At 69.2% G+C, this 55742-nt stretch carries 51 protein-coding genes and 1 pseudogene (1 of these 52 running past the window's edge); 29 read left to right on the top strand and 23 right to left on the bottom strand.

From position 1 onward, the window contains the following. Positions 1-317, bottom strand: partial view of an amidohydrolase family protein gene (locus DDE10_RS00255; protein WP_114950734.1) — the beginning only. 1174 nt of this gene lie to the left of the window's left edge; the window shows 317 of its 1491 coding nt (coding positions 1-317); it begins with the start codon at positions 315-317; the stop codon falls past the left edge of the window. Positions 318-471: 154 nt separating this feature from the next. Here DDE10_RS00255 and DDE10_RS00250 point away from each other — a divergent pair, with 154 nt between their 5' ends. Next, entirely contained in the window at positions 472-1485 is a 1014-nt protein-coding gene (locus tag DDE10_RS00250; RefSeq protein ID WP_114950733.1) for an alpha/beta hydrolase, read from the top strand. On the opposite strand, the gene DDE10_RS00245 is transcribed toward DDE10_RS00250, so the two are convergent. From DDE10_RS00245 to DDE10_RS00220, 6 genes are all read right to left on the bottom strand, one after another. Further along, complete coding sequence (locus tag DDE10_RS00245) at positions 1479-3296, bottom strand: gamma-glutamyltransferase family protein (RefSeq protein WP_114950732.1); 1818 nt, start codon at positions 3294-3296, stop codon at positions 1479-1481. The two genes, DDE10_RS00250 and DDE10_RS00245, sit on opposite strands and share 7 nt — an antisense overlap. 211 nt (positions 3297-3507) lie before the next feature. Further along, the gene (locus tag DDE10_RS00240) at positions 3508-4809 is read right to left on the bottom strand and encodes a PepSY-associated TM helix domain-containing protein (protein WP_114950731.1); all 1302 of its coding nucleotides are present in this window, start codon (positions 4807-4809) and stop codon (positions 3508-3510) included. After that, positions 4806-5369 carry a hypothetical protein gene (locus tag DDE10_RS00235; RefSeq protein ID WP_162806164.1) on the bottom strand — a complete coding sequence of 188 codons (564 nt, stop codon included), beginning with the start codon at positions 5367-5369 and terminating at the stop codon, positions 4806-4808. The genes DDE10_RS00240 and DDE10_RS00235 overlap by 4 nt, the downstream gene beginning before the upstream one ends. A 17-nt stretch (positions 5370-5386) precedes the next feature. Then, on the bottom strand, positions 5387-7546 hold the full coding sequence (locus DDE10_RS00230; protein WP_114951647.1) for a TonB-dependent siderophore receptor: 2160 nt from the start codon (positions 7544-7546) through the stop codon (positions 5387-5389). A gap of 103 nt (positions 7547-7649) precedes the next feature. After that, positions 7650-8876, bottom strand: coding sequence for a sensor histidine kinase (locus DDE10_RS00225; protein WP_114950729.1), 1227 nt, complete (start codon positions 8874-8876; stop codon positions 7650-7652). Next, entirely contained in the window at positions 8866-9405 is a 540-nt protein-coding gene (locus DDE10_RS00220; RefSeq protein WP_114950728.1) for a response regulator, read from the bottom strand. Before DDE10_RS00220 ends, DDE10_RS00225 begins: the two co-directional genes overlap by 11 nt. A 284-nt stretch (positions 9406-9689) precedes the next feature. Between DDE10_RS00220 and DDE10_RS00215 the strand changes: the two genes are divergently transcribed. Together DDE10_RS00215 and DDE10_RS00210 are read left to right on the top strand one after the other, a co-directional pair. Next, the gene (locus DDE10_RS00215) at positions 9690-12095 is read left to right on the top strand and encodes an ABC transporter permease (protein ID WP_162806162.1); all 2406 of its coding nucleotides are present in this window, start codon (positions 9690-9692) and stop codon (positions 12093-12095) included. A gap of 54 nt (positions 12096-12149) precedes the next feature. After that, entirely contained in the window at positions 12150-12614 is a 465-nt protein-coding gene (locus tag DDE10_RS00210) for an iron-sulfur cluster assembly scaffold protein (RefSeq protein WP_114950726.1), read from the top strand. Here the strand turns inward: DDE10_RS00210 and DDE10_RS00205 are convergent, their stop codons facing one another. Beyond that, positions 12615-14444, bottom strand: coding sequence for a monovalent cation:proton antiporter-2 (CPA2) family protein (locus DDE10_RS00205; protein WP_114950725.1), 1830 nt, complete (start codon positions 14442-14444; stop codon positions 12615-12617). It abuts the gene before it with no gap. Positions 14445-14946: 502 nt separating this feature from the next. Between DDE10_RS00205 and DDE10_RS00200 the strand changes: the two genes are divergently transcribed. The 8 genes from DDE10_RS00200 to DDE10_RS00170 all read left to right on the top strand — a co-directional run bounded on the left by DDE10_RS00200 (position 14947) and on the right by DDE10_RS00170 (position 21932). Next, the gene (locus DDE10_RS00200; protein ID WP_114950724.1) at positions 14947-15387 is read left to right on the top strand and encodes an anthrone oxygenase family protein; all 441 of its coding nucleotides are present in this window, start codon (positions 14947-14949) and stop codon (positions 15385-15387) included. Between the two features lie 390 nt (positions 15388-15777). Continuing rightward, positions 15778-16362 carry a pyridoxamine 5'-phosphate oxidase family protein gene (locus tag DDE10_RS00195; protein WP_162806160.1) on the top strand — a complete coding sequence of 195 codons (585 nt, stop codon included), beginning with the start codon at positions 15778-15780 and terminating at the stop codon, positions 16360-16362. A 210-nt stretch (positions 16363-16572) separates the two neighbouring features. After that, a complete protein-coding gene (locus tag DDE10_RS23670) occupies positions 16573-16743 on the top strand; it encodes a hypothetical protein (RefSeq protein WP_284734340.1) in 171 nt (56 codons plus the stop codon). Further along, positions 16727-18535, top strand: a complete 1809-nt coding sequence (locus DDE10_RS00190) for a hypothetical protein (protein WP_114950722.1) — start codon at positions 16727-16729, stop codon at positions 18533-18535. Before DDE10_RS23670 ends, DDE10_RS00190 begins: the two co-directional genes overlap by 17 nt. Positions 18536-18576: 41 nt before the next feature. Beyond that, entirely contained in the window at positions 18577-19482 is a 906-nt protein-coding gene (locus DDE10_RS00185) for a tyrosine-type recombinase/integrase (protein ID WP_114951646.1), read from the top strand. Positions 19483-19493: 11 nt separating this feature from the next. Further along, positions 19494-20435, top strand: coding sequence for an acetyl-CoA carboxylase carboxyltransferase subunit alpha (locus tag DDE10_RS00180; RefSeq protein WP_114950721.1), 942 nt, complete (start codon positions 19494-19496; stop codon positions 20433-20435). Between the two features lie 144 nt (positions 20436-20579). Continuing rightward, on the top strand, positions 20580-21692 hold the full coding sequence (locus tag DDE10_RS00175; protein ID WP_114950720.1) for a 5-methyltetrahydropteroyltriglutamate--homocysteine S-methyltransferase: 1113 nt from the start codon (positions 20580-20582) through the stop codon (positions 21690-21692). A 42-nt stretch (positions 21693-21734) separates the two neighbouring features. After that, on the top strand, positions 21735-21932 hold the full coding sequence (locus DDE10_RS00170) for a DUF1289 domain-containing protein (RefSeq protein WP_114951645.1): 198 nt from the start codon (positions 21735-21737) through the stop codon (positions 21930-21932). An 18-nt stretch (positions 21933-21950) separates the two neighbouring features. Here the strand turns inward: DDE10_RS00170 and radA are convergent, their stop codons facing one another. Both radA and DDE10_RS00160 read right to left on the bottom strand, forming a co-directional pair. After that, positions 21951-23324, bottom strand: coding sequence for a DNA repair protein RadA (gene radA, locus DDE10_RS00165; protein WP_114950719.1), 1374 nt, complete (start codon positions 23322-23324; stop codon positions 21951-21953). A 1-nt stretch (position 23325) separates the two neighbouring features. Further along, a complete protein-coding gene (locus tag DDE10_RS00160; protein WP_114951644.1) occupies positions 23326-23805 on the bottom strand; it encodes a DUF1493 family protein in 480 nt (159 codons plus the stop codon). An 84-nt stretch (positions 23806-23889) separates the two neighbouring features. On the opposite strand from DDE10_RS00160, the gene DDE10_RS23260 reads away from it, so the two are divergent. Both DDE10_RS23260 and DDE10_RS00150 read left to right on the top strand, forming a co-directional pair. Further along, positions 23890-24234, top strand: coding sequence for an HPF/RaiA family ribosome-associated protein (locus DDE10_RS23260; RefSeq protein ID WP_162806158.1), 345 nt, complete (start codon positions 23890-23892; stop codon positions 24232-24234). A gap of 67 nt (positions 24235-24301) precedes the next feature. Continuing rightward, on the top strand, positions 24302-25105 hold the full coding sequence (locus DDE10_RS00150; protein WP_114950717.1) for an endonuclease/exonuclease/phosphatase family protein: 804 nt from the start codon (positions 24302-24304) through the stop codon (positions 25103-25105). On the opposite strand, the gene DDE10_RS00145 is transcribed toward DDE10_RS00150, so the two are convergent. Beyond that, positions 25003-26310, bottom strand: coding sequence for a serine hydrolase domain-containing protein (locus tag DDE10_RS00145; RefSeq protein WP_162806156.1), 1308 nt, complete (start codon positions 26308-26310; stop codon positions 25003-25005). The genes DDE10_RS00150 and DDE10_RS00145 overlap by 103 nt on opposite strands. 241 nt (positions 26311-26551) lie before the next feature. Here DDE10_RS00145 and DDE10_RS00140 point away from each other — a divergent pair, with 241 nt between their 5' ends. The 5 genes from DDE10_RS00140 (at position 26552) to DDE10_RS00120 (ending at position 32313) form a co-directional block, all read left to right on the top strand. Further along, entirely contained in the window at positions 26552-28840 is a 2289-nt protein-coding gene (locus tag DDE10_RS00140; protein WP_114950715.1) for a patatin-like protein, read from the top strand. Positions 28841-28933: 93 nt separating this feature from the next. Beyond that, positions 28934-29236, top strand: a complete 303-nt coding sequence (locus DDE10_RS00135) for a LapA family protein (protein WP_114950714.1) — start codon at positions 28934-28936, stop codon at positions 29234-29236. Further along, positions 29233-29913 (top strand): orotidine-5'-phosphate decarboxylase, encoded by a 681-nt coding sequence (gene pyrF / locus DDE10_RS00130; protein WP_114950713.1) that lies wholly within the window; start codon positions 29233-29235, stop codon positions 29911-29913. Before DDE10_RS00135 ends, pyrF begins: the two co-directional genes overlap by 4 nt. Before the next feature lie 95 nt (positions 29914-30008). Next, entirely contained in the window at positions 30009-30860 is an 852-nt protein-coding gene (accD, locus tag DDE10_RS00125; protein ID WP_114950712.1) for an acetyl-CoA carboxylase, carboxyltransferase subunit beta, read from the top strand. 130 nt (positions 30861-30990) lie between these two features. Continuing rightward, on the top strand, positions 30991-32313 hold the full coding sequence (locus tag DDE10_RS00120) for a bifunctional folylpolyglutamate synthase/dihydrofolate synthase (RefSeq protein ID WP_114950711.1): 1323 nt from the start codon (positions 30991-30993) through the stop codon (positions 32311-32313). A 2-nt stretch (positions 32314-32315) separates the two neighbouring features. Here the strand turns inward: DDE10_RS00120 and DDE10_RS00115 are convergent, their stop codons facing one another. Continuing rightward, positions 32316-34037, bottom strand: a complete 1722-nt coding sequence (locus DDE10_RS00115) for an AmpG family muropeptide MFS transporter (RefSeq protein ID WP_114950710.1) — start codon at positions 34035-34037, stop codon at positions 32316-32318. Positions 34038-34327: 290 nt separating this feature from the next. Here DDE10_RS00115 and DDE10_RS00110 point away from each other — a divergent pair, with 290 nt between their 5' ends. Then, a complete protein-coding gene (locus DDE10_RS00110; RefSeq protein WP_114950709.1) occupies positions 34328-34762 on the top strand; it encodes a CHRD domain-containing protein in 435 nt (144 codons plus the stop codon). Between the two features lie 62 nt (positions 34763-34824). On the opposite strand, the gene vapC is transcribed toward DDE10_RS00110, so the two are convergent. The 3 genes from vapC to DDE10_RS00095 are packed head-to-tail and all read right to left on the bottom strand — an operon-like array spanning position 34825 to position 35933. Then, positions 34825-35229, bottom strand: a complete 405-nt coding sequence (gene vapC / locus DDE10_RS00105; protein WP_114950708.1) for a type II toxin-antitoxin system tRNA(fMet)-specific endonuclease VapC — start codon at positions 35227-35229, stop codon at positions 34825-34827. Next, on the bottom strand, positions 35230-35451 hold the full coding sequence (gene vapB, locus DDE10_RS00100; protein WP_114950707.1) for a type II toxin-antitoxin system VapB family antitoxin: 222 nt from the start codon (positions 35449-35451) through the stop codon (positions 35230-35232). 53 nt (positions 35452-35504) lie between these two features. Beyond that, on the bottom strand, positions 35505-35933 hold the full coding sequence (locus DDE10_RS00095) for a response regulator (protein ID WP_114950706.1): 429 nt from the start codon (positions 35931-35933) through the stop codon (positions 35505-35507). Positions 35934-36053: 120 nt separating this feature from the next. On the opposite strand from DDE10_RS00095, the pseudogene DDE10_RS23975 reads away from it, so the two are divergent. Together DDE10_RS23975 and rsmD are read left to right on the top strand one after the other, a co-directional pair. Then, positions 36054-36764, top strand: a pseudogene (locus DDE10_RS23975) (pseudouridine synthase); the annotation flags it as partial. 788 nt (positions 36765-37552) lie between these two features. Continuing rightward, complete coding sequence (gene rsmD / locus DDE10_RS00085; RefSeq protein WP_114950705.1) at positions 37553-38095, top strand: 16S rRNA (guanine(966)-N(2))-methyltransferase RsmD; 543 nt, start codon at positions 37553-37555, stop codon at positions 38093-38095. Here rsmD and DDE10_RS00080 read toward each other — a convergent pair. Then, entirely contained in the window at positions 38092-39390 is a 1299-nt protein-coding gene (locus tag DDE10_RS00080) for an MFS transporter (RefSeq protein WP_114950704.1), read from the bottom strand. The genes rsmD and DDE10_RS00080 overlap by 4 nt on opposite strands. 248 nt (positions 39391-39638) lie before the next feature. Here DDE10_RS00080 and DDE10_RS00075 point away from each other — a divergent pair, with 248 nt between their 5' ends. Then, a complete protein-coding gene (locus DDE10_RS00075) occupies positions 39639-41918 on the top strand; it encodes an ATP-dependent helicase (RefSeq protein ID WP_114950703.1) in 2280 nt (759 codons plus the stop codon). Positions 41919-42033: 115 nt separating this feature from the next. Then, positions 42034-42432, top strand: a complete 399-nt coding sequence (locus DDE10_RS00070; protein ID WP_114950702.1) for an endonuclease domain-containing protein — start codon at positions 42034-42036, stop codon at positions 42430-42432. A 14-nt stretch (positions 42433-42446) separates the two neighbouring features. Here the strand turns inward: DDE10_RS00070 and DDE10_RS00065 are convergent, their stop codons facing one another. Beyond that, positions 42447-44174: a DUF885 domain-containing protein gene (locus DDE10_RS00065; RefSeq protein WP_114950701.1), complete on the bottom strand. Its 1728-nt coding sequence runs from the start codon at positions 44172-44174 to the stop codon at positions 42447-42449. Between the two features lie 444 nt (positions 44175-44618). On the opposite strand from DDE10_RS00065, the gene DDE10_RS00060 reads away from it, so the two are divergent. After that, positions 44619-45878 (top strand): MFS transporter, encoded by a 1260-nt coding sequence (locus DDE10_RS00060; RefSeq protein WP_114950700.1) that lies wholly within the window; start codon positions 44619-44621, stop codon positions 45876-45878. A 14-nt stretch (positions 45879-45892) separates the two neighbouring features. Here the strand turns inward: DDE10_RS00060 and DDE10_RS00055 are convergent, their stop codons facing one another. Then, complete coding sequence (locus tag DDE10_RS00055) at positions 45893-46450, bottom strand: 2OG-Fe(II) oxygenase (protein ID WP_114950699.1); 558 nt, start codon at positions 46448-46450, stop codon at positions 45893-45895. Between the two features lie 83 nt (positions 46451-46533). Between DDE10_RS00055 and cysK the strand changes: the two genes are divergently transcribed. Together cysK and DDE10_RS00045 are read left to right on the top strand one after the other, a co-directional pair. Next, on the top strand, positions 46534-47454 hold the full coding sequence (gene cysK, locus DDE10_RS00050; RefSeq protein WP_114950698.1) for a cysteine synthase A: 921 nt from the start codon (positions 46534-46536) through the stop codon (positions 47452-47454). Positions 47455-47512: 58 nt separating this feature from the next. Continuing rightward, positions 47513-48181 (top strand): hypothetical protein, encoded by a 669-nt coding sequence (locus DDE10_RS00045; RefSeq protein WP_114950697.1) that lies wholly within the window; start codon positions 47513-47515, stop codon positions 48179-48181. Between the two features lie 191 nt (positions 48182-48372). Here DDE10_RS00045 and DDE10_RS00040 read toward each other — a convergent pair whose 3' ends face one another. Beyond that, complete coding sequence (locus DDE10_RS00040; protein WP_114950696.1) at positions 48373-49896, bottom strand: M20/M25/M40 family metallo-hydrolase; 1524 nt, start codon at positions 49894-49896, stop codon at positions 48373-48375. 123 nt (positions 49897-50019) lie between these two features. On the opposite strand from DDE10_RS00040, the gene DDE10_RS00035 reads away from it, so the two are divergent. Beyond that, positions 50020-50313: a hypothetical protein gene (locus DDE10_RS00035; RefSeq protein ID WP_114950695.1), complete on the top strand. Its 294-nt coding sequence runs from the start codon at positions 50020-50022 to the stop codon at positions 50311-50313. A gap of 16 nt (positions 50314-50329) precedes the next feature. Here DDE10_RS00035 and DDE10_RS00030 read toward each other — a convergent pair whose 3' ends face one another. From DDE10_RS00030 to DDE10_RS00015, 4 genes are all read right to left on the bottom strand, one after another. After that, positions 50330-51553: an alpha/beta hydrolase gene (locus DDE10_RS00030; RefSeq protein ID WP_114950694.1), complete on the bottom strand. Its 1224-nt coding sequence runs from the start codon at positions 51551-51553 to the stop codon at positions 50330-50332. A gap of 141 nt (positions 51554-51694) precedes the next feature. Then, complete coding sequence (locus tag DDE10_RS00025) at positions 51695-52498, bottom strand: hypothetical protein (protein ID WP_114950693.1); 804 nt, start codon at positions 52496-52498, stop codon at positions 51695-51697. Then, entirely contained in the window at positions 52479-52718 is a 240-nt protein-coding gene (locus DDE10_RS00020; RefSeq protein ID WP_114950692.1) for a helix-turn-helix domain-containing protein, read from the bottom strand. The genes DDE10_RS00025 and DDE10_RS00020 overlap by 20 nt, the downstream gene beginning before the upstream one ends. 1 nt (position 52719) lies before the next feature. Then, positions 52720-53238, bottom strand: coding sequence for a DUF2975 domain-containing protein (locus DDE10_RS00015; RefSeq protein ID WP_114950691.1), 519 nt, complete (start codon positions 53236-53238; stop codon positions 52720-52722). Between the two features lie 131 nt (positions 53239-53369). Here DDE10_RS00015 and DDE10_RS00010 point away from each other — a divergent pair, with 131 nt between their 5' ends. Next, positions 53370-54575, top strand: coding sequence for a winged helix-turn-helix domain-containing protein (locus DDE10_RS00010; protein WP_114950690.1), 1206 nt, complete (start codon positions 53370-53372; stop codon positions 54573-54575). A 436-nt stretch (positions 54576-55011) separates the two neighbouring features. Further along, positions 55012-55632 (top strand): tetratricopeptide repeat protein, encoded by a 621-nt coding sequence (locus DDE10_RS00005; RefSeq protein WP_114950689.1) that lies wholly within the window; start codon positions 55012-55014, stop codon positions 55630-55632. The last annotated feature ends 110 nt before the right edge of the window (positions 55633-55742 follow it).

Here is a 55742-nt window from a genome sequence, read left to right as displayed (position 1 = left end):
CGCGCCTCCGCCATTTCCGGAGTCGCCGCCTCGGCCGCGCCGACGTCGAACAGCCGCCCGAACGCGCCGTTCAGCGCGAGGAACCCGGCCGCCATGCCGGCCGAGGTCTGGAAGAACCGGCGCCTGGAGAGGCCCAGCTTCGGCGCCACCTCGTCGGCGATGGCGTAAAGCCGCCTCTCGGTCTCGCGCTGCTTCGCCGTCTGCGGCAGCGGCGCATATTCCTCGCTCGCCACCATCCGCACCGGCAGCGGCGTGCGCGGCTCGCATCGTTCGGCAGGGGTGAGGTTCGAGCGATCCTCGTCGGTCAGCCAGCGCATCCTCTCACATCTCCTCCATTCGGCCGCCCGCTCGCCCCTCAGGATGCCATGCGGGAAGCAGAAGACAAGGCGCGACGGATCGGCCTGGCGCCAGGCCGCTGGCGCGGCGACGCCGATTACGGCATGATGCGCCCGGACGTGCAGGAGGCCCGAAATGGCGCGTCAAGTCCGCAACGTCCTCGCGTGGATCGCCCTCCTTCTGGGCCTGCTCGCGCTGGCATCGCACTATCTGACGCCCTGGCCCGGCGTACTCCTGGTCCGCGCCGCTTTCGCCCGGGGTGCGGCGCAGCTTTCGGCCGGCCTCGAAAAGCACGTCCCCGCCGGCGTCCGCTCCCGGCTCGGCATCGTCTACGATCCCGCCGATCCCGACGCTCGACTCGACATCTTCACCCCCGGCGTCGGCACGCGTCAGGGGCCGACGATCGTCTGGGTCCATGGCGGCGGCTATGTCGCCGGCGACCGAAGCGAGATCGCCAATTATCTGAAGGTCCTGGCCGGCCAGGGCTTCGGCGTCGTGGCTGTCGGCTATTCGATCGCGCCCGAGCGGACCTATCCGACGCCGGTCCGGCAGGTGAACGCCGCCTTGGGATTTCTCGGCCGGGAGGGCCGGCGGCTCGGCGTGGATCCGGACCGCATCATTGTCGCCGGCGATTCGGCCGGCGCCCAGATCGCGGCTCAGGTCGCCAATCTCGTCACCGCCCCCGCTTATGCGCGGGCGATGGGCATCGCGCCCGCCATCGGGCCGGACCGGCTGCGCGGCGCGATCCTGTTCTGCGGGCCCTATGACGGCGAGCTGCTCGGCGGTCCGGCCGAGATGAGCTGGTTCATGCGCACCACCAGCTGGGCCTATAGCGGCCGGCGCGACCATCGCGACAATCCGCAGTTTCGGCTGATGTCGATCACCACTTTCGCCACGCCGGCTTTTCCGCCGGCCTTCGTCTCGGCCGGCAATGGCGACCCGCTGCTGCCCCATTCGCTGTCGCTGGCGCGGGCGCTGCGCGGGCGAGGCGTCCCGGTCGACTCGCTCTTCTTCCCGGGCCACGAGCCGCCCCTGCCGCACCTATACCAGTTCGATCTCGACGTGCCGGCCGGGCGCGAGGCGCTGCGCCGCGCCCTCGCCTTCGCCCGCCGGGTCGGCGGCGAGCCCGCCGCCGTGCCGGCTCAGTAAGCCAGGCCGATGCCGTCCGCCCGCACGTCCGACGCCGCGGCATAGACCAGCTCGCCGCCGCTCTCGCGCCGTTCGACCGAGGAATAGCGGCCGAAGCCGCCGTCGGAGGGTCCGATCCGCCAGCCCATTTCGGCAAGCGCCTGCGCGGTCCGCTCGGGGACGCCGGTCTCGAGCCGGAGCAGCCCGGTGCCGCCGATGCTCTTGTCGTCCTCCCCCATCTGCTCCGACGAGCCCTCATGGTGCCAGCGCGGCGCATCGCCCGCTTCCTGGCCGTCAAAGCCATGGTCGACGCGGTTGACGATGATCTGGGCCTGGCCCTGCGGCTGCATGTCGCCGCCCATCACGCCGAAGGACAGCCAGGGCCGCCCGCCCCGCGTGGCGAAGCCGGGGATGATCGTCTGGAACGGCCTTTTGCCCGGCGCGTAGACGTTCGGATGCTCCTCCTGCAGCGTGAACAGCTGGCCGCGGTCGTGCAACATGAAGCCGAGTCCGTCCGGGACGAGCCCCGATCCCATGCCGCGGAAGTTCGACTGGATCAGCGACACCATCATCCCGTCGCGATCGGCGACGCTGAAATAGGTGGTGTCGCCGCGGCTTGGCGCCTGGCCCGGCGCGACGTTCGGATTGATCCGGTCCGGCCGGATCAGCCGCGCCCGTTCGGCGGCATAGGCCTTCGATACCAGCCACTCGGCCGGCACGCGCGAGAAATCCGGATCGGCATAATATCGGGCTCGGTCCTCGTAGGCGAGGCGCTTGGCCTCGGCCTGGAGATGAATCGACAATGGCGTCTGGAATCCCGCCTCGCGCATGTCGAACGTCTCGATCATGTTGAGCATCTGCAGCGTGGCGATGCCCTGGGTGTTGGCGCCGATCGCGTGGACGGTGACGCCGCGATAGTCGGTCGCGAGCGGCTCGGTCCATTCGCTCTCGTGGGCGGCGAGGTCGGCGCGGGTCATCCAGCCGCCGATGCGGCGGAAATAGGCCTCGATCGTGCGGGCGATCTCGCCTTCGTAGAAGGCGTCGCGGCCGCCTTCGGCGATCGCCCGGTAGGTGCGGGCGAGGTCGGGATTGCTGAAGATCTCGCCGGCGCGGGCGCGCTCGCCCGCGGCATAGGTGGCCTGGGCGTTGGCGATCTCCTCGATGCCGATGCCGGGCCGCGCGTAATTCGCCATCGCTCGGTTCATGTAGTGCGCGACCACGGGCGAGAGCGGCACGCCGCCCTCGGCATAAGCGATGGCGGGCTCGAACAGTTCGGCCCAGCGCAGCCGGCCGTAACGCTGGTGGAGCCGCCACCAGGCATCGACCGTGCCCGGCACCGTCACCGTCACCGCGCCATAAGGCGGCAGCACGCCGTTTCGGGCGCGCGAGCGTACCGTCTCCAGGCTGAGCCCGCGCGGGCTGCGGCCGGAGCCGGCAATGCCCACGACCCGCGACTGCCGCGGATCCCACAGCATCGCGTAGAGATCGCCGCCGATGCCGTTGGCGGTCGGCTCGAGGAAGCCGTGCGCGGCATTGATCGCGATCGCCGCGTCGACCGCCGATCCGCCCTTCTTGAGGATCTCGATGCCCGCGAGCGTGCCGAGCGGGTGCGACGAGGCCGCGGCGCCGTGGCGGCCGAACGCCTCGGAGCGGGTCGCGAAGCTGGCGCCGACCGGCCGGTCGCCCGCCTCGACGTCGGGATAGAAGCGGGTGCCGGGCAAGGACGGACTCAGCGGCGCCGCGTGGCCGGGCGCCTGGGCCGCGGCGCTCCGCGCCGAAGCGAGTCCGAACGCAGCCAGCGGCGCGGCAGCAAGGAAAGTACGTCTTTTCACGAGGCGATTACTCCGGGGCTGGATGGAGCATTGCTAGCAGGCCCTCCCCCGCTGGCCAATCCGGCCATAATTCGGGGACGCAATACTATTTGGCAAATCAGTATTGCGTCCCCGAATTAAGATTCCGCCGCCGGGGGTAATTCGGGGACGCAATACTATTTAGCGAATAAGTATTGGTCCCCGAATTAAGACCGCCGCAGGCGCGCGCCCATCACGCCATCGCCGGCACGCCTTCCTTCTCAGCCTTGCGCGCCCGGAGCACCCAGCCGATCACCGCCGCCGCAAGCCCGATCCAGAAGATCGCCGCGAATGGTGCCCCGTCCCCGATGACGAACCGCGCCGCCAGCGTCACCGCCAGCGCCGCCGGCGCGCCCCAGACGATCCCTTCCCAGGCCGCCTTGAGCCGAGGCTCGTGCAGGCCCCGCCGTCGCCTCTTGCCGAGCCAGATATGGACGCCGGTCGCGCTCACCACGGTGACGGCGAGGCCCAGCAGGAAATAGGCGATCTTCACCGGCAGCCCGCCATAATTGCCGAAATGGAGATTGTAGTTGGACGCGGCGGCCTGCTGGCCGAGCGTGCCGTCGGCGATTCCCGCCGTGCCGCGAAAGCCGCCTTCGCGGTCGAAGGCATAATATTCGCCGAAGATCAGCCGCCGTGGGTGGCCGCCGACGAGCTGGACGTGCTGGCCGGCGGTGCCTGGATCGTGCAGCACGACATAGGTGACGTCGACCCCGGGAAGGCGCGCATCCATGAAGCGCAGCGCCGCCGCGACGTCCGGGATCGGCGCGCGCGCGGCATCGTGCTCGGGCTCATCGCCGAACACGGTGGCGTAGAGCACCTCGATGTCACCGCCATAATAGCGCGCGGCGACCGCATAGCCGCCGACGGTGGCGAGGCCGATCACCGCGCCGGTGAGCGCGATCGCCAGCGAGAAGGGCAAGGTCCAGACGCTCAGCCGGTTGTGCCAGTCGGCCAAAGCGATGCCCTCGCTGTGGCGCGTGCGCAGCTTGAAGGCGTCGCGGAAGATCCGCGGATGCGCGATCAGGCCGGTCACCGCCAGGGCGATCATCAGCATGCCGAGCGCGCCGACGATGGTGATGCCGACCAGCGCCGGCAGGTTCAGCGTGTAGTGCAGCGCGTAGAGGAATTCGGACCAATGGTTCTGCTCGGGGACGATCATGCGTCCCGCGGCGTCGAGATGCACCGCCTGCGTGTCGGTGGTGATCGTCGTTCGCGGCAGCTCGGGCACCGGCAGATGGACGTAGAGATGGGTCGTCGGCGGCTTGCCGCGCTCGCTGGCGAGCACCGCCTCGACGCCGCGCTGGACCGCGTCCGGATCGATGCTGGTCATCTCCGGCGCATCGATCTGCTCGAAACGCTGCCACTCCTCGTAGAAGACGAGGATCGTGCCGCTGAGGCAGACGAGGTAGAGCAGGGCTCCCGCCAGCAGGCCCATCGCCGCATGGGCGGAGAGACCGCGCTTCACCGTGTCGCTGCTCGGGACAAGCTTCATGTTCCCACTCCGGTCAGGAGGAAGAGAAAAGCCGGCGCAGAGCAGACCGCCAGGGTGACGATCTGGCTGCGCCGGCGCGCCTGCATCAGCAGGACCGAGGCCAGCACGGCCCAGGCGAGCGGCACCGTGAAGAAGGCGAGCGCGTTGCCATCGGCCTCCTGCCAGCCGAGCAGCCCGCCGACCCCGCGAACCGCTATTGCAAGTCCGATCGACACGACGAGCCCGCCGAGCACGACGACGAGGAAAGTGAGGACACGCCCGCCGATCCGCTTCGGCTCCCCCGCCTCGGGCAGCATCCCGGTCTTGCGGTCGGACGGCTTGGCCCGTCCCGCCGGCGATTTCGCGCCCGCGACCGCGAGCAGGACCAGCGCCGCGGCCATCGCGAACAAGGAGGCCAAGGCGACGCCCCAGGCGCCGTCGCCCTGCCAGGCGAGGATCGTCGCCGTCGCCAGCGCGCTCCAGCCCAGGCCGTTGAGCGCCCGCGACCGTCGCGGCCGCGCCCAGGCCAAGCGCAGCAGGGCCACGCCGGCGACCGCCAGGACGGCGCCGATCCATGTCATCGCCGCCGCGCCGCCCATCAGAAGCGGTAGCTCAACGTGCCGAAGACGTTGCGCTCGGCGCCGAGAAAGCAGTCTCCGCGGGCGAGGCAGGCGGAGAAATAGTCCTCCCCGAGCAGGTTGGTCGCGTTGAGCGCGAAGCTCCACTGCCGCCACGTGACCTCGGCAAAGGCGTCAACGAGCGTGTAGGAAGGCGTGACGATCCCGTCCGGGAAGGCCGGGCCGTAGGAGCGGCTGCTGCCCGAATGGCGGACGCCGCCGGCCAGCGTCAACGTCGCGTCGTTGCCCAGGTCGAAGGGCCGCGACAGCCAGAGCGAGGCATTGTGCTTGGGCACGTTCTCCAGTTGCCGGTCGGTGCCGCTCTCCTCGGCGTCGACATAGGAATAGTTGGCGATCAGCTGGAGGTCGCCCGCAAGGACGGTCCGCGCCTCGAACTCGAAGCCCTGCGACGTCAGCGACCCGATCTGCCGCTGGTCGAACGGATCCGGCGTGGTCGGATCGTCGACGGGCCGGTTGCTCTCGCGGATATGGTAGCCGGTCAGCGTCACCATGCTGGCATCGTTCGGCTGCAGCTTGAGCCCGAGCTCATATTGCCGGCCGGCCTTGGGCACGAACGGATTGCCGTCGCTGGCGGTCCCCGAGATCGGCTCGAAGCTCTCGGTGTAGCTGAAGAAGGGGAGCACGCCCGCCACCAGCTCGCCGATGATGCCGGCCCGGAAGGTGGTGGCGTTCCACGATTGCCCGGGGCCGCCGAAGGAGCGCGCGCTGACATGGTCGCGGCGCGCGCCGAGCACCACCGAGACCCGGTCCCACAGCCTGATCTGGTCCTGGACGTAGATGCCGATCTGGTCCTGCTCGACATCCTCGGAGGGCGCCGAAGGCTGGGGCAGGCCGCCGCCATAATCGGAAAGCGAACCATAATCCGGTGCGTAGATATCGAAATATTCGAAGGAGAAGCCGCCGACTTTTCGCACGCGGTTCCAGCTATAGTCGATTCCCGCCAGCAGGAGATGCTCGACAGCGGCGCCGGTGTCGAAGCTCAGCTGGACATTGTTGTCGGTCGAGAAGATCTCCATCCGCGCGACGCTGCCGTCCGAATAGAGGCCGATCGTCCTCTGCTCGGGATCGCGGAGCGGCACGCCCGTGACCGGGTCGAGCACCGGAAGACCGGTGACGGGATCGAGCAGGACATAAGGGTTGGCCGGATTCGAATAGCTGTCGGCATAGTGGGTGAAGTAGGTGAGGTCGCTGTCGATGTAGCGGGCCCGCAGGTTGATCCGGGCAAGGTCGCTGAAGCGATGCTCGAACAAGGCGGTGCCCTGCAGCAGCCTTCCGTCATAGCGATCCCATCCCGGCTTGCCGACGAACCGGTCGCTCGGCAGCCGCCCGTTGCGGTTGGGCAGGATGGTGCCGACCAGGGGCAGGAATTGCGACGTCGAGCCGCCGTCATCCTCCTGGTAGAGGCCGAGCAAGGTGAGCCGCGTTTCGGTGCCGGGCGCCCAGGTCAGCGACGGCGACAGCAGGATGCGGTCGTCCGGCACATAGTCGGTCTGGGTGCCGGAATCGCGCACCCGGGCAACGACGCGCCCGGCAAGGTCGCCGCCGATCGGGCCGGTGACGTCGGCGAGGGCCTCGAGCCGATCGAACGAGCCGTAGCGCAAGGCCACCTCGCCGCCCGCGGTGAATTCCGGCAGCTTCGAATTGAGATTGACGATGCCGCCGAGCGAGCCGGCGCCGAACAGCACGGATGACGGTCCGCGCAGCACCTGAACGCTGTTGAAATTGTAGGGGTCGGCGCGGATGCTCGCATAGTAGCTGAAGATGTCGCGCATGCCGTCGCGGAACTGCAGTGCGTTGATGCCGCGGATGAAGGCACCGTCGACGCGGCTGTCGGGGCCGTAGGGGTTGGACTGCACGCCCGATACATAGTTGAGGGTGTCGCCGATCGAGACTGCGCCCTGCGCCTCGAACAACGTGTCGGGAATGATCGTGACCGGCTGCGGCACTTCCGTCGCCGGCGTGTCGGTCTTGGTAGCGGCGCCGCTGGTGCGCATCTGCCCCGTGACGAGGATACGCTCGACATCGTCGGCCGCATGAACTTCGCCAGCGACATCCTCGGCGAAAGCCGGCGCGCAGGCCAGCGCAGCACCGGCGAGCAGCAAGAGTCTCACACGCTTCATCATTCCCCCTAAAGCGGCCCATCCGCTCTTCAACGGGGCTGTCACTAATGCGAAGCACTCGCATTAGCAATAGAGTCGCGCAGTAACTCTCACCGATATGGGCTCATCCTCGGATTGGGAGGATCATCCTGAGGACGGCGCCGCCCTCTGTCTCGTTCGCCGCTTCGAGGCGGCCGCCATGGGCGAGCGCGATCTGCCGGGCCAAGGTGAGGCCGATGCCCGACCCGCCCGCTTTGGTGGTGAAAAAGGGGACGAACGATTCCTCGAGGCGGTCCGGATCGAAGCCGGGGCCAGAGTCCCTTACCTGGAGGATCAGCTCCGAGCCGATCCGCCGGCAGGAAAGGGAGACCAGGGGCGCCGCCGCCGGGGCTGCCGCCTCGGCCCCGTTTCGCACGAGATTGAGGATCGCCTGGGACAGGAGTTCCGGGTCGCCCTGGAACGTGACGTCCGGCGGCTCGACGTCGCTTCGCAGGGAGACCCCCGCCCCGGCGAGATCTGCCTCCATCAGCGCCGTGATGTCGGCGACCAGCGCCGCCGCCCGGATCGGCCGGAGGCTCGGCTCCGGCAATTCCGCCACCTGCCGGTAGCGCTCGACGAAGTCGATCAGATGGCGGCTGCGGCGAGCGACCGATTCGACGGCGCGCACGACACGCGCCTCCGCCGTCTCCTGCCCGCGCATCAGGCTCGCGGCACTCTCCGATAGCGAGGCGATCGGAGTCAGCGAATTCATGATCTCGTGAGAGAGCACGCGGCTCATATCCTGCCAGGCGCGCAGCTGGACCGCGTCCAGCTCGCCGGCCACGGCCTGCAGGGAGACCAGCTTCTGCGCCGGCTCACCGGGGATGACGAGCTCGACGACCCAGACCAGCATCAGCCGGCCGTCGGCGAGCGTGAGGATTCGCCGGGCGCCGGCCGGCAAGGCGAGGATCTGGACCGCGAGGTCCGGACCGAGGGCCGCCATGTCGGTGAGCCTGCGCACCGGTTCTCCCGCGAGCCGACGGGCGGCCCGATTGGCGAAGGCGATCCGTCCATCCGGCGCCAGCGCGATCAGGGCGACGCTCACGGCATCGAGCAAGGCGGAGTCCCGATCGAGCTGCTGCAGCCGCTCCCGATGACGCGCGTCGGCGCCACCGCTCGAGGGCGGAGATCCCGACTGCAAGCGCGCGGTGTCCCACACCGTCAGCGCGAGGAGGCCGCCCAGCACCGCCGCCGTCGCATAATATTCGGTGCCCGCCAGCACCTCGACGATGAGAAAGGCAAGGCCGCCGGCAAGGAGGGTCCGCAGGCCGAACGATCGGGCGACGGTGCGCCTTCGGTCCCTAGAGGCCATGCCGGGCCATGCGCCGGTAGAGGGCAGGCCTGCTGAGACCCAGGCCGGCGGCGGCCCGGGCGATGTTCCCGCCGCTGCGGGCGAGCGCTCCTTCGATCGCGTCCCGCTCGACCTCGTCCAGCTTCCTGCTCTGCCGGGCAGCCAACGTCGCCTCGCTCGCCGACCGGACCGCGGCCACCAGGTCGCCATTGCGCCACGGCTTGAGCATGAAATCGTGCGCGCCCCGCTTCAGCGCCGCCACCGCCAGCGACACCCCGCCGAAGGCCGTCATCAGGACGACGGCCAGGCAAGGGTCCTGCGCCTTCAGGCGGGAGAGCGCGTCGATGCCCTCCTGGCCGGATCGCGCGCCGGCGACGAAGTTCATGTCCAGCAGGACGCATCCGAAGCGGCCGGGCACCAGCAGCGCCTCCGCCTCCTCTGGACAGGCGACGGCCTCGGCCCGCTCGACATAGGGTTCGAGCGCGAGCTGGGCCGCCTGGCGCACGTCGTCATCGTCTTCGACGATCAGGAGGGGCGGAAGCATGTTCATCGGCCGAGCTTAATCCGATCGCGCCGACGCTCGCAATCCGTCCGGATCCGGACACAAGGGAAGCCCGGACGCCGCACCCATCACCCTAACCTACGAGGATAACGCATTTTTTCGTTGGCGATAACTGCGCTAACATGGCCCACACGCCAACGCCGCCGCGCCGGCTCGTCGGCGGCGACGAGCGGGCCGCGCGAAGGGAAAGGGGCCGTCACCGTGCGAGCTCTTGTCAGTCCGGCCGACGCATCCGCATGCCGGAAGATGCAAGCTGCCTGGGGGAAGAACCGATGCTCCGCAATCTGTGGGTGACCGCCTTCCGGTCGCTGACGGGCAGCCCCTTCCACAGCGCGCTCAACATCCTCGGCCTCGCCCTCGGCTTCGCCGCCGCCGTCCTGCTGTCGCTCTACGTTCACGACGAGCTGACATGGGACCATGTCTTCCCTGCCGACGTCTACCGCATCTCCTCCTCGATCACGATGCCCGGCGGCGTCGCCGTCCGGTTCGACGGGACCGACTATGTGATGGCGGAGGGTCTGAAGCGGGAACTGCCCCAGATCGAGACCGTCGCGCGGATGATGCCGCAGGACTGGACGCTCGATCATCGACAGGTCGAAGCCAACGAGACGATCTACTGGGCGGACCCGACCCTGTTCACCGTCCTGCCCGTGACCGCCGTCGCCGGAGATCCGACCACGGCCCTCGATGCGCCCGATTCGCTCGTGCTCACCCGCAGCATGGCGCGCCGCTTCTTCGGCAGCGATGCCCCGCTGGGGCAGACGCTCCGGCTCAACCGGCGGCACCTGATGCGGGTGACGGCGGTCATCGAGGACCTGCCCGGCCAAACCCATCTTGCCGGCCGCCTCTTCGGCTCCGGCAGGACCCCCTTCTCCAACCTCGCGGAGATGGATGCGCGCCCGCCCGGCTTTCACTTCGACGGCACGACCTACACCTATTTCCGGCTGAAGCCTGGGGCTTCGATCGAGGCCGTAAGAGCCGCCTTGCCCGACCTGGTGGTCCGGCACCTCCTTATCCCTCCGGACAATCCGTTCGGCGTCGCGGCGACGCTCACCGTCCTGCCCATCCGCGACATCCATTTCGCGCCGGCGGGGGTCAATGCGATGAAGGCGCCGGGGGACCGGGCCACGGTCTGGGCCGCGGCGATCGTCGCGCTCCTGATCCTCGTCGGCGCCTGCGTCAATTTCGTCAACCTGACCACCGCCCGCGTGTCGCGCCGCGCCAAGGAAGTCGGGGTGCGCAAGGCGGTCGGCGCGAGCCGCTCGCTGCTGGTCGCGCAGTTCCTCGCCGAGTCGCTGCTCCAGGTTGCGGCGGCGATGGGGCTGGCGCTTTCCGCCGTCGAGCTGCTGCTGCCCGTTTTCAACGGCTTCCTCGAGCGGGAGATGCGCTTCGAATATTGGCGGCCGGAATCGGCTGGCGCCGTGCTGCTCGCCACGGTCGCGGTGACCCTGCTCGCCGGCGCGTACCCGGCCCTTTTGCTCTCGGGGCTGCGCCCCGCCACAGCGCTTCGCGGCGGCCCGGCACATCTCGACCGGGGCCGCCTGCGCCGGGCACTGGTTCTGGTCCAGTTCGCGATCCTCACCGGCCTGGTGATCTCGACGGTGGTGATCTGGCGCCAGACGAAGTTCGCGGCCGACGCCGCCTCCCGTCTCGCCGGCCAGAACATGCTGCTCGTCTCAGCACCCTGCACGGACGCGATCCGGAACGGCCTTGCCCGCCTGCCCGGAGTCGGCACCCTGGTCTGCTCGCAGCCGACGATGATCGGCGCGGAACGGGTCGTGGAGATGATGGAAATTTCGCCGGCCGAGATCCACTCGTTCGAGACGCTCTCGGTCGATTTCGGATTCCTCCAGGCTTATGGGCTCGATCCCCTCGCCGGTCGCCTGTTCGATCGCAGCCAGGGCGGCGACATCGTCCATCCGCCTGTCGGGGCTCCGCAGGAGATACGCATCGTCGTCAACCGAACAGCGGTTCGCGAGCTCGGCCTTGCCGATGCCCGGGACGCGATCGGCGTCCGCCTCCAATCCTCCTTCTTCCGCGGGCAGCGCGCCTTCACAATCATCGGGGTCGTGCCGGATTTTCCGACCGGGTCGGTACGCGTACCTGTCGCCGCGACCGTCTATTTCGTCGATCCGTCCCGCTTCGCCATGATCAGCGCCCGCGTCGCACCCGGCCAGCTGGCAAGCGCGTCAGCCGGCTTGCGCGACCTTTGGATCGCCACGCAGCAGCCGGGACTTCCCGACATCCTCCCGCTCCAGGTCTATGCCGAGGGCCTGTATCGCGACATTCGGCGCGAAGGCATCCTCTTCGCCAGTGCCGCCGGCATCGCCTTGGCCATTGCCTGCCTCGGGCTGTTCGGCATGGCCGCCTTCATCGCCGAGCAGCGAACCAAGGAGATCGGCATCCGCAAGGCGCTCGGCGCGACCACCCGCCAGGTGACGCTCCTGCTGCTCTGGCAATTTTCGCGGCCGGTGCTCTGGGCCAATTTCATCGCCTGGCCGATCGTCTGGTGGCTGATGCGCCGCTGGCTCGACGGATTTGCCGCCCATGCGCCGCTGCATCCCGCGCTGTTCCTCGCCGGCGGCGCCTTCACGCTGGCGGTCACCCTCCTCACCGTCGCCGGGCACGCGATCCTGGTCGCGCGCAAGCCCCCGGTCGCGGCGCTCCGCCACGAATGACCGTGTCGCGGAGCGCGACTGGCGCCCCCCTGCCCCGCCTCCTATATCGCGAGCGTGACCAGCAGCCTCTACAATCGCGACATTCTCCGGCTTGCCGCGACGATTCCCCATCTCGCGCGGCTGGAGGCGCCGCAGGCGAGCGCGACGCGCCGCTCGCCGGTCTGCGGCAGTACGGTCACCATCGATGTCATGCTCGGCCCGGATGGCCGCGTCGCGGCGCTCGGGCAGGAGGTGAAGGCCTGCGCCCTCGGCCAGGCTTCGGCTTCGCTGATGGGTGCGCAGGCGGTCGGCCGCACGCCGGAGGAGCTGGCGCGGGCGCGCGACGCCCTCGCCGATTTCCTGGCCGGGCGCCGGGACGATCCGGGAAGCTGGCCAGGCCTCATTGTCTTCAGGGAGGCGCGACGGGTCACCGCTCGCCACAAGTCGATCCTGCTCGCCTTCGAAGCGGTCGCCGAGGCGGCCCAGGCGGCGGCCACGCCGTCGCCAGCCGCCGCAAGCGCAAACGGCACGGCGCGCTGATCACTCCTGCGCGGAGGCCTCCGGCACCGCGTCGACATTGACCACGGCGCCGCTGCGCGGCGGCCGGACGAAGGGCTCGGGCTGCGGCGTCGGGATATTTCCGCGGAGCAGCCAGCGGCCGGCACGCAGGCCGCCGGCGAGTTCGAGCTCGAACCTCTCCTCGTCGCGCCGCCGGGTGTCCTCGACGGCGTCGTCCGCCTGCTCCGGATCGAAGCCGAGGCCGAGCAGCACCTCGCGGCTGAACGCCAGCGCCGATTCGAACGTCTCGCGAATCTGGAAATCGACTCCGGCCTGGACCAGCCGGAGCGAATGGCCGCGATCGAAGGCGCGGACATAGAGCTTGGCCTGCGGGAATTCCGACCGGCACAGCTCGACGATGCGGTCCGCCGATTCCGGCTTGTCGACGCAGACCAGGATCGCCTCGGCCTTGCCGGCGCCGGAGGCGCGCAGCACGTCGAGCCGGGTGCCGTCGCCGTAATAGACCTTGAAGCCGAAATCCGCCGCCGCCTCGATCATCTCGACGTCGGTCTCGATCAGCGACAGCTCGACGCAGCGGGCGAGCAGCGACTGGCTCGCCACCTGGGCGAAGCGGCCGAAGCCGACGAACAGCACCTGGCCGCGAAGGCCGTCGGCAGCATCGACGCGGCCCGGGTCCGGCCCCTCCTCGCGGATCAGCCGTTCGGCAAGGGGGAGCAGCAGCGGCGTCACCGCCATCGACAGGATGACGATCGCCGTCAGCAGCGCCGACGTTTCCGGCGTGAGCAGGCCGCCCGCCAGCGCCGCCGCGTAGAGGACGAAAGCGAACTCTCCGCCCTGGGCGAACAGGGCGGAACGACGGATCGTCTCCTGGCGGCCGGTGCCGGCGAGCCGTGCGACGATGAAGATTCCGGCCGACTTGATCGCCATCGCGACGACGACGCCGGCCACCACCGCCGGCCACTGGCGGACGACGAGCGAGAGGTCGAGCGACATGCCGACGCTCATGAAGAACAGGCCGAGCAGGATTCCGCGAAAGGGCTCGATGTCGGCCTCGAGCTGGTGGCGGAAGACGGATTCGGAGAGCAGGACGCCGGCCAGGAAGGCGCCCATCGCCATCGACAGCCCGCCCCATTGCATGAACCAGGCGGTGCCGAGCACGACGAGCAGGGCGGCGGCGGTCATCGCCTCGCGCGTTCCCGTCCGCGCCAGCAGGCCGAAGATCGGGTTGAGCAGCCAGCGGCCGGCAGCGACGACGAGGAAGATCGAGCCAAGGGCGATCGTCACCGCGAGCCAGACCGGCCGAGCGCCCTCCTCGACGGGGCCGTAATGGGAGCCGAGCAGCGCCACCAGAGCGAGCAGCGGCACGATCGATAGGTCCTCGAACAGCAGGATCGCGACCGCCCGCTGCCCCTCCTCGGTCGCCGCGAGCCCCCGCTCCTCGATCATCCGCATGATCACCGCGGTCGAGGACAGGACGAATCCCATCGCGCCGATGAAGGCGATGATCGGCGCGTAGCCGGCGGCGATCCCGGCCAGGGTCAGCAGCAGGCCGCACGTCGCGACCTGCGCCGTCCCCAGCCCGAAGATCTCGCGCTTCATCGACAGCAGCCGGCGCGGCCGCATCTCGAGTCCGATCAGGAACAGGAACATGACGACGCCGAGTTCCGCGACGTGGAGCAGGACCTGCGGATCGTCGACGACGCGCAGGACCGAGGGCCCGATCACCAGGCCGGCGGCAAGGTAGCCGAGCACCGACCCGAGCCGGAACCGCGCGAACAGCGGCAGCGCCACCACCCCTGCCCCAAGCAGGATCACCGGCAGCCCGAGGTCCAGCCCATGAACTTCCGCCATTTGACCCTCCGCCCGCAATACCCGCGCCCTTCGTGGATAAAGCGGATTTTCGCAAGCGAAGGGAGGTGGGAGCCGGGCTCGCGGGCATCGTTCGCGTCGCGAGCCCTCCGGCAGGAAGGGTTGAGTCCGCGGACTTGCCACCGTCTCTCGACCCATTTCGGCGGAGCGAGCACCAGGCCTTGCCTCGGCTGCCGTAGGTGGCCGGCAGACGATCGACCCACTTGAGGCGAACTGAGCCTGCGCCCTTGCGGCTCGGTTACCGAGACCGACGGAAAGCGGACGCTGCGGTCGATGCCCGTCAGCCGACGATCCATTGCGGAAATCGAAGATTGTGTTCCCCGGCTTCAGCTGCCAATCTCATATTGCCGGAAATAGAGCAGCAGGTCGGTAGCTCCTGCACCCGCAAAGCGGGTTCTTCCCAGCCTCGGCGTCGAACCGAAAAACTTCGGGGAGGCGCATGGGCTTGGCTTCCGCGCCTCCTCGTCAACAACGAGGACGATCGATGATCGGATTACAATTGGCGGCCCTCATCGCCGCTACCCTTTTCGCGGGAGCGGCCACTTACATCAGCATCGTCGAGCATCCCGCCCGGCTCGGGCTCGGCGACGGGCCGCTTCTGGCGCAGTGGCAACCCAGCTATAAACGGGCGCTCCCGATCCAGTCCGGCTTGGCCGTCCTTGGTGGAGCGTCGGGTCTCCTTGCTTGGTATTTCTCACCCGATTGGAAGTGGCTCGCGGGCAGCGTGTCGCTCCTTGCGAATTGGCCGTTCACGCTGATCGTCATCATGCCTGTGAACAAACGACTGATGGCAATGCAGCAAGGCGACGCGGGTCCCGAAAGCCGCGAGATTCTGATTCGGTGGGGCAAGCTCCACAATGTCCGGAGCGGCCTCGGTTTGCTGGCGATGCTTTTCTTCGCATGGGCGGTAGCAACGGGCACCTGATGCCCTCATTCCAGCCATCGCGTACGAAGACCCTGTCGGGCGGGAACACGCCTGAGGGTCGTATGCGGACAGGCTACTTACGACCGATTGTGTTGAAAAAGTCCCGAGGCCGGTCGGCCGCCGGGACCGTCTTCAAATTCGTAGCAGTTCCTTCTCCAGTTCACGTGCTACCCCGCGCAAACGCAGCCACTAGGGCCTTTTGTGGAGGATTCTTGCGCCGCCGCAGCCGCAAAATCGGCACGGAGCCGCCACCGGACATTTCAACAGAATCGACCCAAAGCGGACATTAGCCGCCGGGCCGACGGCGGTGCTCTCGTAGAGCGGTGATTGCTCTTGTGCTCGAACGGTTCAGCGATCAGCATGCGCCGTGTCGAGAATGAGGAGCACGCGATGGAGCTCGGTCGGCGCAAGCTAATCCTCGGTGCATCAGCTGCCGGTCTTGCAACCGTGCTTGCGGGCGGTGCTGCGAAGGGGCTGGTTACTCGAGAAGCGTCAGACGATCTTTATCGGGTCGACGATTCCGCCACGATAATGGCCGCCGCGCGGGAGATCATCCGAGAGGATTATATCGGCGTCCTGGTCACTGTAGACGAGCATGGCATGCCACGGGCGCGTCCGGTGGGAGTTGCTGCCCCGCTCGAAGATTGGAGCCTCTGGATTTCCACTCGCCGTGGGAGCCGCAAGACCCGGCAGATCGCCGCTAATCCCAAGGCGACGTTACACTTCGGCTCTGATGACACACCCAACAATCACGAGAATGCTTATTACGCCAGCTTCATGGGCTTAGCGTCGGTTCACACCGACGCAGAGAGCATCGCTGCCCGCGGGCCGAGTGAGAGGTATCGGGCGTTATGGCCAGATTACCCCCACGATCTTGCGCTGATCCGCCTAAAGCCGCAGCGGTTGGAAGTCATGGGCAAGGGGATCTTGCCCACCGAGGACATCTGGCAGCCGCAAGGCGTCATTATCCCCTGAGCGGAGAGCATTGCGGCGGGAGTGTCCGTTTTTCCATCCTTAACTGCCGTCGTCGCGATCATGCATCGGCTCGATGCCGCCGGAAACGGCTGCCTCACCACGGGAATCTCCTTCTGAGGTCGAAGGCAAGCTCGAGGCGCGCCCGCACATTCCAACACCCCTTTCACAAGGACTATACTTTTCGCGTCCGGCTGGGGCAAAAGGCGCGCCATGCCAAGGTACGATTTCGCCCCGACGCGCCGACGGCGCTCGCCGCTGCCCATCCTTCTGGCCGTCCTTCTCGTCCTGCTGGTCGGCTTCATCATCTATCTGTCGACCGTCGACACGGAGGTTCCGACGGAGCGGATCGAGCAGGATGTCACGAATGAAGTCCTGGCCTAAAAGGGCCCTCCTCCTGGTCTGCGCGGCCTCGGCGGCGCTCGCGATCCCGGCCTTGAGCCAGGAGAGCGAGGCGCCCGAATCGCTGCTGCCGCCAGGCTTCGGCGATCCCGAGGACCTGCCGCCGCCGGTCGAGAATCAGGGCTCGGTCCCGTCGCCTTCGCCGAGCCGCCCCACCGGGCAGGTTGTGCCGTCGCCGGCGCAGCAGATCGCCGAGAGCGAGGCGGATGAGGAAGATCTCGAGAACCTCGATCCGCTCTCCCGGCCGCGGCCGACCAACTTCTTCTCGGTGCCGGAAGGGGAGGCTCGCCCGGTCGACCGAGTCGGCTTACTCGGACCCGAGAGCCGCGGCGTCGCCGCCGACGCCTTCGGCCGCTCGAACGGGCCGTTCCTCGCCACCCTGATGGGCCGGCTCGACGCGCCGTTGCCGTCGCGATGGACATCGATCCTGCTGCGCCGCGCCTTGATGTCGCGGCTCGACTCGCCGTCGGCGATGCAGCCGGTCGACTGGGTCGCCGCCCGCGCCGACCTGCTGCTGCGCATGGGAGAGGCCGACGCGGCGCGCATGCTGGTCCAGGCCGTCGACCAGGAGAATTACACGCCGCGGATGATCGAGGCCGCCGCGCGCGCCGCGCTGGCCACGGCCGATCCGGCCGGCCTGTGCCCGCTGATCGGTCCCGCCGGCTCGTCGGAGACGGTATGGAAGCTGGCCGACGCCATGTGCGCGGCGCTGGAGGGCGAGCCCACCCGCGCCTCCGCGCTGATGGACGAAGCGCGCCGCCGCGGAAATGTGAGCGGCATCGACTATCAGCTTGCCGAGAAGGTGATCGGTGCCGGCGCCGAGGCGCGCCGCGCCGCTTCGCTCGAATGGGAGCCGGTCGGCGGCCTGACGCCGTGGCGGATCGGGCTGGCGAGCGCCACCGGCACGGCCATCCCCGACCGCCTGATCGCCGGCGCCTCGCCCGCGATGCAGGCCTGGTTCGCCCGCGCGCCGATGGTCCCGGTCGAGCAGCGCCTCGCCGCCGCCTCGACCGCGGCCGCGCTCGGCGTCTTCTCCACCGCCTCGCTGGTCGAGGCCCACAGCCTCATCCTCGATCAGACCGATCCGGCCGAAGCCGGCGGCACGATCGGCGCCCGGCTGCGAACGGCCTGGACCCATGGCGATCCGGGCGAGCGGCTCGAGGCGATGCGCAGCCTGTGGCGGGAAGCGGAGGCGCCGCGCGATCGTTACGCCCGGCTGATCCTGACCGCCGGCGCCGCCACCCGAATCCCGGCCTCCGCCGATCATGCCGGCGATGCCGCCGATCTGATCGCGTCGATGCTGGCGGCGGGCCATGATCGCGCCGCCGCCCGCTGGAGCGGCGTGGTACAGGAATCGGGCGACCTCCGCGCCTGGGCGCTGCTCGCTTTGGGAGCCCCGGGCGTGGCCGATCTCTCGGCGGCGCAGGTCGAAGCCTATGTTGAGGCCGACGACAGCCCGGGGCGCCAGCGCTCGCAGCTGCTGATCGCCGGCCTGGCCGGGCTGGGGCGGCTCGATGCGGGGGACGCCGCGAGGCTCGCCGCCGGGGCCGGCTTCAGGCTCGACGCCGGCGGCACCTGGAGCGGCGCGATCGACGAGGCGGCCGCCGCGCGCGCGCCGGCGACGGTGGCGCTGCTCGCCGCGGTCGGCATGCAGACCGCCGAATGGCGCGGCGTGCCCGCGGCCAACCTGTTCCGGATCGTCCGGGCGCTCGGCGCCGTCGGGCTCGACTATGAAGCGCGGATGATCGCGGCCGAGGCGGTCGCACGTCTGTGACCGCGGCCGGGGACCGCCGGCTGATCGCCGCTTTCCTCGAGATGATGGCCGCGGAAGCCGGCGCGGCGCGCAACACCCTGCTCGCCTATGAACGCGATCTCGATGGCGCCTCCATGCTGCTCGAGGGCCGGCTCGGCGAGGCTTCGCCCGAGGATCTCCACAGGCTCGCCGAGGCCTGGCTGCCGCTGAAGCGCGCGACCGTCGCCCGCAAGGCGGCGGCGCTCAGGCGCTTCTTCGGCTTCCTCCAGGACGAGGGTCTTCGCGGCGATGATCCGTCGGCGGCGCTTCCCCGGCCCGGCAGCGACCGGCCGCTGCCGAAAATCCTCGATCATGCGGCCGTGGACGCGCTGTTCCGCGAGATCGAGCGCCGCAAGGCCGAGGGCGGGACGGCGGCGCTTCGGCTGTCGGCACTGGTCGAACTCCTTTATGGGTCCGGGCTTCGAGCGACGGAACTGTGCTCGCTCCCGCGCAACGCGGTCTCGCCGGACCGGCCGTTCCTGATCCTTCGCGGCAAGGGCGGCCGCGAGCGACTGGTGCCGATCTCCGACCGGGCGCGCGCGGCCGTGGCCGAATGGGCGGCGCACGTCCCGCGGGACTCGCCCCATCTCTTTCCGTCGGGCAAGAAGCATCTCAGCCGCGTCCGCCTCTACCAGCTTATCAAGGCTCTGGCCGCCGATGCCGGCATCCCGCCGGAGCGGATCAGCCCGCATGTGCTGCGACACGCTTTCGCCACGCACCTGCTCGAAGGCGGCGCCGATCTGCGCGCGGTCCAGCTGCTGCTCGGCCATGCCGACATCGCGACGACGCAGATCTACACCCATGTCGATTCCCGCCGGCTGATCGAGCTGGTGAACAGTCGCCATCCCCTTGCCGACGCCGGACCGACGGGCGCTCGCCGCGCGGGCCGGGCGGCTGGGCGCGTTGACGCGCGGCGGAACCCGGCCTAACCGCCGCGCCCATGCCCACCTTTCTCGATTTCGAAAAGCCGATCGCCGAACTCGAGGCGAAGGTCGCCGAGCTGCGCGAGACCGCGTCGGCCGGCGAGATCAACATCGAGGCCGAGATCGAGCGGCTCGAGGAACGGGCGCAGCGGATGCTGCGCGACACCTATGCCAAGCTGACCCCGTGGCAGAAGACCCAGGTCGCGCGCCATCCCGAGCGCCCCCATTTCAAGGATTATCTCGCCGCTCTGGTGACCGATTTCGTGCCGCTGGCGGGAGACCGCAAATTCGGCGAGGACCAGGCGATCGTCGGCGGCCTCGGCCGCCTCGCCGGCCGCAAGGTCGTGCTGATCGGCCATGAGAAAGGCGACGACACCACCAGCCGCCTCAAGCACAATTTCGGCATGGCCCGTCCCGAAGGCTATCGCAAGGCGATCCGGCTGATGGCGCTGGCCGATCGCTTCGGCCTGCCGGTGGTCACCCTGGTCGACACGCCCGGCGCCTTTCCGGGCGTCCAGGCCGAGGAGCGCGGGCAGGCCGAGGCGATCGCCCGCGCCACCGAGCAATGCCTCGCCCTCGGCGTGCCGCTGGTGGCCGCGATCGTCGGCGAGGGCGGGTCCGGCGGCGCCATCGCGATCGCCGCCGCCAATCGCGTGCTGATGCTCGAGCACAGCGTCTATTCCGTCATCTCGCCCGAAGGCTGCGCCTCGATCCTGTGGCGCACCGCCGAGAAGGCCGCCGACGCGGCCGAGGCGATGAAGATCACCGCCACCGACCTCGAGCAGCTCGGCCTGGTCGAGCGCGTCGTTCCCGAGCCGGTCGGCGGCGCCCACCGCGACCCGCAAGCCGCGATCGCCAATCTCGGCGCCGCGATCGGCGAGGCTCTGGACGCGCTCGAGCCGCTGTCGCGCGAAGAGGTCCGGGCGAAGCGCCGCGAGAAGTTCCTGGCCGTCGGCTGAGCCTTATCGACAACCAGCGTCGGAGCCCGGCAGCCGGAGGCGAAGCTCGCCCGCATGGATCCGTCGCCAGCCGGACCCGTCACAGGGGCCGCCCGCCCACCGCCGAGACATTGATCGTCACACTGCATCGAAGAGGAAAATCGAATGTCCAGTCCGCTTCCCTCCCGCGCCGACCATGTCGGCAGCTTCCTGCGCCCCAAGGCGCTGCTGGAAGCGCGTGACCAATATCGCGCCGGGAAGATCGATGCGCCGGCGTTGCGCGCCGCCGAGGATCAGGCGATCCGCGAGGTCGTCGCGATGCAGGAATGGCTGGGCCTCAAGGCGATCACCGACGGCGAGTTCCGGCGGACCTTCTTCCACACCGATTTTCTCCTCCAGCTCGACGGCATCGAGGAGCAGGGCGGGATGCAGGTCTCGTTCCGCCAGCATGGCGGCCAGAGCCTCGATTACGCGCCGCCGCGCATGGTGGTCACGGGCAAGGTGCGGCATTCCAAGCCGATCCAGCGCGCCGATTTCGCCTACCTGGCGAGCGTGACGTCGGAGACGCCGAAGGTCACGATCCCGTCGCCGACCATGCTGCATTTCCGCGCCGGTCGAGAGGGGATCAGCGAAACCGTCTATCCGGACATGGCGGAGTTCTTCGCCGACGTCGCCGCCGCCTACCGGGCCGAGGTCAACGACCTCGCCGACGCCGGCTGTCGCTACCTCCAGCTCGACGACACCAACCTCGCTTACCTCTGCGACGACCAGCAGCGCGAGAATGCCCGCAAGCGCGGTCTCGATCCGGACGAGCTTCCCCGTCATTATGCCGGGATGATCAACGCCGCGCTCGCCGGCGCGCCGGACGACATGGTCAAGGCCGTCCACCTCTGCCGCGGCAATTTCCGGTCGAGCTGGGCCGCCGAGGGCGGCTACGAGCCGGTCGCGGAGGTCATGTTCAACGAATTGAACGTCGACGCCTTCTTCCTCGAATATGACGATGCGCGCTCGGGCGACTTCGCGCCGCTGCGCTTCCTTCCCAAGGGCAAATTGGTGGTGCTCGGGCTCGTCACCACCAAGCTCGGCGATCTGGAGACGAAGGACGAGATCAGGCGGCGCATCGAGGCGGCTGCCGAATATGCGCCGCTCGACCAGCTCGCCTTGTCGCCGCAATGCGGCTTCTCCTCGACGGTCCACGGCAACGACATCGAAGTCGCGCAGCAGGCGGACAAGATGCGGCTCGTCATCGAGGTGGCCGAGGAGGTCTGGGGAGGCTAGCGGCGCCGAATGGGCCCGGCCTCTCCCGAAACGGATGCGCTCATGCCGGTCGAGCCGCCAAGCCCCTGCACCGGAATATGCCGGATCGACTCCGGCACCGGCTGGTGCCGGGGATGCGGACGGACGATCGAGGAGATCGGGCGCTGGCCGGCGGCGACCTCGCTCGAGAAGGCGTCCCTGCTGGAGGTGCTGCCGGACCGGATGGCGAGGATGAGGCCCGGCCGGTCCGCGGAGGACTGATTCCCGTCGGGGACGGGATCAGCCTCGCCCCAGCAAGTGATCGACCAGCTGCGCCAGGGTACGGAAGCCGGCCAGCGTCATCGGCCCCTTCTCCGCCGCCACCGCGCTCGGCACCAGCGCCCGGGCGAAGCCGAGCTTGGCGGATTCCTTGAGCCGCAGCGGCCCGTGCGCGACCGGCCGCAGCTCGCCGGACAACGCGACCTCGCCGAAGGCGACGGTCTCGGCCGGGACCGGCCGCTCCGCCATCGCCGAGACCAGAGCGGCCGCGACGGCGAGGTCGGCGGCGGGATCGGTGATGCGATAGCCGCCGGCGACGTTGAGATAGACTTCGGCGGTCGAGAAGCTGAGCCCGCAGCGCGCCTCGAGTACGGCGAGGATCATCGCCAGCCGGCCGCTGTCCCAGCCGACCACCGCCCGCCTGGGCGTCGCGCCGCTCGCCAGCCGCACGGTCAGCGCCTGGATCTCGACCAGCACCGGCCGCGTCCCCTCCAGCGCCGGGAAGACGACCGCGCCCGGCACCGCCTCGCCGCGATGGGTGAGGAAGAGGGCGGAAGGATTGCCGACCTCGGACAGGCCGTCATCGGCCATGGCGAAGACGCCGATCTCGTCGGTGCCGCCGAAGCGGTTCTTGATCGCGCGCAGGATGCGATATTGGTGGCTGCGCTCGCCCTCGAAGCTGAGCACGGTGTCGACCATATGCTCGAGCACCCGCGGCCCGGCGATCGCGCCGTCCTTGGTGACGTGGCCGACCAGCACCAGGGCGGCGCCGCTCTCCTTGGCGAAGCGGATCAGCTCGTGCGCCGAGGCGCGGACCTGGCTCACCGTGCCCGGCGCCCCCTCGATCAGGTCCGAATACATGGTCTGGATCGAATCGATCACGACCAGCGCCGGCGGTGCCGATTCGGCCAAGGTGGTGAGGATGTCGCGCACCGACGTCGCCGCCGCCAGCCGGAGCGGCGCCGCCTCGATGCCGAGGCGGCGCGCGCGCAGGCGGACCTGATCGGCCGCCTCCTCGCCCGAAATGTAGGCGACCGCGCGGCCCTGCCCGGCGATCCGCGCCGCCGCCTGGAGCAGCAGGGTTGACTTGCCGATGCCGGGATCGCCGCCGATCAGGGTCGCCGACCCGGCGACGAGACCGCCGCCGAGCGCGCGGTCGAGCTCGGCGATGCCGGTGCCGATCCGAGCCGGCAGCGCCGTCTCGGCATCGAGGCCGACCAGTTCGATCCGGCGGCCGCCGCCGCGCAGATCGTGCTTGGCCGAGAAAGGCGTGACCACGCCAGCCTCGTCCTCGACCAGGCTGTTCCACTCGCCGCAATCGGCGCACTGGCCGGTCCAGCGGCCGCTCACCGATCCGCACAGCTGGCAGACATAGCGTTTCTTCGGCTTGGCCATTCTATCCCTTCGCAAGCAACCCGTTGATCATCGCGCCGAAGGTGACGAGCACGCCAGCGGCGAGAAAGACGAACAAGATCCAGCTCGCCAACAGGACATTTCCTCGTCGCCAGAGCGATGCCGTCTCATGCCGGCTCCCGGGCCAGCGGCCGGCGCGCAGGGCCTGAGCGAGCTCGGCTACCCGGAGCGGATGCGGTTCGAACCAGACCGGACTTCGCTTCACGTGCCACGGCGGTAGCGGCGGCCCGATGGCTTCCATCCCGAAATGCACGCCCGCATCGAGCCCCTCCCAGTCCATGACGAATTGAGAGTCCAGCTGCTCCAAGAGGTCAATTCCGTCATCTCCATAGATGCCGAGATCCTCCCACAGGCGCGCTTCGGGCGTGATCTGCTCCGGCGGGCACCCGGAAATCTCTCGGACGGCCTGCTTGACCCGTTCGAGCACTTCCATCTCGTCGAGATCGCAGGCCGACACCTTCATGACCGCACGCTACCGGAACCAAGCGGGAACATCCAGCGGGATTCTCCCCATGGAACGCCCGGCACCCGCGCCGCATTATGCCTGGTGAACAACAGCGAGGAGGCCGATTTGTACGTCCAGGTCAACACCGACAACCAGATCGTCAGCGATGCCGACGCCAATGAGCGCCTGGAGCAGCGGATCCGCCAGAAGCTGCGCCGCTTCGAGAAGCGGCTGACCCATGTCGAGCTCCATGTCTCGGACGTCAACGGCAGCAAGGGCGGCACGGACAAGAGGGTGAGCCTGGAAGTGCGGCCGACTGGCCACGAGCCGATCGCGGTCCATGCCGATGCCCAGCGGATCGAGGATGCGGTGACGGTCGCGGCCGACAAGGCGCTGCGGGCGCTCGAGCATTCGGTGGGGCGCCTCGACGACGCCAAGCGGCACTGAGGGCAAGAGGCGCCCGCGGCGTCCCGAGCTTGCGCCGCCGCGCCCGCCGTTCCACATCGCCGGCACCATGATCCGCGTTGCCAGCTACAATATGCGCAAGGCGATCGGCACCGACAGGCGCCGTCGCCCGGAGCGGACGATCGACGTCCTCAACGAACTCCGGGCGGACGTCATCGCCCTCCAGGAAGCGGATCGCCGGTTCGGCGCCCGCGCCAGCGCTCTGCCCTTCCACCTGCTCGAGGAGCATAGCGACTATGTGCCGGTGCCGTTCGAGGCGCGGGCCGGCAGCATCGGCTGGCACGGCAATGCCCTGCTCGTACGTAAGGGGGTCGAGGTGCTCGAGCGACACCTCTTCCATCTCCCGTCGCTGGAGCCGCGCGGCGCCGTGCTCGCCGACATCCGCGTCGGCGACGAGTCGCTGAGGGTCGTCGGCATGCATCTCGACCTGTCGGGACTATGGCGGCGGCGCCAGGCGCATGCGATCCTGGCGCATCTCGCCGAGCGCCAGGGCGACCCGCCGAGCGTGCTGATGGGCGACCTCAACGAATGGAGCAGCCGCGGCGGCTGCCTTCGCGATTTCGGCGCGCATCACCTGTTCGCACCGTGCGGCCGCAGTTTCCATGCGCGGCGGCCGATCGCCCAGCTCGACCGCATCATGGTCACCCCCGATCTCGAGATACTGGACAGCGGCGCCCATGACAGCGCGACGGCGCGGCGCGCCTCCGATCATCTGCCGGTCTGGGCCGAATTGCGCCGGACCGACGAGGTTCAGCCGCTGCCGCCCTCATTGTCCTCGCGCGCGGCGGGCTCGGGCTGGGCGGCGAGGCTGCGATCGTCGATATCGAGCCAGTCGCGGAAGGGAAGGCGATAGACCATGTCCATCACCTCATATTCGATGCCGTTGGGCCGCGAGGCCGAGCTGTTCCACAGCGCCACGACGCCGGCCCTGCGGACGGGATCGAACATCACCAGCGACCGGTAGCCGCGCACCCCGCCATGATGGCCGACCACCCGGTGGCCGGCATAGTCGAACATCCGCCAGCCGAGCCCGTAGGCCGCGGCCGTCGTGCGCTCCCGATACTTGCGCCGGCGGGCATTCTCGCCGGGCGTATTGGCGCGCGGATTCTGGACCGCCCGCAGCACCGGTACCGGCAGCACGTCGGTGGCGCCGCCCATCTGCGCCAGCATCCATATGGCAAGGTCGCCGATCGATCCGTTGACCCCGCCGGCGGCCGGAACGCGATAATAGGAATCGGTGACCTCGACCGGCTGGGAATTCCTGCCGCCGGGATGCGGCCGCGCCCAGCTGCGCGCGCCCATCAGCCCCTCGCGGGTGGCGCTGGCCGTGTACATGCCGAGCGGCGCGAACAGCCGTTCGCGCACCGCCTCGGGATAGGTCTTGCCGGACACCTGCTCGACGATCTCGGAGGCGGCGTCATAGGCGACATTCTGATAGGCGTGGCAGCTGCCCGGCGGGCAGATCGGCTGCAATGTCGCCATCGAGGCGCGCAGCATCCGGGCGTCCTCGCCCTCCTCCAGCTTGGGATCGTGGGCATGGGCGAACAGGCCGAGCCGGTGCGAAAGCAGGTCGGACACGGTCGCGCGCTGCTCGTTGCCGGCAGGCAGGCGCAGGGACGGGGCGTGGCGGGCCACCGGCTCGAACAGCGACAGCTTGTTCTCATGGGCGAGCAAGGCGACCATGTCGGCGGCGACGCCCTTGGACAGGGAAGCCCAGCGGAAGACGGTCTCGGTGGTCACCGCCTCGCCGCTGCCGGCGACGGTCTCGCCATAGCCGCGGGCGAAGCGGATCTCGCCATTCTCGACGACGGCGACGGCGAGCCCCACCATCGCCGGATCCTCCATCAGCGCCTGGAGACGGGCGTCGAGCCGATCGTAATCCACCGATGAGGGGCTGCTCGCACGGGCCTGGCCGACGACGAGGCTGAGGCCGCGGGGCCCGGGGCCGGCCGCGGCGGCGCCGGACGGCTCCGCCGGCCGCGTGAGCAGGACGGCGCCGGCCCAGAGCAAGCCGACCAGGCTCGCCGCGATCAGCAGTCCGACGAGAAAGCGCTTCATATACACTGGCTTGGCCATTCAGGCGTCAGACCCATACTCGCACCGGCCGGCGATTCCGGCTGAGAGCGGCCTTATCGCGGGCGGCGGGCGAATGGTAGCGTTCGCGCGCGCTCGCTGATCGCCAAGTAGATCCCGCCCGCGAGGGAGGGATTGCGAAGATGGGCGGCGGCCGCCCCCTCCTCCGAAGTGATCGCCCACCCCCGGCTCGACACCCGGCCCGCTTCCTGCCACCGTCGCGCCGATGGGGGAGAAGGAGCTCCGGATCGCGCTGGTCTGCTATGGCGGGATCAGCCTCGCCGTCTACATGCACGGCGTCACCAAGGAGATCTGGCGGCTGGCCAAGGCGAGCCGCGCCTTCATCGGCGGCGAGGCGCGCGCCGGCGGCAGCGAGGGCGTCTATCACGACCTGCTCGCGCGCATCGCCGAGGAGAAGGGGACCGAACTGCGCGTCCTCGTCGACATCCTCGCCGGCGCCAGCGCGGGTGGGATCAACGCCGTCTTCCTCGCCCACGCCATCGCCAGCGGCCATTCGCTCGATCCGCTCACCGATCTCTGGCTCGATTCGGCGGACGTCGACCGGCTGGTCGATCCGTCGGTCCACCCGGTCTCGCGGATCGCCAAGTCGATCGCCATCCCGTTCGCCTGGGCGCTGTCCAACCGCTCGGAGACCGTGAGCGAGACGGTCGAGGCCGAGCACCGCGCCGAGGTCCGTGCCAAGCTCGCCAGCTTTGTCCGCGCGCGATGGTTCGCGCCGCCCTTCGGCGGCGCCGGCTTCACCCGGCTGCTGCTCGACGCCTTCGACGCGATGGAACGCGAGCCGAATGGCGGGCCGCTCCTCCCCGCCTACCAGCAGCTCGACCTGTTCGTCACCGTCACCGATTTCCGAGGCTATCCGCAGGAGCTGCGCCTGAACTCTCCGCCCGAGGTGGTCGAGCGCGAGCATCGCATCACCCTCTCCTTCAACGGTCCGGCCGGGGCCGTGCGCGACCTCGCCGATCCCTATGCCCTCACTTACGCCGCCCGGGCGACCGCGAGCTTTCCCGGCGCCTTCCCGCCCTTCACCGTCCACGAGCTCGACGCCGTGCTGAAGGAGCAGGATCGCCGCTGGCCCCGGCGCGACGCCTTCCTCGCCCGCGTGCTGCCCCGCCATGCCGAGCTCGGCGAGGCCGAGGACGCCGTGCTGATCGACGGCTCGGTGCTCGCCAACGCCCCCTTCGGACCCGCCATCCAGGCGCTCGACAAGAGGCCGGCGCGGCGCGACGTCGACCGCCGCTTCGTCTATGTCGATCCCAAGCCGGGGATGAAGAGCGTTCGCCTGACCGGCAGCGCCGACGAACCGCCCGGCTTCTTCGCCACCATCTTCGGCGCGATCTCGGACATTCCGCGCGAGCAGCCGATCCGCGACAATCTCGAGGCGATCGAGCAACTGTCGTCGCGCATCCGCCGGCTTCGGCGGATCGTCGATGCGATGCAGCCCGAAGTGGAAGCGGCGATCGAGAATGCGGTCGGCTCGACCTTCTTCCTGGTCCGGCCCAACCCGAAGCGCCTCGCCGCCTGGCGAGCCCGCGCCAACGAGCTGGCCGCCCAAAGCGCCGGCTATGCCTTTGCCGCCTACGCCCATCTCAAGATCGCCACCGTCGTCGAGGATGCGGTGGAGGCGGTGTTCCGCTGCGGCGGCGGCGGTGGACGCGGCCGTCGGGAGGGGCTGCGGCAGGCGCTGTGGGCCCATGTGCGCGCCCGCGGCCTGGTCGATCCGGACGCGCTCACCGCCCGCGGCTCGAGCCCCGACGCCATCCTCTTCCTGCGCGACTTCGACATCGGCTTCCGCACCCGCCGGCTCCGCTTCGTCGCGCGCCGGGTGTCGCGCCTCGTCGAGGATCGCGACCTGGCCGAGCGGCTGCGGACGCTGCTCAACGACCTGCTCGAGCGCTATCGCCGGCGCGAGCCGGGCGAGCTCACCACCGCCGACCGCCGCGCCTTCGCCGCGGCCGAGACCGAGCCCGCCGCGGCGATGGAGGCGCTGGCCCGGATCTGGGACCTGCGCCCGCTCGACGAAACCACCGACGCCGCGCTGACCGAGGCGCTGGCGGAGCTGCCCAAGCCCGACCGGCGCAAGGTCATCCTCGCCTATCTGGGCTATCCCTTCTACGACGTCGCCACTCTGCCCCTCCTCCAAGGGCAGGGACTCGACGAGTTCGACCCGATCAAGGTGGACCGCATCTCGCCCGACGACGCCGTGGCGATCCGGGCCGGCGGCACCGCGGCGACCTTGAAGGGGATCCAGCTCAACAGCTTCGGCGCCTTCTTCAGCCGCGCCTATCGCGAGAACGACTATCTGTGGGGCCGGCTGCACGGGGCCGACCGGCTGGTCGACATCATCCTGTCGACCCTCCCCGAGGCGGATCGGTTCGGCGAGGCGGAGGTCGCCGCGATGAAGCGGGACGCCTTCCGCGCCATCCTCGCCGAGGAGAAGGACCGGCTGACGTCGGTCCCGGCCCTGTTCGAGGAGCTGGAGCGCGAGATCGGATGACGGGCCGCTCCACCCGTGGGCGGGCACAGAATTGATTATTTTATTCCGTCGCGGAATTTGCGAGCAGGGGACGGACATGCGAAAGGGGCCGGCATGCAGTTTCTGAAGACCCTGTTCTGGGTGGTCGTCGCCGTCGCCCTGGTGCTGTTCGCGCACAGCAACTGGAACATGGTGACGATCCGGCTGTGGGGCGGCCTCGAGGCCGACGTGAAGCTTCCCGTGCTGGTGATCGGCGCCTTCCTGATCGGATTCCTTCCCACCTTCATCCTCTACCGCGCGCGATTGTGGTCGCTGCGGCGCCGGCTCGACAATTCCGGCCCGGCCCATGTCGCCAATGCTCCGGGCATGCCGGTCCGCAACGCGCCGCCCGTCGCCGACGCGCCGCCCCTGCCGTGACCAGCCCCGTCTTCGTCGCGCTCGACACCACCGACGTCGAGCGCGCCCGATCGATCGCCGAGCGCGTCCGCCACCATGTCGGCGGCATCAAGCTGGGCCTCGAATATTTCTGCGCCAACGGCCCCGACGGCGTGCGCGCCTTCGCCGAACTCGGCCTGCCGGTCTTCCTGGACCTCAAGCTGCACGACATCCCCAATACCGTCGCCAAGGCGGTGCAGGCGCTGCGCCTGCTCGAGCCGGCCGTGCTCACCGTCCATGCCGCGGGCGGCCGCGCGATGATGGAAGATGCCAAGGCGGCGGCCCCGGCCGGGGCCCGGGTGGTCGCCGTCACCGTCCTCACCAGCCTGGACGAGAGCGATCTTGCCGCGATCGGCATCGACAGGAGCCCGGCCGCCCAGGTCGAGCGGCTGACCGCGCTCGCCCGCGAGGCGGGCCTCGACGGCGTCGTCTGCTCCGGCCACGAGGTCGCGGCAGCGAAGAAGCTGTGGCCCGAGGGCTATTTCGTCGTTCCCGGCGTCCGCCTCGACACCGGTCCGCACGTCCTCGGCGATCAGAAGAGGGTGATGACTCCCCGCCGCGCCCTCGACAACGGCGCCTCCATGCTCGTCGTCGGCCGTCCGATCACCCAGGCCGGAGACCCGGCGCAGGTCGTCCGCGAGATCGAAGCGACGCTCTAGCCTTCGTTCCGCCGGACGAACGACGGAACGATGTCGCCCGCGATGGACTTCTCCCCCTCCCCGTCTTATCCGCCCGGCCGAGGAGTCGTACGAAGATGAGCTGGCTGAACCGGGTCCGCAACAAGATCCCCTTCCTGCCGAAGCGGGAGACGCCGGAGACGCTCTGGCACAAATGTCCCGAATGCGACGCCATGGTCTTCCTCAAGGAATATGAGGAGAATCTGTTCGTCTGCCCGCGCTGCGAGCATCACGGCCGGATCGGTCCGGCACGGCGCTTCGACATGCTGCTGGACCCGGGCTACACCTTGCTGCCCGCGCCGCAGGTGCGCGAGGACCCGCTCAAGTTCCGCGATTCCAAGCGCTATACCGACCGCCTCAAGACGGCGCGGCAGCAGACCGGCGAGAGCGACGCGCTGATCAATGCGAGCGGCGCGATCGAGGGCCGCCCGCTCGTCCTCGGGGTTCAGGACTTCGCCTTCATGGGCGGATCGATGGGCATGGCGGTCGGCGCCGCCTTCGTCGCCGGCGCCCGCGCCGCGATCGAACGCCGAAGCCCCTATGCGATCGTCACCGCCGCCGGCGGCGCCCGCATGCAGGAGGGCATCCTCTCGCTCATGCAGATGCCCAAGACGACCGTCGCCATCGCCGAGCTCAAGGAAGCGGGCCTTCCCTATATCGTCATACTCGCCGATCCGACCACCGGCGGGGTCACCGCCTCCTACGCGATGCTCGGCGACGTCCACATCGCCGAGCCGGGCGCGCTGATCGGCTTCGCCGGCCAGCGCGTGATCGAATCGACCATCCGCGAGAAGCTGCCCGAGGGCTTCCAGCGCGCCGAATATCTGCGCGACCACGGCATGGTCGACATGGTCGTCCACCGCCGGGACCTGCGCCCCCGCCTGGCCTTGCTGCTCGACTATCTGACGCCGCACCGGGAAGCGGCGTGAGCAGAGCCCTCTCCCCTTCAGGGGAGAGGGTCGGGAGAGGGGGAATCGGGAACAGCTCGCAGGCGCCCGTAAATCGCTTCCCCACCTGCCCCTCTCTTCACCTCTTCCCTGATGGGGAGAGGGACTGAAGATGGATTTCGCCGTTTCCGCCGACCCCGACGTCCAGCGCCAGCTCGACCGCCTCGCCCGGCTCGAACCGGCCGGCGCCGTGCTCGGGCTCGACCGGATCCGCGCCCTGCTCGAGCGCCTCGGCAATCCGCAACTGCAGCTACCGCCGGTCCTTCACGTCGCCGGCACCAACGGCAAGGGCTCGACCTGCGCCTTCCTGCGCGCGGCGACCGAGGCGGCGGGGCTGACCGCCCATGTCTATACCAGCCCCCATCTCGTCCGCTTCAACGAGCGCATCCGCCTGGCCGGCCGGCTGATCGACGATGCCCTGCTCGCCGCCCTGCTCGCCGAGACGCTCGATTGCGCCGAGGGGATGGAGATCAGCTTCTTCGAGGCGACCACCGCCGCCGCCTTTCTCGCCTTTTCCCGGACGCCCGCCGACGCCTGCATCGTCGAGGTCGGACTCGGCGGCCGGCTCGATGCCACCAACCTCGTCGCGCCGGCGATCTGCGGGATCGCCCAGCTCGGGCTCGACCACGCTGCTTTCCTCGGCTCGCGGCTCGAGCAGATCGCTGCCGAGAAGGCGGGAATCGCGAAGAAGGGGGTGCCTCTCGTCACCCAGCTCTATCCGGAGCGGGTCGCGGAGCCGATCGCGCGCTCGGCCTCGGAGGCGGGTGCGCTCTGGCTTCCCCGCGGCGGCGTCTGGGACGCGCAGGTCCGCGCCGGCCGTATCCATTATCGCGATGGACGGGGAAGCCTCGCCTTGCCGCTGCCGAGGCTGGCGGGCGCCCACCAGGCGGCCAATGCCGCGCTCGCGGTCGCGATGCTCCGTCACCAGGACGCGCTGGCCGTCCCGGAATCCGCGCTGAGGGCGGCGATGGGATGGGCGGAGTGGCCGGCCCGGCTGCAGCGCCTGGCGCCGGGCCCGATCCACGACCGCCTGCCCGCGGGCAGCGAGCTCTGGCTCGATGGCGCCCACAACGGAGCGGCGGCCCGCGCCGTCGCCGACTTCTTCCGGCTGCGTCCGTCGCCTGGACGCCCCTTCCACATCGTCCTCGGCCTGCTCGCCAATCGCGACCCCGCCGCCTTGCTGCGCCCGTTCCGCGGCCGGTCGATCCTGTTCCACCCGATCCCGGTCCCGGGACACGACCACAATCCGCCCGAGGCGATCGCCGCTGCGGCGCGGGACATGGGGTTCGGCGCCGTGCCCGCGCAGAGCGTCGAGGCGGCACTGGACTGGATCGCCCGTCAGTCCGACCCGGCGCATCCGCCGGTCGTGCTGGTGATGGGCTCGCTCTATCTTGCCGGCGACGTGCTCCAGGCGAACGATCAGCCGCCCAATTGATCCTATTCCGCCGGCGCCGCCTCGGCGAGCTCCGGCGCCACGACGCCCGATGCCCGGCCTGCGCGGGCCTCGCGGATCCATTCGAGCACGCACAGCACGACCGCGATCACGCCGATCAAGGCGGTGAAGACGAACACGAAATAATATCCGCGCTCCTCGATCATCTGGCCGAGCGCGCCGCGCCCGAGCGTTCCCACCAGCAGGGTCAGCGAGGCGAGCAGCGCATATTGCACGGCGCTGTACCCCTTGGCGACGATCGAGGAGAGCCACGCGATATAGGCCGCGCCCGCAATGCCGATGGCGAGGTTCTCGCCGCCGATCGTGATCATCAGCCGGGCCAATCGCTCGGTGCCGCCGAACTGCTCGACCGCCCAGGTGAAGCCGATCGCATGGCTGACCGCCGACATGGTCGCACCACCCACGGCCATATCGGCGTAGAGCAGGTTGGTCGCGGCCGAGAGCGCTGCGCCCAGCGTCAGGGTCAGCATGCGACCGAACACGACGATCAGCCAGCCGCCCACCGCCAACCCGAGGATGATCGCGCCGATGCCGAAGAACTTGGAGGCGAACGCGACCTCGTCGTTGGTGTAGCCGAGCTCACCGAGGTAGAACGGATAGGCGAAGGTGCCCCAGATCGAATCGCAGATGCGATAGGTCAGCACCAGAGCGAGGATCAGCACCAACGACCAGCCCATCCGGCCGACGAACTCGACCAGCGGCAGCACCAGAGCGCGGTAGAAGTGATCGGTCACCTGACCGGCGCGCGATTCCGCCCCGCCCTCCACCGGGATCACGTGGCGCCCTTCGCGACGAAGCTTCACCAGCCAGGCGGCAACGAAGGCAGGCAGGACGATCGTGGCGATGACGATCAACGGTCCATAGGTGGCGGTGAACTCGGTCGGGTTGGGACGGTCCTCGGGCAGCGCGGTCATCGAGCGCACCATGAACACGAGAACGGTGCCGATCGCCCAGGCCCACAGCAGGCCGACGGCCAGCAGGCCCCATTTGCGGATGTTCGGCAGCAATTCGCCGGGCTGGTAAAGCTCGTCGATCTCGTCGCCCGCGGCGATGATCGTCCGAAACTTCCCGGCATCGGGCGCAAACAGCCCGACGATTCCGATCGCCAGCAGGATCATTCCCAGCATGACGTAGGTCTGCGGCCAGCCGATCCGTGCGGCGATGATCAGGCCGAGCGCCCCTCCGACCAGGGACGAGAGGCGGAAGCCCATCTGATAGACCGTCGAGAGAATGTCGATCGTCGCCTCTTCGTCGGCGATGTCGATGCGCCAGGCGTTGATGGCGATGTCCTGGGTGGCGCTGGCGAAGGCGCCGATGCCGGCGAGCAGGCTGAACAGGCCGATCGAGCTCCTCGGGTCGAGCAGGCTCATCGTCACCAGGATGATCCCGAGCAGGAGCTGCGCGGGCGCTATCCACTGCTTGCGCTTCCCGAGCCGGCGCAGGACCGGAATGTCGATCTTGTCGACCAGCGGCGACCACAGGAACTGGAACGAATAAGCGAGCCCGATGAGCGAGAAGACGCCCATCGTCTCGAGATCGACCTCGGCCTCGGTGAACCAGGCGTAGAGCGTGCCGAGAAACAGCGCGAACGGCAGCCCCGAAGCGAATCCGAACAGCGCCATGAAGCCCGACTTCGGATTGCGCAGCGAGCGCGCCAGGGTGCGCCAACCCGGCTTCTTCGCTGCGGTCGTGCTGATGTCGCTCATGAGGCCCTTGTAACGACGGATTCCGGACCCGAAAGCCCGTTTGCGCGTCGCCGGGAGCCCGGGACGCGCACTCGTCGGATCGCGCGCGCCGCGACGGCGCGGCGCCTGTGTCCCACAAACGCCATGATGCTTTCGCTCCGGTGAACAGCAGCCGCCGGTCCCGCCGCTCGTCCACGCCAGGCATCCGCTGGCCGCGTTTTCCGGAACATGCCGCCTCCCCCCGCATCCTGCTCCCGACCGCCGCCGCGCACGAACGCCGCGGCGATCTTCCGACAGGAAAGGAGAGTCACATGTTCGATATCCGCAAGAGCCGAATGCTGGCCGCGATGGCCGCGACGGCTTTGGTCGCCACGCCGGCCATGGCCGCCGAGTTCCGCGCGGTGCTCACCGATCACAACCTGACCGGAGTCGGCGATCCCGACGGCTGGGGACGCGCCCGCGTCCGCATCGACGACAGCTTCAACATCTTGTGCACCGATCTCGAGGTGCGCAGCATCGACGAGGTGCTCTCGGCCCAGATCCATCGCGGCACGGAAGGCACCGAAGGCCCACCCGTGGTCAATCTCGACGCGCCGGACGACGAGGACAGCGACGACTGCGACAATGTCGGCGACACGCTCGCCGACGAGATCCAGGCCAATCCGGCCGGCTTCTACGTGCTGGTCAAGACCCGCGAGCATCCCGAAGGGGCCATACGCGGCCAGCTCGGCCCCAGCTCCGGCTGAACCGAGGTCAGTCCTATCATAGCCAGGAACGGGAGCCGCCAAGCTGGTGGCTCCCTAGACCGCTAATCAACAGTCCAATCTTCGCAGCGAAGACCTTCCACTCGGGAAAACTCGCCGAGATTGCCGGTGACGAGCGTCAGTCCGCGGCTTCTCGCATGTCCGGCGATCAAAAGGTCGTAGGCACCGATCATCGTGCCCCGGCGCTGGAGGATTCCGCGAATCTCGCCGGCATGCGCGGCTGCCGAAACATCGAAGTCGAGTACGACCAACCGCTCCAGAAAATTCTCCACCTGCCGCCGGTGGTGCTCAGGCCGATCCGACTTCTCGGCTCCGAAAAGCAACTCGTAGGCAACGATGCTGGACGTGCACAGCCCCGCCGCCTCCGCATTGAATCGGTGCCGGAGGTCGGCTGGTCGCTCCCGCAAAACGCGAATGCAAAGATTCGTGTCCAGCAGATAACGGAGCACCTAGAAACCGGCGCGTTCCTGCGGGCCCGGCTGTTCGCGCGCGCCCAGATCGATGCCCGGCGCATCGAAGAAGTCGTCCCAGCTGCCATCGCCAGCAGTGATGATGCGCTTGTTTCCCTCACGCCGAACGGTGACGCTTTTCACGTTTTCAGGAAAAGCGACCTCTTTCGGCAGCCGAACGGCCTGAGAACGGTTCGACTTGAAAAGGGTGGTCCGAGCCATGGTCAATCGAGTATATCCCTGAAGTATATCCCAGGCAAGCCTTCCAGTCGGACTCAGGCCGCCTCGTACAGGGTCAATTGGGCGGGCAGCTTCTTCAGCCGCTCGCCCCGGAGGTGGCGATCGATCGCCTCCAGCGCATTCTTCAGCACCTTCTCCGAATAGGGCTTGGCCAGGCAGCCCAGGCCGAGGGTGCGCACGTGGTCGCAGGGCTGGCCGGTGACGAACAGCACCGGAATGCTCCGCTCGCCGGCAAGCCGCGCGACGCCCGTGCCGTCCCCCTCCCCCGCCAGCTTGATGTCGGTCAGGACGAGATCGAGCGGCTCGCGCCCGATCACCTCGCCGGCGGCGGCGAGGCTGTCGACGGTCGCCACCACCTCATAGCCTGCGTCGGTCAGCAGATATTCGTTGTCGAAGGCGACCAGAGGCTCGTCCTCGACCACGAGAATACGCCGGATGAGCCTTTCGCGCTTGCTAAAGAGCATGGTAGGTGCCGGTCCTCATTGCCTTCGATGTGATTGCGAAACGAAGCAATTTGCTGCTGGTGCCCCGCTTCGCCATCGGTCGGACGCATTTTCAGGAGAAATCAACTGGCCGCTCCCCGCGAAACGCAGCGCATCGCCAAGCTGCTCGCCCGCGCCGGCATCGCCTCGCGCCGGGAGGTCGAGCGGATGATCGCGGAAGGCCGTATCGCCATCGACGGCAAACCGGTGGAGACGCCCGCCACCTTGCTTGCCTCGCTCCACGGAGTCACCGTCGACGGCAAGCCGGTCAAGGCGCCGGCGCCGGCGCGGCTCTTCCGTTTCCACAAGCCCGCCGGCCTGCTCACCACCGAGCGCGACCCGAAGGGACGTCCAACCATCTACGATCGCCTGCCCGGCGAGCTGCCGAGGCTGATGCCGGTCGGACGGCTCGACATGAACACGGAGGGGCTGCTGCTGCTCACCACCGACGGTGAGCTCAAGCGCCAGCTCGAGCTCCCCGCCACCGGCGTCGAGCGCACCTATCGGGCCCGCGCCTTCGGCGAGATCAGCCAGGAACGGCTCGAGCAACTGATCGAGGGGATCGAGATAGAAGGCGTGCGCTACGGCCCGATCGACGCCAATCTCGAGCGACGGACCGGCCGCAACCAATGGATCGAACTCAGGCTGCGCGAAGGCAAGAATCGCGAGGTCCGCAGGGTCCTCGAGCATCTCGGCCTGCAGGTATCGCGGCTGCTCCGGACGGCCTACGGCCCTTTCGCGCTCGGCGACCTGCCGGCCGGCGAGGTCGACGAAATCCGCCAGCACGATCTCGTCGCCTTCCGGAAGAGCTTGGCTTTGCCTCCCGGCGAACGGGACGAAACGGCGATGGCCCGCGCCGCGGCACACGCACGTGCACCGCGCCGAACGGGCTCCGGCGAGCGGGACGCGGACCGCGCCGAGCCCCGGAGCGCCCGCCCTCCCGCGGCGAGGCCGCCGAGGGACCGGACGGAGCAAGCGAGGACCGAGCGAGGCGGCCCCGGAAAGGCAGCCGGTCTCCGTGCCGCACCTGCGCGAAAGGCGGGCCGTCACGGCGGCGCCGCCCCGCCCGACCTTCGCGGCGAAGGGGTTCGCAGCGATCGATCGGGCGCTCGCGCTGCCGCGGCCGGGGCACCGAGGGACCGGACGCAGCGGGCCGGCATCGAGGGAAGCGGTCCAGGCAAGGCCGCCGCTTCCCGTGCCGCCCTTCAGCGCAAGACCGGCGAGCGGGGATCCCAGGGGCCGCGCGGCGCCAGGACGAGCCCCGGCGAGCGCGGCAGGCGCGCAGACCATCCATCCGCCGGAGACGGGCGGCGACCCGGCTCGTCGGGCCCACCGCCGCGCGGCGGCGAGGGCGTTGCGCGCACCGACCGTCAGGGTGCGAAGCAGCGAGGCGCGCGCGCCGCCGAGGCCGGGGCACGGGGCCCCGAGCGATCGCGCGGCGCCAAGGCCGGCCCCGGCGAGCGCGGCAGGAGCGGAGACCGTCCACCCGGAGGATCCGGCCCGCGGCGCGGCGACGGCGGGCGCTCTTCGGAAGCCGGCGCCCGCCGCCGGCCGGGAGGACGCCCCGGCTCGCCCCGCGGATCGGGTCCGGGACGGAAAAGATGAGGATCATCGCCGGCGCCTGGCGCGGGCGGCCGATCGACGCGCCGCCCGGACGCGGCACCCGTCCGACCAGCGACCGCGCCCGTGAAGGCCTGTTCTCGATGCTGCAGAGCCGGCTCGGCACCTTCGAAGGCCTGCGCGTTGCCGACCTGTTCGCTGGCACCGGCGCGCTCGGCCTGGAGGCGCTCTCGCGCGGCGCGGCCCATTGCCTCTTCGTCGAGAAGGATCGCGAGGCGATCGCCATCCTCAAGCGTAATATCGACCGGCTCGGCGCCGGCGAACGTGTCGACGTGCGCCCGCAATCGGTCGAGCATGCGCCGCCACCGGCCCTTCCCTTCGATCTCGTGCTGATGGACCCGCCTTATGGCGCCGGCCTCGCCCAGGCCGCGCTCGAGCGGGTCGCGCAGCCGGGCTGGCTCGCCCCCGGCGCCTGGCTCAGCGTCGAGACCTCAGGCGAGACGCTGGCCGTGCCCAAAGGGCTGGAGCTCGAGACCGACCGCCGTTTCGGCAAAGCGATTCTCACCCTGTTGCAGAAGAGCTAGGCCGGCGTGCTCCGCCCTTCGTGCGGGCCGGGCTTGCTCGCCGTCCCTCGCAGCGACGCCATCGCCACCGCGCTGATCACCGCCGCCGCGGCGAGATAGAGGCCGACATAGACGAGGCCGCCGCGCTCGGCGAGCGCCTGGCCGGCGATCGGTGCGACCGCTCCGCCGAGGATTCCGCCGACGTTGAAGGAGATGGAGGCGCCCGAATAGCGCACCCGCGCCGGGAACAGATCCGGCAGATAGGTGCCGAGAGGGCCGTAGAGGAATCCCATGACGAACAAAGCGAGGCTGAGGAACAGCCAGATCGCCGGCAGCGAGCCGCTGCCGAACAAGGGCGCCATCAGCGCGCCGACGAGGATCGTGCCGGCGCAGCCCGCCAACAGCATCGCCTTGGGGCTGGTGAGGTCGGACCACCAGCCGGCGAGGACGATGCCCAGCGCCATGAACAGGATCGCCCCGAGCTGGACGGCGAGGAAGGACTCGCGGTCGTAGCCGAGGCTGGTGGTGCCGTAGCCGAGCGCGAAGGCGGTCGCGAGATAGAAGACGGCAAAGCAGGCGACGACGGCGAAGATGCCGGCGATGGTCGGCCGTGCGTGGCGCGCGAACAGCTCCGCCATCGGCACCTTCGCCGGCGGCGCCTCCTCCATCGCCGCTGCGAAGGCCGGCGTCTCGGTGAGCCTGAGACGCACCCACAGGCCGACGCCGACCAGGATGACGCTGAGCAGGAACGGGATGCGCCATCCCCATTCGACGAACTGGCGCTCGGTGAGCAAGGCGCCGAGCAGCAGGAACAAGCCATTGGCGGCGATGAAGCCGATCGGCGCGCCCAATTGCGGGAACATGCCGAAGCGGGCGCGATGGCCGGCCGGGGCATTCTCGACGGCGAGCAGGGCCGCCCCGCCCCATTCGCCGCCGAGGCCGAAGCCCTGGCCGAAACGCAGGAGGCAGAGCAAGAGCGGTGCGAGCCAGCCCGCGGTCTGATAGGTGGGGAGGAAGGCGATGAGCAGGGTAGAGCCGCCCATCAGCATCAGCGACGCGACGAGGGTCGACTTGCGGCCGATCCGGTCGCCGAAATGGCCGAACACCATCGCCCCGATCGGCCGCGCGAAGAAGGCGACCGACAGGCTGGCGAAAGAGAGCAGCAGCTGCGCCGACTCGGATTCGGACGGGAAGAAGAGCGGGCCGAACACCAGGGCGGCCGCGGTCGCGTAGATGTAGAAATCGTAGAACTCGACCGACGTGCCGACCATGCTCGCCAGCAGCACCCGCGCGTTCGACCGATAGGCGTTCGCCATGACTCCTCCCCTTCGCGGCCTGGGTGAAGGAGGGAGGGGATGGGGTCAAGCATCGGCCACACCCCCCTCTCCCCTTCAGGGGAGAGGGAAGAGCCGCGCAGCGGCGAGGGAGAGGGGGAGTCCGTGATTGTCGACCCGCTCCGTCCGCCTCCAACCTCGCCCCCTCTCCCAGCCTCTCCCCTGAAGGGGAGAGGGGAAGTTGCCGATAAGTCATTGAGTCTCCGCTTCCCGTTCCCTAACTGTTCGCTGTGACCGAGACCGCCCCTGCCCCTGCCGCCGAGCCGCCCTACATAGCCGGGCTCAATGCGCCGCAGCGCGAGGCGGTGCTCACCACCGACGGGCCGGTGCTTGTCCTCGCCGGCGCCGGCACCGGCAAGACCGCGGCGCTGACCGCGCGGCTCGCCCACCTCCTCTTCACCCGCCGCGCCTGGCCGTCGGAGATCCTCGCCGTCACCTTCACCAACAAGGCGGCGCGCGAGATGAAGGAAAGGGTCGGCCGTCTCGTCGGCGGCGCCGTCGAGGGCATGCCCTGGCTCGGCACCTTCCATGCGATCGGCGCGCGGATGCTGCGCCGCCACGCCGAGCTGGTCGGGCTCAAGAGCAACTTCACCATCCTCGACACGGACGACCAGCTGCGGCTGCTCAAGCAGCTCATCGTCGCCGCCGATGTGGACGAGAAGAGATGGCCGGCCCGCACCCTCGCCGGCATGATCGACCGCTGGAAGAACAAGGGCTGGACCCCGGACCAGGTCGATCCCGGCGAGGCCGAGGAATATGCCCATGGCCGCGGCGCCAAGCTCTATGCCGCCTATCAGGAGCGCCTGAGACAGCTCAACGCCTGCGATTTCGGCGACCTCCTGCTCCACATGCTCGTCATCCTGCGCACCCACCGCGACGTGCTCGAGCTTTACCAGCAGCGCTTCCGCTACATCCTCGTCGACGAATATCAGGACACCAATCAGGCCCAGTATCTGTGGCTGCGGCTGCTCGCCCAGGAGCGCAAGAATATCTGCTGCGTCGGCGACGACGACCAGAGCATCTATTCCTGGCGCGGCGCCGAGGTCTCCAACATCCTGCGCTTCGAGAAGGACTTTCCCGGCGCCAAGGTGATCCGGCTCGAACAGAATTACCGTTCGACGCCGCATATCCTCGCCGCCGCTTCGGGCGTCATCGCCCATAATGGCGGCCGGCTCGGCAAGACGCTGTGGACCGAGATGCCGCAGGGGGACAAGGTCCGGGTGATCGGCGTCTGGGACGGGCCGGAGGAAGCGCGCCGGGTCGGCGAGGAGCTGGAGGCGATCCAGCGAAGCGGTGGGCGTCTCGACCAGTGCGCGATCCTGGTGCGCGCTCAGTTCCAGACCCGCGAGTTCGAGGACCGGTTCATCGCGATCGGCCTGCCCTACCGGATCGTCGGCGGCTTCCGCTTCTACGAGCGCGCCGAGATACGCGACGCCTTGGCTTATCTGCGCCTCATCCACCAGCCGGCGGACGACCTCGCCTTCGAGCGCATCGTCAACGTTCCCAAGCGCGGGCTCGGCGACAAGGCGGTGTCGAAGATCCACGCTCTCGCCCGGGCCCAGGACGTGCCGCTGTCGATGGCGGCCGCCCAGATCCTCGACACCGACGAGCTGACCGGCCAGGCCCGCCGCTCGCTCGGCAACCTGGTCGGGGATTTCGCCCGCTGGCGCGCCAGGCTCGACGAATTGCCCCATCCGGAGCTGGCGCGGCTGATGCTCGACGAATCGGGCTATACCGCGATGCTCCAGGCCGACCGGTCGGCGGAGAGCGCCGGGCGGCTCGAGAATCTGACCGAGCTCACCCGCGCGATGGAGGATTACGAGACGCTCGGCGGCTTCCTGGAGCATGTCAGCCTGGTCATGGACAATGACGCCGACGCGGATTCGGACAAGGTCACGATGATGACCATCCACGCCGCCAAGGGCCTCGAATTCGACACCATTTTCCTCGCCGGCTGGGAGGAAGGCGTCTTCCCGTCCCAGCGCGCTCTCGACGAAGGCGGACTCGCCAGCCTCGAGGAAGAGCGCCGGCTCGCTTATGTGGCGATCACCCGGGCCCGCCGGCGCTGCATCATCCTCCACGCCGCCAATCGCCGCATCTACGGCCAGTGGACCTCGTCCATCCCCTCGCGCTTCGTCGCCGAGCTTCCGGACGAGCATGTCGAGCAGGAGACGACGATGAGCGGCGGCGAGTCGCTGTGGCGCGCCAACTGGTCCGAGCGCGCCGATCCGTTCGCCGACGTCGCCCGCGGCACCGGCCGCGGCCCCGGCTGGCAGCGCGCCGCCGCCGGCGGCGGCTTCGAACGCACCCCGCCGCGGGTGATCGAGGCCCGCGCCAGCGCGGTCAGCTTCGGCAATCCCGGCCGCAGCGACATCGCCGTCGGTCAGAGGGTGTTCCACCAGAAGTTCGGCTACGGGCAGGTCGCCGAGGTCGAGGGCAACAAGCTCGAAATCGACTTCGAGCAGAGCGGACGCAAACGAGTGATCGACAGCTTCGTGACGGTGGCGTGAGTGCACTAGCCCTCTCCCCTTCAGGGGAGAGGGTTGGGAGCGGGGGAGTCGGAGCGCCCCCAAGCTTGCGCCCCATCCGTGTTCCTGATACGTTCCAACTATCAGGAGAACCGCCATGCGCGACCCGCAACTCCTCGAGCACGCGCAGGAAATGCGCCGCGAAATGACCGCGCCGGAACGCCGGCTCTGGCACATGCTCCGCGCCAAGCGGTTCCAAGGCGCCAAGTTCCGCCGGCAGCAGGTCATCGGTCGTTACATTGCCGATTTCGCCTGTCGCAAACCGATGCTCATCATTGAGGTCGACGGCGACACGCATGCCTGTTCCGAGGATTATGATGCGCGGCGGACCGCGCTTCTCGAACGACGGGGCTATCGCGTCGTTCGTTTCACCAATGGCGAGGTGATGGGGAATTTGGAGGGGGTGCTGATTGCAATTGGGGAGGCTCTACGTTCTGCCTCCCAGTCGGTTCGGGGAACCTCCCCGACTCCCCCTCTCCCCGACCCTCTCCCCTGAAGGGGAGAGGGAGATCAGAACACCGCCCTTGCCGTCGCCTCCTCCAGCATCTGCTGCCTCACCAGGGGGATCGGCGGTCCGCCATAGCTCAGGAAGCCGTCGTGGAAGCTCTTCCACGCCTGGCGGCCGCCGCGGCTGCGGGTCCAGTCCTCGCGCAGGCGGCGGATGAGCAATTTGCCCATCGTGTAGTTGAGATAAGCGGGATCGTAGGTGCCGCGCGCCGCCTGCTGGCGGGCATTGCCTTCGTCCTGATAGCATTGCTCGCGGAACATGACGCGCGACTGCTCGACGCTCATGCCGCCGGTATGGAGACCGATCGCAGACAGGAAGCGGCAGTCGCGCAGCAGGGCGTTGGAGAGCTGGCCGATGCGGATCTCCGGATCGGCCTCGCCGAGCCCGGCCTCGACCATCATCTCCTCGGTATAGTGGGCCCAGCCCTCGGCGAAGGCGTAGCCGACGAACACCCGGCCGAACAGGAAGGTCGAGCGGTTGGCGTGGAGGAAGTTGAGGAAGTGGCCCGGCCATACCTCGTGCACCGAGGTGAAGAGGAGATCGGCCTCGCCCGGGATGAAGCCGGCCTGCACCTCCGGCGACCAGGCGGGATCGGGCGGCGCGATATAATAGACGGAGGGCAGCCCGCGCTCGAAAGGGCCCGGAATGTCGATATAGGCCGAGTTCTGCCGATTGTAGGGCGGCGCCTCCTCGACCTGGGCCTGCTCGGTGCCGGGAATGCTGACCAGGTCGTTGCGCTCGATGAACTGCCTCAGTCCGGCGAGTTGGCGGCGGGCTCCGGCGACCGCTCCGCCCTCGGGCTTGTCGGCACTCATCCGCGCCATGCAGTCGGGCACGTTCGCGCCGGGCGCATAAGCGGCGCAGGCCTCGCGCAGGGCCTGCCGGTTGCGTTCGAGGTCGGCGCGGCCGATCGCCTCCAGCTCGACGAGCGGCAGATCGACCATCTCGGTATCGCGCAGCATCTGGGCGAAGCGCTCGGCCCCGAGCGCGTAATTGTCGGTCGCGCGCGGCCGCTGCGCCTCGAACCAGTCGGCGAGGTCCGCCATCGCCCGGGCCGCCGTCTCCGAGGCCGTGCGCAGCTCCGCCTGGAGCACCGCGTCCTGCACTTCGGCGAAGGCGGCGATGCCGTCGCCGCGATAATATTCGGCGAAGCCGCCGAAGCCGGCCTTGCCGTAATCGATGAAGGTGAGCGGCATCGGCGTGCGCAAATTGGCGCGGATTTCCCCGGCCGCGCGCGGCACGTTCCTCAAATAAGCGAGATAGGCGCGAAGCCGCTGCGCCGGCGGCGCATAAGCGCGCGTGACATAGACCGACGGATCAAGCGAGCCGACATAGTAATCGGGATTGGTCAGGGGCTGCTCGGCGACGCTCTCCCAGAAGAGATCGCCGCGCAGGCTCGCGACCAGATAGTCGCGCTCGAAGCGCTGGGTCGCGGTGAGATCGCCGTCGCCGAACGCCTGGGCGGCGGCGATCGCCGAGTGCAGGAAGGAGACGCGGTTGGCGAGCCCGGTCGGGCTCCAGTCGGGGAGCCGGCCGTCATAATCGTGCCGGCCCTGGCCGACCGCGAAGTCCGGATTGAGGGCGAAATAGCCCTCGATGGTGCGAGTCATGAAGTCGGGCCAGGCAGAGCGCGCCTCGATCGTCTCGAGCGACGGCGTCTCGGTCAGGGTGCAGCCGGCGATCAGGAGGGCGCCGGCCGACAAGGCGGCGAGCAGCGATTTGCGGTTCATTCGATCATCCTTCCCGGCGAGCCCGAAGGGGTTGTGGCATGGGCGAAGCCGCGGTGCCAAGGGGCGGCGAAGCGGTGATCAGCGCCCCCATCCGTCATCCCGTCGAAAGCCGGGATCTCAATGCCTTGTCGGCGACGAGGACGGAAACGAGCTTCGCCAGGATGACGAGAAGGGAGATTTCCTCACGCGCTCGAAAGCCGCGGACCATGAACCGAAGCAGCATCCGGCGGAGCGCGCGGTCCGAACCTGGATGTTTCAGAGTTCATGGGTCCCGACTTTCGTCGGGATGACGGTCGCACGCGTGGCGGAAATTCTCCCTTCCCTCCCCGCTGGGCGCACCAATCTCGCGCCCCCGCGCTGCCCGGCGCCATTTCCTTCCTTTGACGGTCCCGCGCGCGGACGGGACATTGCCGCGCCCCGCGCCGGGACCTAAGTGGCGGGACGATGCCGCCCCGCTCGCCCTTCGCGATTCCCAATTTCCGCTATTATTGGGTCGCCCGGCTGACGACCAATCTCGGCCAGTCGGCGATGCTGCTGATCGTCGGCTGGCAGGTCTACAACATCGCCCGGCTGACGATGAGCCCGGCCGCCTCGGCGGCGCAGATCGGCTTCGTCGGCCTCATCCAATTCTTGCCCCTGTTCCTGCTCACGCCGGTCACCGGCTGGGTCGCCGACCATGTCGACCGCCGCCACATCGCCCGGGTGACGACGCTGCTGCTCGTCCTGTGCGCCGCCATCCTCGCCGGCTTCACCTGGGCCGGGACGATGAGCCTGCCGGTCCTGTTCGTCGTCGCCGGGCTGCTCGGCGTCGCCCGCGCCTTTTCCGGTCCGGCGCTCGGGGCGCTCGCCCCCAATCTCGTGCCGCGCGAGATCCTGCCCAATGCGATCGCCTTGAGCTCCATCTCCTGGCAAGCCGGCATGATCGGCGGCCCGGCGATCGGCGGTTATCTCTACGCCTGGCAGCCGGCATCGGCCTATGGCGCCAGCGTCGGCCTCTTCCTCGTCTCCTTCCTCTGCCTGATGCTGATCGGGCCGGTGCCGCGGCCCGACCGGGACCGAGCCCGCCATCCGATCCGCCAGATGATCGACGGCCTTTCTTATGTCCGCACCAACCGGCTGGTGCTCGGCGCGATCACGCTCGATCTGTTCGCCGTCTTCCTGGCCGGCGCGACCGCCTTGCTGCCCATCTATGCGCGCGACATCCTCGCGGTCGGGCCTGAGGGGCTCGCCCAGCTCGGCGCGGCACCGGCGGCCGGGGCCGCGCTCACCGCTCTCTATTTCTCCTTCCGCCCGCTGCGGACCGAGGTCGGCATGAAGATGCTCGGCGCGGTGATGGTGTTCGGCGGCGCCACCATCGCCTTCGGCCTGTCGCGATGGATGCCGCTGTCGCTGCTCGCTCTGTTCGTCATCGGCAGCGCCGACATGTTCTCCGTCTATGTCCGCCAGTCGCTGATCCAGCTCTACACGCCGGACGCGATGCGCGGACGGGTCGGCGCGGTCTCGCAGCTCACCATCTCCGCCTCCAACGAGCTCGGCGACGCCCAGTCGGGCTTCCTCGCCGCCCTGATCGGACCGGTCGCCGCGGTCGTCGCCGGCGGCGCCGGCGCGATCGCGGTCACCTTGCTCTACGCCGCGCGCTTCCCGGAGCTTCGCCGCGCCCGCAGCTTCGACGCCCCGGCCGAGGAAAGGCCGGCCGCGACATGAGCCGCGCCGCCTCCTTAGTCCCCGGCGAGGCCCGTCCAGGCGACCAGCGCCCAGCGGCAGCCGCGGCGCACCGGGGTCACCCGGTGCAGCGCGCGCGACGGGAAGATCTGCGCGCTGCCGCGCGGCAGGCTCCGCGCGCAGCCGATCCGGTCGGGCACGATCTCGAGATCGCCCCCGTCATGATCCTCGGGCGCCGACAGCTCGATGGACAGCGAGATGCGCCGCGCGTCGATCCGGTCGAGCCCGCTGTCGGTGTGCCAGGCGACGAAATGGCAGCCCTCATCGTAGCGCAGGATCTGGACATCCTCCCGGACCGGGCCGACCGGAAGGCCGAAGGCCTCGGCGCCGCGCGCGAACAGGGCGTCGAGCCGGTCGAACAGCCAGGCCGTCATCGGCTCGCGGCCGACCAGGGCGGTGTTCACGTCGCGCTGCGAGCGATCGAGCGCATAGCCGCCGCCGCCATGTACGGGCGCCGCTACCGCCCCGGCGGCCTCGCCGAGCGCGATGATCCGGTCGCATTCGCCCGGGGTGAACGCATCCGGCCGGGCGAGATAGGTCCGCGAAGCCGCCATATGCTAGGATCGAGCGTGCCCCGGATCGGCGCCCGGCTCAACCTTCGTTCCCGTTCCTCGAAACCTTCCAAGGGAGAGACGCCATGAAAGCCGCCAACATGCTCGAGACGATCGGCCGGACGCCGCATGTCCGGATCAACCGCCTGTTCGGCGACGCCGAGGTCTGGATCAAACAGGAGCGCGCCAATCCCGGCGGTTCGGTCAAGGACCGCATCGCGCAGGCGATGGTCGAGGAGGCCGAGGCGTCGGGCAAGCTCAAGCCCGGCGGCACGATCATCGAGCCGACCAGCGGCAATACCGGCATCGGTCTCGCCATGGTCGCCGCCGTCAAGGGCTACCGGCTCGTCCTGGTCATGCCCGAAAGCATGAGCCTCGAGCGCCGTCGGCTGATGCTCGCTTACGGCGCCAGCTTCGACCTGACCCCGAAGGAGAAGGGGATGAAGGGCGCGATCGAGCGCGCCAAGCAGCTGATCGAGGAGACGCCGGACAGCTGGATGCCGCAGCAGTTCGAGAATCCGGCCAATCTCGAGGTGCACCGCCGCACCACCGCCGCCGAGATCCTCGAGGATTTCCGCGACTCTCCGGTCGACGTGCTGATCACCGGCGTCGGCACCGGCGGCCATATCACCGCCTGCGCCGAGGTGCTGAAGAAAGCCTGGCCGGGCCTTCAGGTGTTCGCGGTCGAGCCGACGCTGTCGCCGGTCATCTCGGGCGGACAGCCGGGGCCGCATCCGATCCAGGGCATCGGCGCCGGCTTCATCCCCGCGATCATGGATACCAGCCTGATCGACGGCACCATCCAAGTCGAGGCCGCCGACGCCAAGGAAATGGCGAAGCGCGCCGCCCGCGAGGAAGGCATGCTGGTCGGGATCAGCTCGGGCGCGACCCTGGCCGCGATCCGGCAGAAGCTGGGCGAGATCGGCGCCGGCAAGCGCGTGCTCGGCTTCAACTACGATACCGGCGAGCGCTATCTTTCGGTGCCCGACTTCCTGCCGGAGCAGTGATCCGCTTGCATTCCCCTGCCCTTCGGGCAAGCTTCGCCCGAACGGCAGGGGATGCCCGATGAAGACCATGATCAAGTGCGCCGTCGCCGCGCTGCTCGCGGCCGCCGCCACCGGCGCCGCCGCGCAGCAGCGCATCGACCGGCCCGGCACGATCGCGCATGCGGCGGCCGACGCCCAATTCCCGGAACGGGTCGGCGAGTTCCGGCGCGGCAACGTCCATCAATATGACGAGGCCGGCCGGGACATCAGCGCGACCTACAATCTGGTCCGGCCGACGGGCCGAATCGTGCTCAGCATCTACATCTATCCGGCGTCGCGGCTCGGCCAGACCGACGGCGCCGAGCAGAGCCGGGTCGCCTTGTGCGGCCGCGAGTTCGACGGCGTGCGCGGCGCGATCGAGGCGCAGAATGCCGGCGCGCTGAAGCTCCATCAGGGGACCGCCCCGCCAGTGGCCGGAATCGAGCCCGGGCTCAGTCATCGCGCCGTCTACCGCTTCACCGCGCCGTTCGACGGCGAGCGCCAGGAGGTGCGCTCCGAGGCCGACCTCTATTGCTTCGTCGGAAGCGACTGGCTGGTCAAATACCGGATCACCGCCCCGGCCGGACTCGATATCGACGCCGACCTCGATCGCTTCATCCGCACCGGCCCCTGGCCGGGCCGCCCGCCGGCCCCGCAGCCGGACGAGATGACGCAGGCGGAAGACGGCACGGAAGCGAGAGCGGGGTAGGCGGCCGCGGAAGGCGGCCGGCCGCGGCTTCGCCCAAGAAGCCCCGCCGTCATCCCAGCGAAAGCTGGAATCTCAATACCTAGCAGGACCATCGACGAGGTGGTCGTGAAGAAGTGAGATCCGGGCCTCCGCCAGGATGACGAAGAGAAGATGGCTTCACCCCCGGAGTGACGATGTGGGCTTCGGCCCCCTCAGCTCGCCGCCATCTCGTAGAGGAAGTCGACATAGCCCATCGTCGCTTCCTTGAGCCCGGCGACGGCGGGGTTGCGGCTCTCGATTAGGAAGAACTCATCGGGAGCGTGGGCGCCGCCGCCATGGCCGAGGCCGAACTGGCCGGCCGGCTTGCGCAGCGGATCGCCGGTGAACAGGAATCCCGGCCAGGAGCCGGCGCTGCGCGGCGACAGCGTCCAGGGAATGTTGGAACGCGTCATCACCGCCTGCTGGGCGCGGATGACGTTGCTGTCCTCGGCCGTCTCGGTCGGATCGTAACCGCCCGACATGCTGACCTCGATATCGCCGAAGCCGTGGGCGGCGAGATGGGCGCGAAGCTTGGGCAGGCAATCCTCGACCGTCATGTTCGGCACCAGCCTGAGGTCGAGCTTGGCGACCGCGCGGGCAGGAAGCACCGTCTTGCCGCCGGGACCGGTATGGCCGGCGACGAGCCCCTCGATATTGACCGTGGGCTGCGACACCAGCCGCTCGAGCGACTCGCGCCACGGCAGGTCGTCGATCCAGCGCTGGACGCCGAGCTGGCGTTTCACCTCCTCCTCCGGGCGGGTGCGGGCCGCCTCGGCGACCAAGGCCCGCTCGCGCTCGGTGAGCGGCCGGACATGCTCGAACCAACCGTCGATGGCGGGGGTGTTGCCCTGATCCCGCACCAGCGAGGTGAGCGCGTGGACGAGATGCCAGACCGGGCTGTCCACCTGCGCCTTCAGGCTGGAATGGACGTCCCGCGCCGGGCCGCGGCCCCAGCGCTCGCCGCTCGCCACCAGCTCGCATTCGATGATGCCCTTGGCGCCGAGGCTGATCGTCACCGCGCCGCTGGCCCCCTGCGAGGCGGAGGGGATGATCACCCCGTCCGCTCGCTCCATCGCCGCCCGCACCTCGGCATCGCGGAAGGCGTTCCGGAAGTTGGGCGAACCGATCTCCTCCTCGCCCTCGGCGAGCAGGACCAGGTTGATCGGAAGCCGCCGGCCCGAGGCGCGGAAGGCGTGGAGCGCGGCGAGGAAGGCGGTCTCCGGCCCCTTCTGGTTGACCGCGCCGCGGCCGCGAATGGCGCTGCCGAGCGCGTGATCGAACATCCGGCCCTCGAGCGGCGGCGACGACCATTCGGCCGGATCGAATTGCTTGACGTCGTACATGAAATAGATGCCGACGGTGCGGCGGGCGCCGGCGTCGAGCACGCCGAACACGGCCGGCACGCCGCCGGTCGCGACCTTGCGGACGCCGGTGAATCCCGCCTCGGTGGCGAGCCGGGCCATGTGATCGGCGCCGGCCTCGATGTTGAGCCCCTCGGCGGCGATGGTCGGCAGGGCGATCCATTCGCGCAGCCGGGCGAGCGTCGCTTCCTGCCCTGTCTCGACGGCGCGCGCGATCGCCTCGCGATCCGAGTCGCGCCGGGACTGGGCGAGCGCCGCGCCGGGGGCGAGCAAGGCGGCCGTGGCGGCGGCCCCCTTGATCAGGCTGCGCCGTTGTGCCGAAAAACCCTCGTCCATCGCGTCCTCCCTATGATTTGGCGGTCAGTAAAGCGCCCGCTCGCGGGCGCGTCCAGCCGGCCCCGGCCGGAACCTCGCTCCTCGCCCCGGCGTTGCGCCCCCGAAACAGTGAGGAGTTCGATCATGGAAGAGCGAGAGACGGACCGGGCGGTCCGGGAGGAGCCGGCTGCGGCGCCGCCGCCGATCCAGCGCGAGACGACGATCATCCAGACCGGCGAGCGGCGCGGCGGCAGCGGCGGCATCCTGGCCCTCGCCGTGGTGCTGGTCATGCTCGCCGTCGTCGCCTTCCTCGTCTTCGGCGGCGGCCTCGAGAAGGCGGCGGACGAGACCGACATCAACGTCAATATCGAGACGCCGGACATCGAGCTGCCCGACGTGGACCTGCCCGCCCCCGCGGAACCGAGCAACGGCGGCTGAACCGCCACGCGCGCGCTCAGCGCGATCCCTGGCCGGTTTCCATGGCGTGCAGCGCCCTCTGGGCCCGCTCGTAGCCGGGCCGCAGCGCGAGCGCGCGGGCAAGCGCCTGGCGCGCGGCTGCGGCATCGCCCATTTCGAGACGGGCTTCGGCAAGGCTCGTCCAGGCGCCCGGCGATCGGGGATAGCTTCGGGTGTTGAGCTCGAAGAAGACGAGCGCCTTGTCCATTTCCCGCTCGGGCAGGTAGCGCATGAAATTGTAGCCGAAGAAGTCCATCGTCCCTTCCGGCGGATGGAAGACGTGGCCGAGCCGTTCCGACAGCCGCTCGAACCGCGCCTCGATCTCGCGAGGCGCCAGATAGAGCTCGTCGAGGGTCATCGCGTGACCGTCGAAGATGGCGGCGAGGCCCTCGTAGAGGCTGATCAATGGCAGGCTGTGATGGGTCTCCCGTGTGCGTTCATGGTGGACGACCCTCAGGCCCGGAACCGGCCGCGCCGAGAGCAACGCCGCCAGCTCTCGCCCGCCGGGTTCCACAGTGATGTAGGGGGTCGGGTAACGCTGCGTCGTCGTCACGATGAAGAGCTGGTCGCCGTCGAAGCGCGGCCGGCCGGCCGCCTCGCGCGCCAGCTCCAGGATCATCGCATCGTCCCACCACAGCGCCCCGTCCATGACGATATGCGCGTCGAACACCTCGGGACGGGTGAGCAGGTTGTGGACCACGGTCAGGCCGGTGAGGGAATAGCCGGCGAGCACCCGATAGTCGCTCGCGGCGAAGTTCCGTTCGACATGGGGGATGAGCTCGCGCTCGACGAATCGCTGGAAGGCCTCGGCGCCGCCGCTCGCCGCCCAATCCTCGGATTCGCGGCCGTTGGGGCCGGTGCGGGAAGCGGTCGGCGTGGAGTCGCGAGCCCGCTGGCTGCTGTTGATGCCGATCACGATCATTTCGGGGATGAGCGGCGTGGCATCGGCGCTGAGCTGCCGGACGGCGCCGGCGAAGGACGGGAAGAACAGGTTGCCGTCGAGGACGTAGAGCACCGGATAGTCGCGATAGCTGTGGCTCGATCCGTAGCTTTCCGGCAGTGCCACCCAGAAGGTCCGCTCCTCGCCGAGTATCTCTGAGCGCAGGCTGTGCTCCTCGCCGATCACGTAGCTCCGCCTCGGCGTCTCGGCCGACAACGAAACGCCGGTCCCGGCGCAAACGAAGAAGCCCAGCAGCAGGACGAACGATCGCATAAGACGCATGCCGCTATTCCCCCGGCCAAATCACCGGCCCTGCATGGCATTCAGCCTTCTCCAAGGCGAGTCTCCTTCCCGCCCTACGACCGTCGGGATCGTTCCGACCGGCCGTAGGGCGAGGAGGATCGCGACCGAGGTCGCCCAGCCTCAGGACACGGCCGGAGCGGCCTTGGTGGGCTGCGCCTCGCGGGCGACGGGCGGCGCGAAGCCGACCAGTCGCGCGCCGTTGCGCTCGGCTGCGCGGCGGGCGACGAGGTAGTTCGCCGCGGGGAGCAGGATCGCCATATAGCCGACGAGCAGGGAGTCCGCGGCGAGCACGATCGCGGCAAGAGCCGGCGGCCGGCCGATGGCGAGGCCGTTGAGCAGGTAGTGAAGGATCATGGTCGGGGCGAGCATTGCCAGGGTGAAGCCGAAGCTCCAGCCAATCTGGCCGCGCATCAGCCGGAACGAGGCCGCCCAGTGAAGGTGCGGCTCGCCGATCGCTGCGCCCGCCTTCCACGGCGCCAGATAGAGCTCGGCCGCCATCGCCACGAGCAGGGCGACGAACCCCGCGAGGAGAAGGGCGCCGCCGGCGGGGACGATCGCGGCGAGCCAGCTCCCCGCCTGGTCCTGGACCAGGGTCATCAGCGCCTGGAAGACCAGGACGAGCGAGAAGAGCGCGATGGCGGTCGGATCCCAGCGCAGCGTCCGCCGGGCGTCGCCTTCGAAGGCGAGGAACCGCATCGCCCAATAGCCGGTGAGGAACAAGGCGGCGACCTTCACGTGGCCGAAGCCCATTCGCGCCGGATGCTCGGCGACCGCCTCGGCCATCGCATAGCTGTCGAACATGCCGGTCCGCCATTCGACGACATGCTGGACCAGTTCCGCGACCACCGGGATGGCGACGATCAGGGGCAGGACGCGCATGAACCGCCCGCTCGTCCGATAGGCTTCAATCATCATCTTCAGCATGGCTCGCTCCTTCCGGGCTTTCGACATATTCGAGCAGGTCGCCGGGCTGGCAGCGCAGGGTCGCGCAGATCGCCTCCAGCGTTGAGAAACGGACCGCCTTGGCCTTGCCGGTCTTGAGGATCGACAGGTTGGCGAGGGTGATTCCGACCCGATCGGCGAGCTCGGTCAGCGTCATCCGCCGATCGTGGAGCAGGTCGTCGAGCTTGACGGCGATGGCCATGTCAGACCGTCCCGGCGAGATCGTCGCGCAGGCGGGCGCCCTGGTCGAAGACCCGGGCGAGCACGAACAGCAGCAGCACCGCGAGCCATCCCGTCACCGAGAAGGTCCAGCCCGACATCACCTCCTCGCGGGCGCCGGGCATCAGCATGACGGCGCCGAAGGCGAGGTCGCACAGCTGGATCCCGAGCAGGCACCAGGCGATCGTCTTCAGCCGCGCGGCATTGGCGGGCACGAACGGATCGCCGGCGGCCACCGTCGCCACCATGTCCCGAAGCCGGGAGAGCAGGACGTGCGCCAGCGGCACCACGAAGGCGACGACCAGCACGACCAGCCGGAAGGTGAGCAGGATGTCGTCGGCGGCCGCCGCGCCCTGCGTCGAGACGACGGCGTCGCGCAGGCCCGGATGGAAGGTCATCGCGCCGAAGAGGGCGATCAGCACGAAACCGCCGATGTTGAGGAAGATGAGCAGGCGCAGGATGGCGTTCGCCGTCCGCATGACGGCGTCGGATCGGACAGGCATTCCGGAACTCCTCCTTATCGAGCTTCAATAGCATCTATATTGTTTTTCGATATAGCACAAGCCGTTTTTCGATAAGACCGCCGTTCCTCCTTAAGCTTGCGTGCGGCGGCGCCCCGCGCCACAGGTCGGGAATGACCGGCGGGCGGGACCAAGAGATCGAATCGGTTACGCTCGCCAAGGCGCGGCGGATCGCCCTGGCGGCGCAGGGCTTCGCCGGCGGAGCCTCCCGACCGCTCGCCATCGTCGGCCGGCTCGGCGTCCTCCAGATCGACAGCGTCAACGTGCTGGCCCGCGCCCATTACCTCCCGGTCTTCTCGCGCACCGGGGGCTATGACCGGGACGCGCTCGACGCCGCCGCATGGGGGTGCGGCCGCCGCCGGCTGTTCGAATATTGGGCGCACGAGGCCTCCCTTCTCCCCGTCGAGCTCCAGCCGCTGCTGCGCTGGCGCATGGCGCGGGCCGAGCGCGGCGAGGGGACGTGGGCCGGCATGCGCGCCTTCGCCGGCGAGCGCCGCCACGAGGCCGAGGCGGTGCTGGAGCGCATCCGCGCCGAAGGCCCGCTCGCCGCCTCCGATTTCGACGAGGGCAAGGGCCGCGGCGGCTGGTGGGAATGGGGCCATACCAAGCGGGTGCTGGAATGGCTGTTCTGGGCCGGCCTGGTGACGACGGCGACGCGGCGTGGCGGCTTCGAGCGGGTATACGACCTTCCCGAGCGCGTGCTGCCCCCAGCGATCCTCGATCTGCCGACGCCGGACGAGAAGGACGCCCAGCGCACCCTGCTCGCCCGCGCCGCCGCCGCGGTCGGCATCGCCACCGCGGGCGACCTGCGCGACTATTTCCGGCTGAAGCCGAACGACGCCCTCCCCCGCATCGACGAGCTGGTCGAGGCGGGGACGATCCGCCCGGTCCGGGTGGACGGCTGGAAGCAGCCCGCCTTCGTCCACGCCCAGGCGAAGCGGCCGCGCCGGCGGCTGCGCACCCAGGCCCTGCTCGCCCCGTTCGATCCCCTGGTCTGGCACCGGCCCCGGCTCGAGCGGCTGTTCGGGGTCCATTACCGGATCGAGATCTACACCCCGGCCGACAAGCGCGTGTTCGGCTATTATGTCCTGCCTTTCCTGATGGACGAGGCCATCGTCGCCCGGGTCGACCTCAAGGCCGACCGGCAGGCGGGATTGCTGCGGGTGCGCGCCGCTCATGCCGAACCGAATGCTCCGGACGAGACCGCGCCGCGGCTGATGGAAGAACTGCGGCGAATGGCCGAGTGGCTCGGCCTCGGGGGCGTCGCGGTCGAGCCGAGCGGTGACCTGGCGCCGGCGCTGTCCCGCTGCGCCGGCTAGAAGCGAGGCCGATCAGGCGACCGCTGGCGAGTTCCCGAGCCGGGTCAGGCCCAATTCGCCACCACTGTCTTCGTCAGCTACGATAAAGAAGGAGATGCATTGGGGCGTCCGCTATCGACCCTGTCTGGACGGCGCTCCGTTAGCAAGTGCCGGTGGCTGTGCTCCACTGCTCCGTTGGGATGCGGCCATGTCTTCGACCTGTTGATGCGGCCTCTCCATGGGCCGCTGGCCATGATGCCTTTTCCGCCGATCCTTGGGTCCCGACCAATTGCACGCGCTCCAGGGCGCCGGGTCGTAGCCGGAAGAAGGCGCCTGCGCGCTCCGAACATCAGGTTTCGCATTCCGGTCCGGACTCTCCACGAACTCCAGGTCGGTCGAAACGGGTCGATTGCCAACGTTGATTGCGGCCGCTGCTCCGCTCCGATAGCTTCGATTCATGACTGCCAAGCTTGGCGAAAACATCCAGCGCGAATGGGATAATGACCCCTTTCCCGGAGAGCTGTGGGACGCGTTGCAACTCCTGAACGAGGACTCAGTCCGTGGGAGAGCGATGCTGGCCGACTTGGGCGGCCGAGGTTCGACATTAGCCATGATGTATCTCGGCCATTCACTCACCACGACCGGTGGCGATGACCGCAACCTCGCTCGTGGCGAAGAATGGCTGGTCAGATCGGCAGACGGGGGGTGCATAGAGGGTCGATTTCAGCGTTTCGCGCACTACGAAAGACAGCAGAAAGGAGAATTGGCTGTCGCTGAGCTGAGAACCTTGGCCGAAGCCGGTTATGTGCCAGCGATGTATTCCCTCGGATCGACGTTTTACCGAGGCAAGCTGGTCACCCAGGATATTCCCCTAGCTGTGAAGTATCTCAACATGGCGAGGGCAGCGGGTCACTTGCCCGCGATGGGATTGCTGGCATGGATAGTTCGGAAGGAGGACTTCGGCCTTTCCGGAAGGATCGCAGCCCATTGGTACTGTCTCGCAAAAATTCCCTCGCTCGCATGGCACCTGGTTCGATATCCGAGCAGTGATCGGCTCCGTGGAATGAAGCTCCCCTGACGTCTGCAAAGGGCGGATAGTGTTGAAAATCTCCTCTTGCTGCGGTGACTCGGCTCTGATTCAATCCTGCTGAGCAAGGCGGGAGGCGAGCCATGATGGGCGAGCGGACG

It is taken from the genome of Sphingosinicella terrae (genome assembly GCF_003347635.1).
In the GTDB taxonomy this organism is placed as follows: Bacteria; Pseudomonadota; Alphaproteobacteria; order Sphingomonadales; family Sphingomonadaceae; genus Allosphingosinicella; species Allosphingosinicella terrae.
This window is presented reverse-complemented; position numbering and strand designations above follow the sequence as displayed.

Excerpts from the sequence above, each read along its gene's own strand:
- DDE10_RS00250 (WP_114950733.1), top strand. The coding sequence starts at position 472 with ATGGCGCGTCAAGTCCGCAACGTCCTCGCGTGGATCGCCCTCCTTCTG.
- DDE10_RS00240 (WP_114950731.1), bottom strand. The coding sequence starts at position 4,809 with ATGAAGCTTGTCCCGAGCAGCGACACGGTGAAGCGCGGTCTCTCCGCC.
- DDE10_RS00235 (WP_162806164.1), bottom strand. The coding sequence starts at position 5,369 with ATGACATGGATCGGCGCCGTCCTGGCGGTCGCCGGCGTGGCCCTGCTG.
- DDE10_RS00230 (WP_114951647.1), bottom strand. The coding sequence starts at position 7,546 with ATGAAGCGTGTGAGACTCTTGCTGCTCGCCGGTGCTGCGCTGGCCTGC.
- DDE10_RS00225 (WP_114950729.1), bottom strand. The coding sequence starts at position 8,876 with ATGGCCTCTAGGGACCGAAGGCGCACCGTCGCCCGATCGTTCGGCCTG.
- DDE10_RS00220 (WP_114950728.1), bottom strand. The coding sequence starts at position 9,405 with ATGAACATGCTTCCGCCCCTCCTGATCGTCGAAGACGATGACGACGTG.
- DDE10_RS00215 (WP_162806162.1), top strand. The coding sequence starts at position 9,690 with ATGCTCCGCAATCTGTGGGTGACCGCCTTCCGGTCGCTGACGGGCAGC.
- DDE10_RS00205 (WP_114950725.1), bottom strand. The coding sequence starts at position 14,444 with ATGGCGGAAGTTCATGGGCTGGACCTCGGGCTGCCGGTGATCCTGCTT.
- DDE10_RS00200 (WP_114950724.1), top strand. The coding sequence starts at position 14,947 with ATGATCGGATTACAATTGGCGGCCCTCATCGCCGCTACCCTTTTCGCG.
- DDE10_RS00195 (WP_162806160.1), top strand. The coding sequence starts at position 15,778 with ATGGAGCTCGGTCGGCGCAAGCTAATCCTCGGTGCATCAGCTGCCGGT.
- DDE10_RS23670 (WP_284734340.1), top strand. The coding sequence starts at position 16,573 with ATGCCAAGGTACGATTTCGCCCCGACGCGCCGACGGCGCTCGCCGCTG.
- DDE10_RS00190 (WP_114950722.1), top strand. The coding sequence starts at position 16,727 with ATGAAGTCCTGGCCTAAAAGGGCCCTCCTCCTGGTCTGCGCGGCCTCG.
- DDE10_RS00185 (WP_114951646.1), top strand. The coding sequence starts at position 18,577 with ATGATGGCCGCGGAAGCCGGCGCGGCGCGCAACACCCTGCTCGCCTAT.
- DDE10_RS00180 (WP_114950721.1), top strand. The coding sequence starts at position 19,494 with ATGCCCACCTTTCTCGATTTCGAAAAGCCGATCGCCGAACTCGAGGCG.
- DDE10_RS00175 (WP_114950720.1), top strand. The coding sequence starts at position 20,580 with ATGTCCAGTCCGCTTCCCTCCCGCGCCGACCATGTCGGCAGCTTCCTG.
- DDE10_RS00170 (WP_114951645.1), top strand. The coding sequence starts at position 21,735 with ATGCCGGTCGAGCCGCCAAGCCCCTGCACCGGAATATGCCGGATCGAC.
- radA (WP_114950719.1), bottom strand. The coding sequence starts at position 23,324 with ATGGCCAAGCCGAAGAAACGCTATGTCTGCCAGCTGTGCGGATCGGTG.
- DDE10_RS00160 (WP_114951644.1), bottom strand. The coding sequence starts at position 23,805 with ATGAAGGTGTCGGCCTGCGATCTCGACGAGATGGAAGTGCTCGAACGG.
- DDE10_RS00150 (WP_114950717.1), top strand. The coding sequence starts at position 24,302 with ATGATCCGCGTTGCCAGCTACAATATGCGCAAGGCGATCGGCACCGAC.
- DDE10_RS00145 (WP_162806156.1), bottom strand. The coding sequence starts at position 26,310 with ATGAAGCGCTTTCTCGTCGGACTGCTGATCGCGGCGAGCCTGGTCGGC.
- DDE10_RS00140 (WP_114950715.1), top strand. The coding sequence starts at position 26,552 with ATGGGGGAGAAGGAGCTCCGGATCGCGCTGGTCTGCTATGGCGGGATC.
- DDE10_RS00135 (WP_114950714.1), top strand. The coding sequence starts at position 28,934 with ATGCAGTTTCTGAAGACCCTGTTCTGGGTGGTCGTCGCCGTCGCCCTG.
- accD (WP_114950712.1), top strand. The coding sequence starts at position 30,009 with ATGAGCTGGCTGAACCGGGTCCGCAACAAGATCCCCTTCCTGCCGAAG.
- DDE10_RS00120 (WP_114950711.1), top strand. The coding sequence starts at position 30,991 with ATGGATTTCGCCGTTTCCGCCGACCCCGACGTCCAGCGCCAGCTCGAC.
- DDE10_RS00115 (WP_114950710.1), bottom strand. The coding sequence starts at position 34,037 with ATGAGCGACATCAGCACGACCGCAGCGAAGAAGCCGGGTTGGCGCACC.
- DDE10_RS00110 (WP_114950709.1), top strand. The coding sequence starts at position 34,328 with ATGTTCGATATCCGCAAGAGCCGAATGCTGGCCGCGATGGCCGCGACG.
- vapB (WP_114950707.1), bottom strand. The coding sequence starts at position 35,451 with ATGGCTCGGACCACCCTTTTCAAGTCGAACCGTTCTCAGGCCGTTCGG.
- DDE10_RS00095 (WP_114950706.1), bottom strand. The coding sequence starts at position 35,933 with ATGCTCTTTAGCAAGCGCGAAAGGCTCATCCGGCGTATTCTCGTGGTC.
- rsmD (WP_114950705.1), top strand. The coding sequence starts at position 37,553 with ATGAGGATCATCGCCGGCGCCTGGCGCGGGCGGCCGATCGACGCGCCG.
- DDE10_RS00080 (WP_114950704.1), bottom strand. The coding sequence starts at position 39,390 with ATGGCGAACGCCTATCGGTCGAACGCGCGGGTGCTGCTGGCGAGCATG.
- DDE10_RS00070 (WP_114950702.1), top strand. The coding sequence starts at position 42,034 with ATGCGCGACCCGCAACTCCTCGAGCACGCGCAGGAAATGCGCCGCGAA.
- DDE10_RS00065 (WP_114950701.1), bottom strand. The coding sequence starts at position 44,174 with ATGAACCGCAAATCGCTGCTCGCCGCCTTGTCGGCCGGCGCCCTCCTG.
- DDE10_RS00060 (WP_114950700.1), top strand. The coding sequence starts at position 44,619 with ATGCCGCCCCGCTCGCCCTTCGCGATTCCCAATTTCCGCTATTATTGG.
- DDE10_RS00055 (WP_114950699.1), bottom strand. The coding sequence starts at position 46,450 with ATGGCGGCTTCGCGGACCTATCTCGCCCGGCCGGATGCGTTCACCCCG.
- cysK (WP_114950698.1), top strand. The coding sequence starts at position 46,534 with ATGAAAGCCGCCAACATGCTCGAGACGATCGGCCGGACGCCGCATGTC.
- DDE10_RS00045 (WP_114950697.1), top strand. The coding sequence starts at position 47,513 with ATGAAGACCATGATCAAGTGCGCCGTCGCCGCGCTGCTCGCGGCCGCC.
- DDE10_RS00040 (WP_114950696.1), bottom strand. The coding sequence starts at position 49,896 with ATGGACGAGGGTTTTTCGGCACAACGGCGCAGCCTGATCAAGGGGGCC.
- DDE10_RS00035 (WP_114950695.1), top strand. The coding sequence starts at position 50,020 with ATGGAAGAGCGAGAGACGGACCGGGCGGTCCGGGAGGAGCCGGCTGCG.
- DDE10_RS00030 (WP_114950694.1), bottom strand. The coding sequence starts at position 51,553 with ATGCGTCTTATGCGATCGTTCGTCCTGCTGCTGGGCTTCTTCGTTTGC.
- DDE10_RS00025 (WP_114950693.1), bottom strand. The coding sequence starts at position 52,498 with ATGCTGAAGATGATGATTGAAGCCTATCGGACGAGCGGGCGGTTCATG.
- DDE10_RS00020 (WP_114950692.1), bottom strand. The coding sequence starts at position 52,718 with ATGGCCATCGCCGTCAAGCTCGACGACCTGCTCCACGATCGGCGGATG.
- DDE10_RS00015 (WP_114950691.1), bottom strand. The coding sequence starts at position 53,238 with ATGCCTGTCCGATCCGACGCCGTCATGCGGACGGCGAACGCCATCCTG.
- DDE10_RS00010 (WP_114950690.1), top strand. The coding sequence starts at position 53,370 with ATGACCGGCGGGCGGGACCAAGAGATCGAATCGGTTACGCTCGCCAAG.
- DDE10_RS00005 (WP_114950689.1), top strand. The coding sequence starts at position 55,012 with ATGACTGCCAAGCTTGGCGAAAACATCCAGCGCGAATGGGATAATGAC.